The organism is Bacillus cihuensis (assembly GCF_000504145.1).
GTDB classification, from domain to species: domain Bacteria; phylum Bacillota; class Bacilli; order Bacillales; family DSM-1321; genus Peribacillus; species Peribacillus huizhouensis.
Window position 1 is genome coordinate 1 of sequence record NZ_AYSD01000026.1, and the last position, 56,327, is coordinate 56,327.

The following is a 56,327-nucleotide window of genomic DNA, read 5'->3' on the forward strand; positions in this document are numbered from 1 at the left end:
GTTCAGTTTTCAAAGAGCAATTTGCCATTTTTTTTACAAACGACTTTTATATCTTATCAGATCTTTCAATTGCCGTCAATAATATTTCTGAAAAAAAATTAAAGTAAAATTTTCTAAAGAATGTGTGTTTAACGACTTTTATAATATAGCAATGATACGAAAAATAGTCAATACATTTTTATAGAATGATTTTTAAATATTAATTAAATTGAGTCCTTCTTCTCTAAATTACGCTTCTTGCTTCTCACATATTTCATGCATTCCGATGACGGTGCGACTCTTTTAAATAGGTTAAACAGGATTTTATATCTTTCTTCCATCGCCCTTTTAACAAAAGCATCGATTCTGGCATCCTGAAAATCAAACAGAATTTCATCAAGTTCACGTTTTAAAACATATTCCAATTCTTTTTGCTCCATTTCATTAACCATTAACCCTATCATACATACCAACTCCTCTTTCCTCCTATTATTTCCAATCTCCTGATTTCTAATTCATCTTGGAGTTCTTATTAGTCATAATGTGGGTTTATTTGAATAGATATGAGACAAGAGTATTGGACGAGGTGATGTGGATGAATTTTTTCTGGGTTTTAAGAGCTCAGTCAATTAAACGATATGCTGTAATTATACTAGCTGCCTTATTTGCTGCTTGGTTTTTATTTCTTCAAAACGTTCTTCATGCTCCTGTTTTTTCTACACCTGATGGGCCAAAGGCAGTATATAAGGGTGAAAAAAACATTGCTCTCACCTTCAACATCGGTTGGGGGGATAAACAAGCTTCTCCTATACTTAAAACACTAAAAAACGAAAAGATCACATCAGCTACTTTTTTCCTTTCGGGGTCATGGGCCGAACGCCATCCAGAAATTGTAGCAACCATAGTAAAAGAAGGTTATGAAATTGGTATTTTGGGGTATTCATATGTAGATTATTCTGATTTAGAAGATGAAGAAATCATTAAAGATATTTCCAAGGCACAGGAAGCATTTAAGAAGTTGAATGTTACGGACATTAAACTTCTTCGCGCTCCAACGGGACACTTCGATAAACGTCTGCTAAAGATTGGAGAACGATTTGGCTATACAATTGTTCATTGGAGCGTTGATTCAAAAGACTGGACGAATCCGGGTGTAAATGCCATTGTCCAAAATGTTGATAAAGCAAATAAGGGCGATATAGTTCTTATGCATGCGTCTGATTCAGCAAAACAAACAAATAAGGCATTACCAGAACTCATTCAAGAACTCCGCTCTAAAGATCTTAATTTCGTTACAGTTTCAGAGATGATTTCAAATTCCAGTACAAAACATGAGGAAATTCAGTAAAGTGAAACTTCCATCAGTGGGTCTTTTCCTTCAGTCCCACTGATGGTAGGTTCCGTTTACAGGTAGCTTTCTCCCCCTACCATCATTGTACCTCATAAGTTATAAGTGTCTTACCGCCCGCTAATGCAGGATAAACATAGACAAAGAGCGACACAAAGACATGACTTTGCGCCGCTCTTTTAACGATTAAACCTCTTTGATATTGATTTGATCTTTTTTCTTTTGGGTCATCATCTTATTTGTAATAGTTGCTTGTTTTGCCCTCTTCGTAGCCAATTCTTTTTGAGAAGCATCGATCAACCGATTGAGAATCAACAATTGGTACACATTACATGCTAACAATGGATATAGCATAAAGTACAACCAGCTATCATCATCTGTACGCAAAACAGGAACCCACTCTAACACAGTAATAACTGTCATAAAAAAAAGAGCGGGAATGAACGCTTGCTTATTCGTTTGCTTAACTTTGATATAAGCGATAATCGCCCCAAAGATGAGTAAAAACACCGCTGGATAGACAAATGGCAAGACCCCTTCACCCTTATCCGCGAAATTTATATATCGAAAATACACAAGGTCCCCTAGAACAAATGCAATCAAAACAATTTGAATTCCATTCCACAATGAGGTACTTTTAAAGATCCCAAGCCCAAATCGGTGTATGGTTAAATAGGCAAAGAAACCAGCTTGACTAATCACACTGAAAATTAACCCTACCCCTACAAGCCACACAAAGACGGATAAAAGCTCTACTAAATCAAATGAAGTAAATTCCTCCCACCGTACAACGAAACCGACAATACCTCCTGTTATACCTCCTACAAGTAGCGTTGATATAAATAAGCGAACAATATTACGGCTATTCATTATTTTCCCCCAAAAGTAAGCATTTTCTTTCTCTAATTTTACCAACCCATTTGTAAAAAATCCACCTTTCTCTCAAGACGCATAAAATCATTATTCTAATCCATATTAAATATATGATGAATTGAAAGGAAAGGGGGGTTCTTAACACATGAGATATAGTGTTATTTTATTATTGTTCTCTATGTTTTGCCTCGTAGGTTCCGGCTGTACCCAAAGCGGAACAAGCGTAGCGAAAATGGATTATGAAGAAACAAAAAAAATGGTTGTTGATATTTTAAAAACAGACGATGGCAAAAAGGCTATCCAAGATGTACTGTCTGACGAATCGATTAAAAGTAAGCTAATTTTAGATCAAGATGTTGTTACCAAAGCTGTAGAAACAACGATTACATCAGATAAAGGCCAGAAGTTCTGGGAAAATTCCTTCAAAGATCCCAAATTTGCCGCTAACTACGCAAAAAGCTTAAAAAAGGAACATGAGCAACTTTTAAAGGACCTAGCCAAAGATCCTAACTATCGTGAAATGATTACGGACATTATGAAAGAACCTGGATTCCAAACCGAAATAAATAAGTTATTAAAATCCAATGAAATCCGCTCTATTTATAAAGAAACGCTTCTTGAAACGATGGACAGCCCTTTAGTGAAGGCAAAAATGCAAGACATTCTCATAAAAGCTGCAACCAAAATGCAAACGGACGAAAAGTCTAATGATAAGAAGAAAGGTTCAGGGGGAGATACCGGAAGCGGTGGCGGAGGAAGTTAAATTGTAGGGACTAGCAAGATGTACTAGTCCCTACAACCACTTTATTAACATTTACATCGTATTGAAAATAGATCAAAGACGTACAAATTTGCTTAGTTATCGATTTTATGAATGATCTTATTGGCTATCTCTGTATAAATTTTACCTAAACGATGGTCTTCTGCATAAATGGATGGAGCAAAGTCATCTTCATTCCAGTCCGGCTGTTGAAGAGGCAGACGTCCTAGCACTTCTGTGCGAAGCTCTTCTGCCAATTTATCTCCTCCGCCTTTACCGAAAACATATTCTTTTTCACCTGTTATTTCACTTTCAAAAAATGCCATATTCTCAACAACTCCAATGACTTCATGTTCAGTTTTAATTGCCATCGCCCCCGCTCTTGCCGCTACAAATGCTGCAGTTGGGTGAGGTGTTGTCACAATGATTTCCTTACATGAAGGAAGCATAGTATGTACATCTAACGCAATATCCCCTGTTCCAGGAGGTAAATCGAGAAGTAAATAGTCAAGCTCGCCCCACTCTACTTCATTAAAGAAACTATTCAGCATCTTCCCTAGAATTGGTCCGCGCCAAATAACCGGTGCATTATCTTCTACAAAAAAGCCCATTGAAATGACTTTCACGCCAAATCGCTCAACGGGAATAATTTTCTCACCACGAACTATAGGTCGTTTTGATATACCCATCATGTCAGGAACACTGAATCCATAAATATCAGCATCCACAAGGCCTACTTTTTTTCCAAGCCGAGCTAATGCAGTTGCCAAATTCACCGATACGGTCGATTTCCCTACACCACCTTTACCACTAGCGATTGCAATAAATGTCGTCTTACTCGCAGGTGATAATAAGCCCATTTCAGCTTCTTCGTGCAAACTGTCACGATGCTTAGCCAATTCAGCTTCCGGCAATTCAGAAAAGCGAATACCTACCGAAGATGCACCACCCTCCTTTAATGCATCTACAATTTTCGTTTGTAATTGCAATTGTTCAGACGTTCCTGTTTTTGCAATTGCTATTTTTACACTTACATGACTTTTTTCAGGTTTAATTTTGACTTCAAGAATTCCATTTGTTTCAACCAAGCTTTTATGAAGGAAAGGATCATTAAAATCCTTTAATATTTCCACGATACTCTCTTCAGTTAACATGATATAGGCACCTACCTTAAATGAATTCGTTTCCAATAGTAGTATACCATATCCACTAATATTTACTTATTGGCTAGCTCCTGAACTTGTTTTCTAATTTTTATATGTCGATTTATTCTTTATATTCGTGAATCTCATCTGAATCCTCTGTAAAGAATCGTAATACTCCATTGTAAACAGCCGCTGCAATTTTTTCCTGATATGATTCTTGGATTAGGTTTCCTCTTTCTTCATCATTAGAAAGAAAGCCAATCTCCACTAATGCACCTGGTTTTTTTGCGTTGGACATTACATACACTTGATCAATGGTTTTTGCTTCCCGAGACGTATTTTCTAAATTTCGAATAATTTCAGTTTGAATAAATCTTGCCACCTTTTCATTCTCTTCAAACCTACGTGTATAAAACGTTTGAGCTCCTTTCCATCTCTTTGAAGGAATGGAATTAAGATGAATACTAAGAAATAAGTCGGCATTCGATTCGTTAATAAAGGCAACTCGATTATGTAAGTCTTCCTGTTTTCGCTTTCGAACCCCTTTCGTACTTTCGTCTGCAAGGTCCTTGTCACTTTCCCTTGTCATTAGAACCAGTGCCCCTTGCTCTTGTAGTAAGTCCCTTATTTTCATAGTTACTGCTAGCGAAATTTCCTTTTCTAAAACTTTTTCAGCAGAGGCTCCCCCATCCAATCCGCCATGTCCAGCATCTAAAACAATTATTTTCCCGGACAACGGAAGGTTCCATGCATTCCAAGAATCATCTTCCATAAATTTAAACGTCACAATTAAGAAAAGTGCAATCAGAGCAAGAGCCACTCCCGTATATTTCAATTTTCTAACCATTTAGTTCACCTCTCGCTTGTCCTAGTCCTATATAATATAAAGTATGTGTACTTGATAAAAAGTAGAACAAGCTGTTTAGAGACTCTTCAAATGGCTCACATTAGTGCAGTCTTAATTTATACGATCTTTCCCCTGTTCGAAATCCTTCCTTCCACCACATTTCAACGTACACACTACATCTATAGTAAAGACTATCATTGTATAGCTCTTGTTCACCAATCTTCCCCCAATAAAGAATAAAATTAAATAGAGTATCAATAAGGTGCGTCTCTTCTTGTTGGCATCGAGCCCTCACCATATCTTCAGATTCACCATAATAACCAAATCTGCTAAAATGCCCTCCAAGCAAATAGCTCTCGATAGCCACATCAAAACAGCCTTCCTCAAGCACTTCAGAAACACGGATCCCGTTAAATGAACTAGGGCCAAAAAACTCCCGGATTCTGCTCCGCATATTTTCTACAGATAAATCCCGAAGCAACCTACGCTCATACTTAATCTGCTGCTCCCTCCGACGCTTCTCGAAACCCTCTATAATCACTAACAGCACCTCCAAGGGGTCAGACCCCATTTCCCGAGTTATTTCCCGGCTTACCTATAGTGTCTGCGAGCTCGAGATAGCAATTCTAGTTATTAGATGGAAATTTGTATTATGAGGCCAAATCTTTTTTATAGTTAATATCAACATTTAACAAAGCATTTCCGCTGAACAGACAATATCCAGTCAGTTTAGACCTAAATTTTGGTATAGACACCAATCTTTCTCCTTCGACAAAATACGACATTTGATATAAACTCTAATTAACACGATAGATTTCGGTTGGTAAGCCATGATTTTGTCGTGATTAGGATCTCTTCATAAGGACCCATTCCCACACTACACAATTTAATCGTTGTATAGTTGGGGACGGACCCTTTGGGAGATCCTCTTTTTTTTATTATCAATCCCCAATTCAAAGCTTTCAATTTCATTAACTCCCCTTTCCATAAATGCCGTCCACATCATCTAACAATTCACAAAATGAAACTTTCAGATTTAAACGCTTAACCCGATGGAATCAAATCGTTTAATTAATGTAAAAAAGGCCTTTTTTTCAAATAAAGGCAACTTCTACAAAATGAATCTTATCTTGCATCAATAGGAATTAATGAAAAATAAAGTAATTTCCGTCTATGTCTAACAGCGACAAGTGTCTAAGTAGTACATAAGAAGTTAATAAGACCCTGATATTCAAATGACAACGAATAACTACTCATGCCACAGAATACTATTAAAGTGCAAACTGCACAAAAATTTCAAAGGTACAATGAGCTATGAGATGCGGCCATAAATATTTCCGTGGTCAAAAGCCTTTTCCAAGCATAAAAAAGACCCCCAAACCAAAAGGTTCGAGAGCCTTGAAACGTAGATATATTAACGTTTTGAGAACTGAGGTGCACGACGCGCGCCTTTAAGACCGTATTTTTTACGTTCTTTCATACGAGGGTCACGTGTTAGTAATCCAGCAGATTTTAGAGCTGGACGGAATTCTGGATCTACTTGAAGCAATGCACGTGCGATACCGTGACGGATTGCGCCAGCTTGACCAGTGTATCCACCACCGTTAACATTTACAAGAATGTCATAAGTTCCAGTAGTTTCAGTAGCAACTAGTGGTTGGTTAACAACTTCACGTAGCGCTGCAAATGGGATGTATTCATTAATTTCACGACCGTTAATAACGACGCGACCTTCGCCTGGTACTAAACGTACACGAGCTACTGAGCTCTTACGGCGACCAGTACCATAATATTGAACTTGTGCCAAGATAGTAACCTCCTTAATAATTATCCGCGTAATTCGTATACTTCAGGTTGTTGAGCTTGGTGTTGGTGCTCAGGTCCTGCATATACGTGTAATTTTTTGAAAATTTGACGACCTAGAGAATTCTTTGGAAGCATTCCTTTGATAGCAAGCTCAAGCATTCTCACAGGATAGTTTGTACGCATCTCAAGAGCAGTTCTTGTTTTAAGTCCGCCTGTATGCATAGTGTGACGGTAGTAGATTTTGTCATTTAACTTGTTACCAGTTAAATGAATTTTCTCTGCATTGATTAAAATTACATGATCGCCAGTATCAACGTTCGGTGTAAATGTTGGTTTGTTTTTGCCACGTAAAATGGATGCTACTTCAGTAGAAAGACGACCTAAAGTTTTACCTTCAGCATCGATTACATACCATTTACGTTCAACTTCATTAGCTTTTGCCATAAATGTCGTACGCATGATTACCCTCCTAAAAATTGTTTCACATTATATTTATTTTCAATCACAATAAACTTTCCGGGGCTTATCGCGGGATTAAAATACATACCATATTATATTATATGCTCCCACTTATATTGTCAAGTAAATGTTACACCAGGTTTAGTTGTCTTAAGATAAACTTTAATTTCCAGCACCATAATAGACTTCCCATAAATATAATCCTTGTGCAGGTGCAGTTTTTCCTGCCATTCCACGATCTTTTTTTTCAAGAATCATTGGAATGTCACTAGCCTCCCTTTTCCCATTCCCGACTTCAAGAAGAGTTCCGACTAGAATTCGGACCATATTATACAGAAAGCCTGTGCCTCTAAAGCGGAAAACAAACAAGTCCCCTTCCTCATAAAAGTCAATTTCATGAAGGGTTCGTACTTTATCTTTCACGTCTGTATTAGAAGCACAAAAACTAGAAAAGTCATGTGTGCCAATCAAATAAGAAATCGCCTGACGAATGAAGGTTTCATTTAAAGCATACGGAAAGTGGTGCACATAATTACGACGAAATGGATCCTTATGATGACTACGACTGATATAATATCGATACTCCTTGCCTTCTGCATCAAAACGGGCATGGAAATCATTAGCAGATATTGACGAATTTAGTACAACGATATCATCAGGGAGTAATGCATTTAGCCCACGCTCCCACTTCTCTGCTGGAAAAGTATACGGAGAATCAAAGTGTATGACCTGTCCTTTCGCATGGACACCAGCATCCGTCCTCCCAGAAGCAGTCACCTTTACATTTTCGCCTTTATGCATTTTAGCAAGCGCCTTTTCAAGCTCACTTTGGACTGTTCGTTTATCTGGCTGCACTTGATAGCCAGCAAAAAGGCTGCCATCATAAGTGATTGTACATTTATATCTTTGCATGATCTACCCTCTTCATGAACGTAATAAAACTAAGAAAATTGTCAAAACTACTAAAGAAAGCATCAATAAAGTATCAGCTGTTTGCCATTTTAATTGGCGGTATTTTGTCCGACCCTCGCCACCGCGATAGCCGCGAGCTTCCATTGCAATCGCAAGCTCCTCTGCCCTCTTAAATGCGCTCACAAACAATGGGACTAATAATGGGATAATGGCTTTAATCCGCTCTTTTAATGGCCCTGAAGTGAAGTCGACGCCTCTTGCCATTTGTGCCTTCATAATTTTGTCAGTCTCTTCCATTAAAGTTGGAATAAAGCGTAATGCAATCGACATCATAAGCGACAACTCATGTACAGGTAGCTTCCACTTTTTAAAAGGATGCAGAAGGGTCTCCATCCCATCTGTTATAGATATTGGATTCGTTGTTAAAGTTAGTAATGAAGTGACAAGTATTAAAAATGTAAATCGTAGTGAAATGAAAAGACCTTGTCTCAAGCCCCCATCATAAATCTCTAACCAACCTAGCTTATACAGCAATTCCCCTTCTTTTGTAAACAGAATATGAAGAATAAATGTAAAAACAATGAGAAATAAAATTGGCTTTAGCCCATTATATAAAAAACGAATGGGTATTTTCGAAAGCATCAGCAATAAAAGGGTAAACAATCCAACCAATCCATAAGTAACTAAGTTGTTCGCAAAAAAAATAATACATACAAATAGAAAAACAAGAAGCAGCTTTGAACGCGGATCCAATTTATGAACAGTAGAATCAACAGGAACATATCTACCGAGGATCATTTTATCTAGCATTATTGGTTCCCCCGTTCCATTACTGTTTTAACTTCAGAAACCAGATCGTCAATCGATAAACAAATCCGCTCAAAACGAATTCCTAATTCTTTTTGCAGCTTTAATTGAAAACGGACAGTATCTGGAACGTCAAGACCTAATTCTAACAGTTGTTCTGGCTGTGAAAAAATATCAAGGGGTGTCCCCTTTTTAAATACAGTGCCTCGATGCATAATGATGATTTCATCTGCATAACGTGCTGCATCCTCCATACTATGGGTGACGAGGATTGTTGAAATACCTCTTTCTTTATGGAGCTGGTAAAACATGTCCATAATCTCCATCCTACCTCGGGGATCTAAGCCTGCAGTCGGTTCATCTAAAACAAGAACATCTGGCTCCATCGCGAGAACACCTGCTATCGCCACTCTGCGCATTTGTCCGCCAGATAAGTCGAAAGGAGATTTCTCAAGGATCTCTTCAGCCATACCTACCTGTTTTAACGCTTTTCTTGCACGATCCTTTGCATCTTTGTCTGAAGCCCCAAAATTCATAGGGCCAAAACAAATATCCTTTTCAACCGTCTCCTCGAATAACTGATGCTCAGGAAACTGAAATACAATCCCAACATTACTCCGAATTGCCCGAAGTTCTTTTTCCTTACGACCAGACTCAATTCTACGATCACCAATCGTGACGGATCCCTTTGTCGGCTTTAACAATGCGTTAAAATGTTGAAGCAATGTCGATTTTCCTGAACCTGTATGCCCAATAATTGCTGTATATGATCCAGGTTCAATGTCTATATTCACGTCATGCAATGCTAAATGTTCAAACGGCGTGTTTATTTGGTATCGATATTCTACATCTTGGAGTGTAATTCGCATAGCTCTCTCACCAACTCTTCCTCTGTCAAATGGCTTTTTACTAATCCAATACCATGTTCTTTAAATTCTTTACTTAATTTGACGGAAAAAGGGATATCAAGACCTAGCTCTATTAACTCACCTTCCATTTGAAAAATATCAGTTGGTATTCCCTGGCGATAAAGTTTCCCTTCATTCATCACAATCATTCTGTCAGCTTTTGCAGCTTCTTCAAGATCATGGGTAATAGAAATTACTGTCAAAAGATTTGCTTCTTTCAGTTCTCTAACCGTTTCAAGTACTTCTTCCCTACCTCTTGGATCGAGCATAGAAGTCGCTTCGTCTAAAATTATCAAATTCGGCTGTAAAGCTATAACACCAGCAATTGCTACTCTCTGCTTTTGACCACCAGATAGATGGTGCGGCTCTTGATTGAGAAAACTCCCCATTTTCACTTTGTCCAAGGCATTCTGCACCCTTTTGACCATTTCTGGTAACGGAATACCCGCATTTTCCAAACCAAAAGCCACATCATCCTGAACAGTAGCACCAACAAATTGATTATCTGGATTTTGAAAAACCATACCAATTTTGCTCCTAGCTTCCCAAACTGTTTCTTCTGTCAACTCAGTTCCATTGACTAGAATGGACCCTTCTTGAGGAAATTGAAGACCATTAAGAAGCTTTGCCAATGTTGATTTACCAGAACCGTTATGACCTACAAGCGCAAGCCACTCACCTTCGTATATGTCAAAAGAAACATGATCGACTGCGTTTCTTGTTTGACCTTCATATTTGAAAACAATATTTTCTAATGAAACAAGTTTCTTCGCCATTATGCTCTCTCCTATCCTCAGCTATCCTATTCTTATCATATCTCAGCTCAGGTCGAAATGAAACCATACTTGTTTTTGAATATAAAAAAACGCTGCACCCCTTCCACCGAAACATTTCGGTAAATTAAGAGCAGCTTTTCCTAATACTCATTTCGATAAATGGGTATATTCTTATTACGCTTACATAAGCGGGAAGGGGTACTTGAGCTAGACGTGAAGACACAATCAGACTGCATGCCAGCCATCATAACACTCAAATAGCGATTTCTTGTATGATTATTCTAGTTGTATATAAAAGAAAAGGACGAAGAACAAGTTTTTGTTCAACTGTCCTAAGCCCTCTTCAAAGCTGTAATTAAACTAACTCGATTACTACGATTGGTGCAGCGTCTCCGCGACGTGGACCCATTTTCAAAATACGAGTATAACCGCCTTGACGTTCTTCGTAACGAGGAGCGATGTCACTGAATAATTTTTGTAGAGCATCTTGCCCATTCTCAGCGTTAGCCACTTCTTTACGGATGAAGCTAGCCGCTTGACGACGAGCGTGTAAGTCACCACGTTTACCAAGAGTAATCATTTTTTCAACCACAGAACGGATTTCTTTAGCACGTGCTTCTGTAGTTTCAATGCGCTCATGGATGATTAAATCAGTAGCTAAATCACGAAGTAATGCTTTACGTTGAGCGCTAGTGCGTCCTAACTTTCTGTAACCCATTTAGAGATTCCCTCCTTCTATAGAAGTTAAATATTCATCGTTCGAGGCTTACAATAAAATGCCTAGTTCAGCTTAGCCGACTAGTCATCAGTCATCTTTACGAAGACCTAAGCCTAGTTCTTCAAGTTTCGCTTTCACTTCTTCAAGTGATTTGCGACCTAGATTTCGTACTTTCATCATGTCTTCTTCCGTTTTATGAGCAAGCTCTTGAACGGTATTGATTCCAGCACGTTTTAGGCAGTTATAAGAACGGACTGAAAGATCTAGTTCTTCGATAGTCATCTCAAGAACTTTTTCTTTTTGGTCTTCTTCTTTTTCTACCATAATTTCAGCATTTTGAGCTTCATCAGTTAATCCAACGAAAATATTCAAATGCTCAGTTAAAATCTTAGCCCCAAGAGCAACTGCTTCTTGTGGTCCATTGCTTCCATCTGTCCAAACATCAAACGTTAATTTGTCAAAGTTGGTCATTTGGCCTACACGAGTATTTTCAACTTGGTAGGAAACACGAGCTACAGGAGTATAGATCGAATCGATTGGAATCACACCAATTGGCTGATCTTCTCTTTTGTTTTGATCAGCAGGAGTATAACCGCGGCCACGACGAGCCATTAAACGCATACGCATATGACCGTTTTTCCCAATAGTAGCAATATGCAAATCCGGATTAAGGATTTCCACGTCACTGTCATGAGTGATATCAGCAGCTGTAACAACTCCCTCACCCTGCACATCAATTTCAAGCGTCTTTTCTTCATCGGAATAAATCTTTAGAGCAAGCTTTTTCACATTAAGAATGATAGAAGTTACATCTTCTACGACGCCTTCAATTGTTGAGAACTCATGCAGCACTCCATCAATTTGAATAGATGTGACAGCAGCACCTGGGAGTGAGGATAAAAGAATACGACGTAAGGAGTTACCCAAAGTTGTTCCATATCCACGCTCAAGTGGCTCTACGACGAACTTGCCATACTTGGCGTCATCGCTGATTTCAACCGTTTCGATTTTTGGTTTTTCTATTTCGATCATTTAACAAACCCTCCTTCAAAACGTCGAAACCTCGGTCATTAAGTATTTTACCTTATAACCGAAATTCCCCATGTATACGTTCCCGCTTGTGAGCAACAACTGAATTAATCATTCTGTTAGAACGCAAACTTAGTATTATGTCCCATTATAGACATGAATACAAAATTTATACAGAAAAATTAAACACGGCGACGTTTTGGTGGACGGCATCCGTTATGAGGAACTGGAGTTACGTCTTTAATTGCAGTTACTTCTAGTCCAGCAGCTTGAAGTGCACGAATTGCAGCCTCACGTCCAGCACCTGGTCCTTTAACAGTAACTTCAAGAGTTTTCATACCATGTTCGATTGATGTTTTTGCAGCAGTTTCAGCAGCCATTTGAGCAGCGAATGGAGTTGATTTACGTGATCCACGGAAACCTAGTGCTCCAGCACTTGACCATGAAATTGCGTTACCATGTGAATCTGTAATAGTAACAATCGTATTATTGAAAGTTGAACGAATATGTGCGATACCTGTTTCTATATTCTTTTTCACACGACGTTTACGTGTATTAGTTTTACGTGCCATGAAAAGTAACCTCCTTTACTGATTATTTTTTCTTGTTAGCTACTGTACGACGAGGTCCTTTACGCGTACGAGCGTTGTTTTTAGTGTTTTGTCCACGAACAGGAAGACCACGACGGTGGCGTAAACCACGGTAGCTACCAATTTCCATTAGACGTTTGATATTAAGAGAAATTTCACGACGAAGGTCACCTTCTACTTTTAAAGCATCGATGATTTCACGGATTTTGTTTAATTCATCTTCCGTTAAGTCGCGAGTACGAGTTTCTTCAGAAATACCAGCTTCTGCAAGAATTTTAATCGCAGTTTGTTTTCCAATACCGAAAATGTATGTTAAAGAAATGACAATACGTTTGTCACGGGGAATATCTACACCAGCAATACGTGCCATAGATGTGTGCACCTCCTTCTATATTAGCCTTGTTTTTGTTTATGTTTAGGGTTTTCGCAAATAACCATAACTTTACCTTTTCTGCGGATAACTTTACACTTTTCGCAGATTGGCTTAACAGATGGTCTGACTTTCATTGCTATCTAACCTCCTTATACAGATCGGAGCGTAACCAGATTATTTAAATCGGTATGTGATTCTGCCGCGAGTTAGATCATACGGGGAAAGCTCAACCGTAACTTTATCTCCAGGCAAAATGCGAATAAAGTGCATACGAATTTTACCGGATACATGAGCTAAAACAGTATGACCATTTTCTAATTCTACCTTAAACATTGCGTTTGGCAAAGTCTCTTGTACTGTGCCTTCTACTTCAATTACATCGTCTTTCGCCATTAAGTGATTCTCCCTTCTCTATGCATGGACCCATTTAGCACATGAACAATATCACCTTTACAGCACATTGTCAATGATGACAACAGCTCAAGATATATAGCTCTCTAAAAGGGTTCACATCTTTCCGTCAAACTTTACTTTCGTCCATCATCCTCTAAAGTCTTCACATCTCTGCTTTTCAGATTTCGCCTATTAATAAGGGCGTAACCATACCAGGCTTCTACCGGTAACCAAGTGTTAGGCAGACCGGTTTGAGGAATATTTGGCCCTCATGTAAGTCTTGACCGATTATGTGGCCTCCATACTCTCTACTGTAAGAGAAGCTTCCAGCCTTGACATAGGTTTGAATAGCATGGGAGATGTTTGAAAGACGCACATCTTACTCGCTTCTTTCAACTCTCTATATAATGACTCTAGCTTCTTTAAAGAGTCGTTTTGTTAATTTAAAACCTTATCGCAAGGTTGACAGCAGCTTATTGATATCTTCAAAAACAAGATTAATATCCTGTTGACCGTTAATGTTGCGTACATACCCTTTCGCTTCATAGAAGTCGAGAAGTGGTTGTGTTTGCTTGAGATTTACGTCGAGACGATTCTGAACTGTTTCTTCATTATCATCTGCACGTTGATAAAGCTCTCCACCGCAACGGTCACAAACATCATTAACAGCTGGAGGATTGAAAACAAGGTGATAAGTAGCACCACAAGATTTGCAAATGCGTCTCCCAGTCAATCTATCCATTAAGATGTTTTTATCAACATCAATATTAATTACATATTGTAATTGACGATCTAAGTCTGTAAGAATCTTTTCAAGAGCCTCTGCTTGGGCCACGGTTCTAGGAAAACCATCAAGCAAGAAACCTTGGCTGCAATCATCTTGACTTAATCTCTCACGAACAATACCGATTGTTACTTCATCAGGAACAAGCTCGCCTTTATCCATGAATGATTTAGCTTGTAAACCAAGTTCCGTGCTTTCTTTAATAGCTGCTCGGAACATATCTCCAGTTGAGATATGAGGGATGTTATACTTTTCGACGATTCTTTCGGCTTGAGTACCTTTTCCGGCACCCGGAAGACCCATTAACACTAAATTCACGTTTCGTTCCCCCTCAAACTCCATAATGGATTTTAGGGAACAACGCTGTCCCTAAAACTCCATTACTTTATAAACCCTTTATAATGACGCTTTACTAACTGTGATTCAAGCTGCTTCATCGTATCAAGCGCAACACCGACAACGATCAAGATACTTGTTCCACCAATTTGTGCCGAAGCCGGCAAGTTAGCAAGTTGTATGAATATCACCGGTAAAATCGCAATAACTGCTAAAAATAGCGAGCCCACGAAAGTTAAGCGATATAACACACTTGTCACATAATCTTGCGTCGCTTTTCCTGGTCGAATGCCTGGTACATATCCACCTTGTTTCTTCAAATTATCTGCCATTTGTTCAGGATTAACTTGAATAAATGCGTAGAAATAAGAAAATGCAATGATAAGAGCCACATAAATGACCATACCAATTGGGTGTTGATAAGTAAGATTATTAGCTATCCAGTCAGTAACTTTATTCGAACCAAAGAATGAAGCAATTGTTGTCGGCGTAACAAGAAATGCCATGGCAAAAATGACAGGAATAACTCCTGCAGCATTTACTTTTAACGGCAAGTGAGTAGATTGCCCTCCCGCTGGTGTACGACCTGCTGCCGCACGCTTAGCGTATTGGATCGGAATTTTACGTAGCGCTTGTTGAATAAAAATAACAGCCACTACAACTGCTAACACAGCAATCAAAAGTAAAACAACTGTAAGAATTCTTAAGAAGAGTTGATCCCCAGCATCTTCAAATTGCTGAGCAAAAATCTGGTTTGCAGTATTCGGCATTCCTGCTACGATACCAGCAAAGATGATAATGGAAATTCCGTTACCAACTCCTTTGGACGTAATCAGTTCTCCTAACCACAAGAGAAAAGCCGTACCAGCTGTTAATACTAAAGCAATTAGCAGATAAGTACTAACACCAGCGTTTTTGATAAGCATTCCATTGGACATGTTGTTAAAGCCATATGACATACCTAATGCTTGGATAAACCCAAGTATTATAGTGAAGTAACGAGTAAACTGAGCTAACTTACGACGTCCAGCTTCTCCTTGTTTGGACCACTCAGTGAACTTTGGAACAACATCCATCTGTAAAAGTTGGATTATGATCGAAGCCGTAATATACGGCATAATTCCCATAGCCAAGATAGAGAAGTTTTGGAGTGCTCCACCACCAAAAGTGTTAAGAACACCAAATACGCTTAGCTGATCTTGTGCCTTTAACACATCGGCATTCACATTCGGTACGGGTATAAATGTACCGATGCGATAGACGATGAGCATTAAAAGGGTAAACATAATTTTGTTTCTTATATCAGCCACGCGCATAAAGTTGGAAATCGTTTGAAACATTAGATCACCTCAGTTGTACCGCCAGCTGCTTCAATAGCTTCTTTTGCAGTAGAGGAGAATTTATGAGCTTTAACAGTAAGCTTTTTCTCAACATTGCCTTTTGCAAGAATTTTAATTCCTGCTTTTTCTTTACTTACGATACCCGTCTCAATTAATAGAGCAGGTGTTACTTCAGTACCATCCTCGAAGCGGTTTAACACTTCAAGATTTACGATAGCATAGTCTTTACGGTTAATGTTCGTAAACCCGCGTTTAGGCAAACGTCTGAATAATGGTGTTTGACCACCTTCAAATCCTGGACGCACTCCGCCACCAGAACGAGCATTTTGACCTTTATGGCCTTTACCTGCTGTTTTTCCGTTGCCAGAACCAATACCGCGACCTTTACGTTTGCGCTCTTTACGAGCACCTTCTGCAGCTTTTAATTCATGAAGTTTCATTGTTGTTGGCACCTCCTTGTTAAGTGGTAATTATTTTATTGTTCGTTTACAGTAACAAGATGAGCAACTTTGTTAATCATACCGCGAATCGCAGGGTTATCATCATGAACAACTGTTTGATGCATTTTGCGTAAACCCAGAGTATTAACTGTAACGCGTTGGTCATCCGGACGACCAATCAAGCTGCGAGTGAGGGTAATTTCTAATTTTTTTGCCATTGATATTCCCTCCTTATCCTAACAGTTCTTCTACTGATTTACCACGTAGTTTTGCTACGTCCTCAGCACGTTTTAATTGCTTTAATCCTTCAACTGTAGCACGAACCATGTTAATAGGTGTGTTTGTTCCAAGTGATTTCGAAAGAATGTCACTTACTCCACCTAATTCTAGGACCGCACGAACCGGACCACCAGCAATAACTCCTGTACCTTCAGAAGCAGGTTTTAAAAGGACATGACCTGCACCAAAGCGACCGTTCACTAGATGTGGAATTGTCGTACCAACGACAGGAACCGCAACTAGATTTTTCTTAGCATCCTCAATAGCTTTACGGATTGCATCAGGTACTTCTTGTGCTTTACCTGTACCAAAGCCAACGTGACCATTCTTGTCACCTACAACTACAAGTGCAGTGAAGCGGAAACGACGTCCACCTTTTACAACTTTAGCTACGCGGTTGACAGTTACTACACGCTCTTCAAGTTCTAATTTATTAGGATCAATACCTCGCATCAGTTTTGTCCCTCCTTTATCTATTAAAATTCTAAGCCGTTTTCACGAGCAGCGTCAGCTAATGCTTTAACACGTCCGTGGAAAAGGTATCCACCACGGTCAAATACAATAGCGCTGTATCCTTTTTCAACTGCGCGTTTAGCAATTAGTGCGCCAACTTGTTTAGCAGCTTCTGCATTACCAGCAGCTTCAATGCTAAGCTCTTTATCAAGAGTAGAAGCACTTGCAAGTGTTACGCCATTTGCATCGTCAATTAATTGAGCGTAAATGTGTTTGTTTGAACGGAACACATTTAAACGAGGACGAGCTTCAGTTCCAGAAAGTTTAGCACGTACACGTGCATGTCTTTTCTGACGAGTAGCGTTTTTATCAAGCTTCGTAATCATTTACGTCACTCCTTTCATTTACTCAGGCGACATTACTTACCTGTTTTACCTTCTTTACGACGAACAAATTCGCCTTCGTAACGGATTCCTTTACCTTTATAAGGCTCTGGTGGACGAACTTGACGAACATCAGCAGCTAAAGCGCCAACGCGTTCTTTGTTAATCCCTTTGATAATGACTTTTGTATTTGAAGGAACTTCAACTTCTAGTCCTTGTTCAACTTCGAATTCAACCGGGTGAGAGTATCCTACGTTTAGGACAAGTTTGTTACCTTGCTTTTGAGCACGGTAACCTACCCCGATAAGTTCTAATGTTTTTTCAAACCCTTTAGAAACACCCTCAACCATGTTTGAGATAACCGCACGAGTTGTACCATGAAGGGCACGGTGTTCTTTTGCGTCAGATGGACGTGTTACAGTTAACACGTTTTCTTCCACAGAGATTGTAAGATCTGAATTGAAAGTTCTAGATAATTCACCTTTTGGTCCTTTAACAGCTACTTCACTACCGTTAAGAGTAACTGTTACACCAGCAGGAATTTCAATAGGTTTTTTACCTATACGTGACATTTAGTGCACCTCCATTCTTGTGAAAATGTATTACCAAACGTATGCTAGTACTTCTCCGCCAACTTGTTTAGCGCGAGCTTCTTTATCTGTTAAAACTCCCTGAGAAGTAGAAACAATTGCGATACCTAAACCATTAAGAACGCGTGGAACCTCACCAGTTTTTGCATAAACACGTAGACCAGGCTTGCTGATACGTTTTAGTCCTGTGATAACACGTTCGTTATTTGCACCGTATTTTAAGAAGATACGGATGATACCTTGTTTGTTGTCTTCGATTAACTCAACGTCACGTACGAAGCCTTCGCGTTTTAAGATCTCAGCAACTTCCTTTTTGATCTTAGAAGCGGGCACTTCCAATTTCTCGTGACGAACCATATTCGCATTACGAATGCGAGTTAACATATCTGCAACAGGATCTGTCATGACCATTATTTTTTACCTCCTTCCCATAATTGGGTTTTACCAGCTAGCTTTTTTCACGCCAGGAATTTGTCCTTTATATGCAAGTTCACGGAAACAAATACGGCATAGTTTAAATTTACGGTATACAGAGTGTGGACGTCCGCAACGTTCGCAACGTGTGTACTCTTGAACACCAAATTTAGCTCCGCGTTTTTGCTTCACGATCATTGATTTTTTAGCCACGTTTTCGCCTCCCTTTACTTAGAGATTACTTTTGGAACGGCATTCCTAATTGAGTAAGTAGTTCACGAGACTCTTCGTCAGTATTAGCAGTCGTTACAATAACGATGTCCATACCACGAACTTTGCTCACTTTATCGTAGTCAATCTCAGGGAAGATAAGTTGTTCTTTAACACCCAAAGTGTAGTTCCCGCGACCATCAAAAGATTTTTTTGAAACTCCGCGGAAGTCACGTACACGAGGTAAAGAAACAGAGACTAGCTTATCAAGGAAATCATACATACGCTCACCGCGCAATGTAATTTTCGCACCGATAGGCATACCTTCACGTAGACGGAAGCCTGCGATAGATTTTTTTGCTTTTGTTACAACTGGTTTTTGTCCAGATAGAAGTGCTAATTCTTCAACAGCAACATCCAATGCTTTTGAGTTTGAAACAGCATCACCGACACCCATGTTAATAACGATTTTATCCACTTTAGGGACTTGCATTACTGATTTGTAATTAAATTTGCTCATAAGAGCAGGAGTAATTTCTTTTTGGAATTTTTCCTTTAGGCGGTTCATTACTTAGTGTACCTCCCTTCATTAATGACTTATTTATCTAAAGATTCACCTGAAATTTTAGCTACGCGTACTTTTTTGCCGTCTTCAATCTTATAACCAACGCGAGTTGGCTTCCCTGTTTTTGGATCAAGTGGCATAACATTTGATGCGTGAATAGCAGCTTCTCTACTGATGATTCCACCTTGTGGATTCAATTGAGATGGCTTAGAGTGCTTTTTCACGATATTAATTCCTTCTACAAGCACACGATTTTTCTTAGGGTATGCTGCAAGAATTGTACCTTGTTTGCCTTTATCCTTACCAGAGATGACTACGACTTTGTCACCTTTTTTAACATGCATTAGCTTCGCACCTCCTTGAAAGGCCTTTTACGATATTTATCATTACAATACTTCTGGAGCAAGTGAAACGATTTTCATAAAGTTGCTATCACGTAATTCACGTGCAACAGGTCCGAAAATACGTGTTCCACGCGGGCTCTTATCGTCTTTAATAATTACACATGCGTTTTCGTCGAAACGAATGTAAGATCCATCAGGACGACGCATACCGCGTTTTGTACGTACAACAACTGCTTTAACTACTTCACCTTTTTTAACAACGCCACCTGGTGTTGCTTGTTTGACTGTTACAACGATAACATCACCGATGTTAGCAGTTTTACGGCCTGAACCACCAAGAACTTTAATTGTTAGTACTTCACGAGCACCAGAGTTATCAGCTACTTTTAAACGTGATTCTTGTTGAATCATGTACGAAACCTCCCTTCGGATTTAACTTAATCCGAACATAGATTAGATAATTACAGCTTTTTCTACTACTTCTATTAAACGGAAACGTTTTGTAGCGGATAATGGACGAGTTTCCATCACTTTAACTACATCGCCAATTTTAGCTTCGTTAAGCTCATCATGAGCCTTGAATTTTTTAGAATACTTTACGCGCTTACCGTATAGTGAGTGCTTTTTGTAAGTTTCTACAAGAACAGTTACCGTTTTATCCATTTTGTCGGATACAACGCGTCCAGTGTATACTTTACGTTGGTTGCGTTCGCTCATTCTGCAAACCTCCCCTCAATTATCGATTGTTGACACCGATCTCTCTTTCACGAACAACTGTCTTCATACGAGCGATCGATTTACGAACTTCACGAATACGTGCTGTATTTTCAAGTTGTCCAGTAGCTAACTGGAAACGAAGATTAAATAATTCTTCTTTAAGAGATTTTACTTTTTGTTCAATTTCGGCAGTGGTTAACTCTTTAATTTCATTAGCCTTCATTTGATTCACCACCAATTTCTTGTCGTTTAACAAACTTACATTTAATTGGAAGTTTGTGTGCTGCAAGACGTAAAGCTTCTCGTGCCACCTCTTCAGATACACCAGAGATTTCAAACATTACTTTACCCGGTTTTACAACTGCAACCCATCCTTCAGGTGCCCCTTTACCGGAACCCATACGTACTTCTAGTGGTTTAGCAGTGTAAGGCTTGCTTGGGAAAATCTTAATCCAAACTTTACCACCACGTTTCATATAACGAGTCATAGCGATACGAGCAGCTTCGATTTGACGGTTCGTAATCCATGATGCTTCGATTGCTTGAAGGCCATATTCACCGAAGTGTACTTCAGTTCCACCTTTAGCATTACCTCTCATCTTACCGCGGTGTTCACGACGATATTTAACGCGTTTAGGTAATAACATATTATTTTCCTCCTTCCTCAGATTTCTTCTTAGTAGGAAGAACTTCTCCACGATAGATCCATACTTTCACGCCAAGCTTACCATAAGTAGTGTCCGCTTCAGCATGTGCATAGTCAATGTCAGCGCGAAGTGTGTGTAGAGGTACAGTTCCTTCACTGTAGTGTTCAGCACGAGCAATATCAGCTCCGCCAAGTCGACCAGATACTTGTGTTTTGATTCCTTTAGCGCCTGCACGCATTGTACGTTGGATTGCTTGTTTCTGAGCACGACGGAAAGAAACACGGTTTTCTAATTGACGAGCTACGTTTTCAGCAACTAATTTAGCATCAAGATCTGCTCTTTTAATTTCAATGATGTTAATGTGAACTCTTTTACCAGTTAACTGGTTCAAAGCTTTACGAAGTGCTTCAACTTCAGTACCACCTTTACCGATAACCATACCTGGTTTAGCAGTGTGTACTGAAACATTAACGCGGTTAGCAGCACGTTCAATTTCAACTTTTGATACAGAAGCATCGCTTAAGCGTTTCGTGATGTATTCACGAACTTTAAGGTCTTCATGCAAAAGAGTTGCGTAATCTTTATCAGCGTACCATTTAGATTCCCAATCACGAATAATTCCGATACGCATACCGATTGGATTTACCTTTTGACCCACAGTTTACCCCTCCTTCTTTTCTGATACAACGATAGTAATATGACTAGTACGTTTATTAATCGCACTCGCACGTCCCATTGCGCGTGGACGGAAACGTTTCAATGTTGGTCCTTCATTTACGTATGCCTCTGAAACAACTAGGTTATTGATATCCATTTCGTAGTTGTGTTCTGCGTTTGCAACTGCAGACTTCAAAACTTTCTCTACGATTGGAGAAGCAGCTTTTGGAGTTAAGCGAAGAATCGCTACAGCTTCACCTACTTGTTTTCCTCGAATTAAATCTGCAACTAAACGGACTTTACGAGGAGCAATACGAACTGTTCTAGCAACAGCTTTTGCTTGCATGAGATGCCCTCCTCTCGTTAACGTCTTGTTTTCTTGTCGTCACTTGCGTGACCTTTATAAGTACGTGTAGGTGCGAATTCGCCAAGTTTATGACCTACCATGTCTTCCGTTACATAAACCGGTACGTGTTTACGACCATCATAGACAGCGATTGTGTGACCGATAAATTGTGGGAAGATTGTTGAACGACGAGACCAAGTCTTAATAACTTGCTTCTTATCAGTTTCATTTAACTTTTCAACCTTAACGATCAAATGCTCATCAACAAATGGACCTTTTTTTAAGCTGCGACCCATGAGTGTACCTCCCTTCGTGATTGTGCTACGGCTCTATATGTGAACCGTAGTTCAATCCCGTTATTTTTTACGACGACGTACGATAAATTTATCGGATTTGTTTTTCTTCTTACGGGTTTTAGCACCAAGAGTTGGTTTACCCCAAGGAGACATTGGAGATTTACGTCCGATAGGTGAACGACCTTCCCCACCACCATGCGGGTGATCATTCGGGTTCATTACAGATCCACGAACAGTTGGGCGTTTTCCTAACCAGCGTGAACGTCCGGCTTTACCGATGTTGATTAATTCGTGTTGTTCGTTACCCACTTGACCGATAGAAGCACGGCAAGTTGCAAGAATCATACGAACCTCTCCAGAATTTAAACGTACAAGTACATAACGACCTTCTTTACCAAGAACTTGTGCAGATGTACCTGCAGAACGGACCAATTGTCCACCTTTTCCTGGTTTTAATTCGATGTTATGGATTACTGTACCAACTGGAATGTTTGATAATGGAAGAGCGTTACCTACTTTAATATCAGCGTCAACACCTGACATAATCTCCATGCCTACTTCTAGGTTTTTAGGAGCTAGGATATAACGTTTTTCTCCATCTAAATAGTTAATTAATGCAATGTTTGCAGAACGATTTGGATCGTACTCAATAGTAGCAACGCGTCCTGGTATACCATCTTTAACTCGTTTGAAGTCAATGATACGGTATTGACGCTTATGGCCGCCACCTTGATGACGAACTGTTAACTTACCTTGGTTATTACGGCCGCCTTTACGTGTTAAAGGAGCAAGTAATGATTTTTCTGGTTTGCTTGCAGTAATCTCAGCAAAGTCAGAAGTAGTCATATTACGTCGACCGTTAGAGGTAGGTTTATACTTTTTAATCGCCATGTGTATTTCCCTCCTTCTCTAATGAATTAAGCTTCGAATAATTCGATTTCTTTGCTGTCAGCAGTTAGTTTAACAATCGCTTTACGGCGTTTGTTTGTATAACCTGCATGTTTACCCATGCGTTTAAATTTACCTTTGTAGTTCATGATGTTAACTTTCTCAACTTTTACGCCAAAGATTTCTTGTACAGCATCTTTAACTTGGGTTTTGTTAGCTTTTACATCAACTTCAAACGTATACTTCTTCTCAGCCATTGCGTCTGAAGAAGCTTCTGTAATTACTGGTCGCTTAATGATATCACGAACATCCATTATGCTAGAACCTCCTCTACTTTTTGAACAGCAGATTTAGTCAAGATCAATTTGTTGTGTGAAACAACATCAAGAACATTAAGACCATTCGCCTCTACAACAGTAACACCTGGGATGTTACGAGCAGATAACGCAACTTTCTCATCTAAACCGTCAGTTACGATCAACGTTTTAGTTTCAATAGAAAGTCCTTTAAGAACAGCTGCAAATTCTTTTGTTTTTGGAGCTTCGAAAACTAGGTTTTCAAGTACTAATACATTATCTTCAAGGACTTTAGCCGATAGTGCAGATTTAATCGCTAAACGGCGAACCTTTTTAGGTAATTTGTAAGAATAGCTTCTTGGTGTTGGACCGAATACAGTACCACCGCCACGCCATTGTGGTGAACGAATTGAACCTTGACGCGCACGCCCAGTTCCTTTTTGTCTCCATGGTTTACGACCGCCGCCTGCAACTTCTGAGCGGTTTTTCACTTTATGAGTTCCTTGTCTTAAAGAAGCTCTTTGCATGATAATTGCATCAAATAATACAGAATTATTAGGTTCAATCCCGAAAATAGACTCATTAAGTTCGATATCGCCAACTTTTGAGCCAGTTTGAGTGAACAATGTAACTTTTGGCATTCTAATGCTCCTCCTTTCTCAGATATTACTTAGCTTTAATAGCAGATTTAACTTTAATTAAAGCTTTTTTCGCGCCCGGAACATTACCTTTTACTAAAAGTAAGTTACGTTCTACGTCAACTTTAACAATTGTTAAGTTTTGAACAGTTACTTGTTCTCCACCCATACGTCCTGGTAATAACTTACCTTTGAATACGCGGTTTGGAGCAACAGGACCCATTGAACCTGGGCGACGGTGGTAACGAGAACCGTGTGACATAGGTCCGCGTGATTGTCCGTGGCGTTTAATCGAGCCTTGGAAACCTTTACCCTTAGAGATTCCTGTTACATCAACTGTATCGCCTTCTGCGAAAATACTAACTTTGACTTCTTGACCTAATTCGTAATCAGCTGGATTAGCTGAACGGAATTCGCGAACGAAGCGCTTAGGTGCAGTGTTTGCTTTTTGAACATGGCCTTTTTCAGGTTTATTCGAAAGCTTTTCGCGTTTATCTTCAAAACCGATTTGAATTGCTTCATAACCGTCAGTTTCAATTGTTTTCTTTTGAAGAACTACGTTGTTAGCAGCCTCGATTACTGTTACTGGAATAAGTTCACCATTTTCAGCAAATACTTGCGTCATACCGATTTTTCTTCCTAAGATTCCTTTGGTCATTAGTCACACCTCCTGATTTTTCTGTTTTCTATAATTAAAGTTTGATTTCAATGTCAACACCAGATGGTAAGTCTAAACGCATCAATGAATCAACTGTTTGTGGAGTTGGGTTCACGATATCGATAAGACGTTTGTGTGTACGCATCTCGAATTGCTCACGAGAATCTTTATATTTGTGAACTGCACGAAGAATCGTGTAAACAGAACGCTCAGTTGGTAATGGAATCGGACCCGATACAGCAGCACCAGAACGTTTTGCAGTTTCAACAATTTTCTCAGCAGATTGATCAAGGATTCTGTGATCATATGCTTTTAAACGAATACGAATTTTTTGTTTTGCCATTATTTTCCCTCCTTTTCGCCTATTTTCTAAATAGACTTTCTCATTGGAAATTTCCCACACACTCGCCATGGCAAAGCGGCCGGGTGTGTCAGCAACCTTCCAAATCATCGCAGTCAAAGACCAACATTGTCTATTATAACTAATGCACATTAGAAAATCAAGTAAAACTTAAATGTTTCTCTGTGCAACACTTTTACTATTATACATAGTAGGCCACTCTTTATCAAGCTTAATTTATTCTTGTATCTTCACACACTATTAATAAGGAATTTTCAACTTAATTACGTTATATTCAATTTGATAAATAAAATTATTTTATACAGACCCTACTCGTACTTAGTCCCATCCGTATTCATTAAAATCGAAGAGTTTCTTACAAAAAATAACTTAACTTCATACCTATCAATAAGTTTATAAATCAACTAGCGTACCACCTAATTAAACTAACTTCTTAACAATCTTTCAAACAAGGTGCCATAGAATCACAATCATATACCTTATCTTATAGATGAGAACAACCAAAATAATATATGTAAACTGTTTTCTCTTCTCGTGACCTTGAGTTGCTCGTAGGAAAAATAGATAAGAATATTTATGCTAACGCAGCACACCAGATAGATTAAGCATCTGCACTAAACCTTTACAATACCATCTGCTTATAAATAAGTGAAACTTCAATTAGTTGGAGGTTTGCAACATCCCCATAATTGTGAGCCCTGTACTACTTTCGCTAGGATCCATCTCTCCAACTAGATTTATACTGGCAGTTACGCCCCTCCATCGCTTCTCCGATTCCTCTAAGCCTTGATGTTGAAGAATTACTACTGTTTATGCGGAATAATAACCTGATATTACCTTACTTTCTATAATCAATATCTACTATTATACATTTTCTATTTTTGCTCTTAATAGGTGTAAAGCTAGTCTATAAATTTGCTAATAATATTACAAGTTGCTATATATAAAAAAAGAGCTGCCGGCGTCCCAGCAGCTCCACTTGAAAGGCGTCCCTTTCAACTATTTAATTACTCAGTGATAGTAGCAACTACACCAGCGCCTACAGTACGTCCACCCTCACGGATAGAGAATTTAGTACCTTCTTCGATAGCGATTGGTGCGATTAGTTCTACTGACATTTCGATGTTATCTCCAGGCATAACCATTTCTACGCCTTCAGGAAGATTACAAATACCAGTTACATCCGTTGTACGGAAGTAGAATTGTGGACGGTAGTTTGTGAAGAATGGAGTATGACGTCCACCTTCTTCTTTTGAAAGAACATAAACTTCCGCTTTGAATTTAGTGTGTGGAGTAATTGAACCTGGTTTAGCAAGTACTTGTCCACGTTGAATATCTTCACGAGAAACCCCACGAAGAAGTGCTCCGATGTTGTCACCAGCTTCAGCATAGTCAAGTAATTTACGGAACATTTCAACACCTGTTACAGTTGTTGGTTTTGGTTCTTCAGTCATACCGATGATGTCTACAACATCGCCGACTTTAACTTGTCCACGTTCAACACGTCCTGTAGCAACTGTTCCACGACCAGTGATTGAGAATACATCCTCAACTGGAAGCATGAAAGGTTTGTCAGTGTCACGTGTTGGGTTTGGAATATATTCATCAACAGCGTTCATTAATTCATGAATTTTTTCTTCCCAAGCCGCTTCACCTTCAAGAGCTTTAAGAGCAGAACCTTTAATTACTGGAATATCATCACCAGGGAATTCATATTCAGAAAGAAGGTCACGAATTTCCATTTCTACTAATTCAAGTAGCTCTTCGTCGTCAACCATGTCACATTTGTTCATGAATACAACTAGGTAAGGAACACCTACTTGACGAGAAAGAAGGATGTGCTCACGAGTTTGTGGCATTGGACCATCAGCAGCAGATACTACTAGGATTCCGCCGTCCATTTGTGCAGCACCAGTGATCATGTTTTTAACATAGTCAGCGTGACCTGGGCAGTCAACGTGTGCATAGTGACGAGCTTCTGTTTCATACTCAACGTGTGATGTAGAAATTGTGATACCACGTTCTCTTTCTTCTGGCGCACCGTCGATTTGGTCATATCCGCGTGCTTCTGCTCCACCTGCTTTAGCAAGTACAGTTGTGATAGCAGCTGTTAGAGTTGTTTTACCGTGGTCAACGTGACCAATTGTTCCAACGTTAACGTGTGGTTTTGAACGATCAAATTTAGCTTTACCCATTAGGATATTCCTCCTTGAAATAAGAAATTTATATTTTTGAATTATGATGCTGCAAAACTAGGCGATACCTGGAATTGCAGCTTACATAAGTAGTTATACTTTAATAAATGATGAAAATCAATTATTCACCTTTATTTTTTTTAACAATTTCCTCAGAGATGCTCTTCGGTACTTCTTCATAGTGGTCGAAGTGCATAGAGAATGTTCCGCGTCCTTGAGTGTTAGAACGTAGAGATGTTGCATAACCAAACATTTCAGATAGTGGAACCATCGCTTTAACCATTTGTGTGTTTCCGCGTGCTTCCATACCTTCTACACGTCCACGGCGTGATGTAACATCACCCATGATATCACCCATGTATTCTTCTGGAATAACAACTTCTACTTTCATGATTGGCTCAAGAATTACTGGATTACATTTAGATGCAGCATTTTTCAATGCCATAGACGCAGCAATTTTAAATGCCATCTCGTTAGAGTCAACATCATGATAAGATCCGTCAAATAATTTTGCTTTAATATCTACAAGTGGATATCCTGCAAGAACACCGCGATCAAGTGAATCAACTAGACCAGCTTGAACAGCAGGGATGTATTCACGAGGAACAACACCACCGACGATAGCATTTTCAAATTCGAATCCTTTTCCTTCTTCGTTTGGAGAGAACTCAATCCAAACGTGACCGAATTGTCCACGACCACCAGATTGGCGAACGAATTTACCTTCAACTTGCGCAGATCCACGGAATGTTTCACGGTACGCTACTTGAGGAGCACCTACGTTTGCTTCAACTTTAAACTCGCGACGCATACGATCTACAAGGATATCTAAGTGAAGCTCACCCATACCTGCAATAATTGTTTGACCTGTTTCCTGGTCAGTATGTGCACGGAATGTTGGATCTTCATCTTGAAGTTTTTGTAGTGCTTGACCCATTTTGTCTTGGTCAGCTTTTGATTTTGGTTCAACTGAAAGGGAGATAACTGGCTCTGGGAAGACCATTGACTCAAGAATAACTTGGTCTTTGTCATCACATAGCGTGTCACCAGTTGTTGTATCTTTTAAGCCTACAGCAGCTGCGATGTCTCCAGCATGTACTACTGAGATTTCTTCACGGCTGTTTGCGTGCATTTGTAGGATACGACCAACACGTTCACGTTTACCTTTAGTTGAGTTGATTACGTAAGAACCAGATTGCAATGTACCAGAGTATACACGGAAGAATGTAAGTTTCCCTACATAAGGATCCGTCATAACTTTGAATGCAAGTGCAGAGAATGGTTCTGTATCATCAGCATGACGCTCAACTTCTTCCTCAGAATCAGGAAGTGTACCTTTAATTGCAGGTACATCAAGTGGAGATGGTAAGTAATCAACTACTGCATTAAGCATTAATTGAACACCTTTGTGTTTGAATGCAGTACCACAAATTACAGGGTAGAATTCAACACTAAGTGTCGCTTTACGGATTGCAGCTTTAAGTTCAGCTACTGAGATTTCTTCTCCACCTAGGTATTTTTCCATTAGGTCTTCATCAACTTCAGATACCGCTTCGATAAGCTTTTCACGGTGTTCTTGAGCTAATTCAAGATGTTCTTCAGGGATTTCACCTTCAGAAATCTCAGTACCTTGGTCATTACCGTAGAATGTAGCTTTCATTTCTACTAAGTCAATGATAGCTTTGAATTGATCTTCAGCGCCAATAGGTAATTGGATTGGGTGTGCGTTCGCTTGAAGGCGATCATGTAACGTTCCTACAGAATATAGGAAGTCTGCACCCGTTTTGTCCATTTTGTTTACAAACACGATACGTGGTACGCCGTATGTCGTAGCTTGGCGCCAAACAGTTTCTGTTTGCGGCTCAACACCTGATTGTGCATCAAGTACAGCTACAGCACCATCAAGTACACGCAGGGAACGCTCAACTTCTACAGTGAAGTCTACGTGTCCTGGTGTATCAATGATATTTACACGGTTACCATTCCATTGTGCTGTTGTAGCAGCAGATGTAATAGTGATACCACGCTCTTGCTCTTGTTCCATCCAGTCCATTTGTGATGCACCTTCGTGCGTTTCACCAATTTTATGAATTTTACCAGTGTAAAAAAGAATACGTTCAGTTGTCGTAGTTTTACCGGCATCGATGTGAGCCATGATACCGATATTACGAGTATTTGCTAAGGAGAACTCTCTTGCCATCTTGGTCTTTCTCCTTCCTTTTTATGAGAATAATTTTATATAAATCAATCTTACCAACGGTAGTGAGCAAACGCTTTGTTAGCTTCTGCCATTTTATGTGTATCTTCACGTTTCTTAACAGCTGCACCAGTGTTGTTAGCAGCATCCATGATTTCGTAAGCTAAACGCTCTTCCATCGTTTTTTCACCACGAAGGCGAGAATAGTTTACTAACCAACGAAGACCAAGAGTTGAACGTCGATCTGGACGCACCTCAACTGGTACTTGGTAGTTAGCTCCACCCACACGGCGAGCTCTTACTTCTAGTACTGGCATGATGTTTTTAAGTGCTTGTTCAAACACTTCCATCGGGTTGTTGCCAGTACGTTCTTGGATTGTATCAAATGCAGAATAAAGAATTTTTTGTGATTTACCTCTTTGTCCATCAACCATCATTTTGTTGATTAAACGAGTCACAAGTTTTGAATTATAAATCGGATCTGGTAATACGTCTCTTTTAGAAACAGGTCCTTTACGAGGCATTATGTTTCCTCCTTTCGATGTAGTTCATATTTTTAGTTCTATTATTTTTTTGGTGCTTTTGGACGTTTTGTTCCGTATTTAGAACGACTTTGCATACGGTTGTTTACTCCAGCAGTATCAAGCGCACCACGTACAATGTGATAACGTACCCCTGGTAAGTCTTTTACACGACCTCCACGGATTAGTACCACGCTGTGTTCTTGTAGGTTATGTCCGATACCAGGAATGTAAGCTGTTACCTCGATACCATTTGTCAAACGTACACGCGCATATTTACGTAACGCTGAGTTTGGTTTTTTCGGTGTCATAGTTCCCACACGAGTACATACACCACGTTTTTGTGGAGAAGTTACGTTAGTTTGTGATTTTTTAAAGCTGTTATAACCTTTGTTAAGTGCTGGAGATTTTGAGTTATATTCTTTTGACTCGCGACCTTTACGCACTAATTGATTAATAGTAGGCATTAATTTGTCCTCCCTTCACTTTTCAGTTCTAGTACCACACATCCAGGTGGTTCATAAATGAGCAAAAACAAAGTTTTTGCAAAATCTTTTTTGCAAAAACAGTTTTACTTTTTAATGGCAACAGTAGCTGCTCCGACATCAATACCACATGCTTTTCCAAGCATTTGCATCGAATCAACGTACGTGATTGGAACTTCTAATTCTCGAGCAGTCTCTGCAACATGGGCTGTCAATAATTGATCAGCATCCTGTGCAATGATAACCTCTCGAATTAAATATTGTTTGAGAGCTCTCATGGTTTGTTTCGTTCCTATTATCACTGACTTTGCCTGTAGTACTTTTTCATAAGACATCTATCATATCCTCCAAAGTAACAGGTTATCATAGGAGCACCTTTGCAATAATATCACTTAAAATGTCTTTTTGTCAACTTATCTTTTAAAAAAAATAAATTAATACTGACTCGTGATATCATGTGGACCTTTTACATGATTAAACTAAAATCTAATAAAAGAACATGCACATCACGAGTCAGTGTTTATATCATTACTCTACTGGAACACTATCTTCGTTTGTATCTTCTACAATAACAGGGCTTGCCTTGCGATAACGAAGCATGCCTGTTCCCGCAGGTACCAGTTTACCAATAATAACATTTTCTTTTAATCCAAGTAATTCATCACGTTTTCCTTTTATCGCTGCATCTGTTAACACTCTAGTAGTTTCTTGGAATGAAGCAGCCGACAAGAAGGAATCTGTTTCTAGTGATGCTTTTGTTATACCGAGCAGGACAGGTCGTCCAGTAGCTGGTATTTTACCAGTAAGAAGTGCGTCTGTATTCGCTTGAGTGAATTGGTGTACATCAAGTAAAGTACCTGGAAGAACATCCGTTTCACCTGCATCAAGGACGCGGACTTTACGAAGCATTTGTCTCACCATTACTTCGATATGTTTGTCCCCAATTTCTACCCCTTGCATACGATATACATTTTGAACTTCGCGTAACAAATACTCTTGAACTGCAAGAACATCTGTAACTTTCAGTAACTCTTTCGGATCAATAGATCCTTCGGTTAATTCTTCTCCACGCTGTACGTATGAATCTACAGATACTTTTAAGCGCGCAGAGTATGGTGCGGTATACGTGCGAGATTCAACTGCACCTTGAATCACAATTTCCTGTTGCTTATCTCGTATTTCATTAATTGAAACAACAGTACCTTCGATTTCAGTAATTAGCGCTTGCCCCTTAGGGTTCCTTGCTTCAAATATTTCTTGGATACGTGGTAAACCTTGAGTGATATCATCTCCGGCTACACCACCTGTATGGAATGTACGCATCGTTAACTGTGTACCAGGTTCTCCGATCGATTGGGCAGCAATAATTCCAACTGCTTCCCCAACTTCAACTTCTTGACCCGTCGCAAGATTTCGACCATAACATTTTTTACATACACCATGGCTTGTATTACATGTAAATGCCGAGCGAATCCACGCTTCTTCAATTCCACTATCTTCAATATACTTAGCAAGATCTTCAGTAATAAGTCCATTTTCATGAACAATCACTTCATTCGTTTCAGGATGTTTAATTGCCTTTCTAGCGTGACGACCAATTAAACGTTCTTCTAACGTCTCTATTACCTCTGTACCGTTTTTCAAAGCTGAAATTTTCAGGCCTCGGTCAGTTCCACAATCATCATCGCGAACAATAACATCTTGTGCTACGTCTACGAGACGGCGAGTAAGGTAGCCTGAATCGGCTGTTTTAAGTGCGGTATCGGCAAGACCTTTACGTGCACCATGGGTAGAGATGAAGTATTCTAATACCGTTAGTCCTTCGCGGAAACTTGATTTAATTGGCAACTCGATAATACGTCCAGCCGGGTTGGCCATCAATCCCCGCATACCTGCTAATTGAGTAAAGTTAGATGCGTTACCACGCGCTCCAGAATCACTCATCATGAAGATCGGGTTGCTACGATCTAATGAATCCATTAGTTTAGCTTGAATCGTATCTTTAGCAGCACTCCAAATTGAAATAACTCGATCATAACGCTCGTCTTCCGTTATTAAACCTCGTCTAAATTGTTTTAAGACGTTATCTACTTTTTGTTGTGCTTCTTCGATGATTTGTTGTTTTTCACCCAAAACTACGATATCAGAAACACCAACAGTGATTCCAGCCTTCGTAGAATGTTTGAATCCGAGGTTTTTCATTCTATCAAGCATTTTCGACGTTTCGGTAATTTTGAAACGTTTAAATACTTCCGCAATTATGTTCCCAAGAATTTTCTTCTTGAATGGATCAATTAACGGTTGTGCCTGAATAAGTTCTTTTATGTTTGCCCCGTTTTCAACAAAATACTTCTCAGGAGTTTTCACTTCTAAATTGTATCCTGTAGGTTCATTAATGTAAGGGAACGATTTAGGTAAAATTTCATTAAATATCAGTTTACCAACAGTTGTTAATAAGAGCTGATTATTTTGCTCTTCAGTAAAAGTTTCATTATTTAGAGATCCTGCATGAACAGCTACACGTGAGTGCAAGTGAACATAGCCATTTTGATAAGCAAGCAATGCCTCACTTGTATCTTTAAAGACCATTCCTTCCCCGATAATTCCAGCTCTTTCTAAAGTTAAGTAATAGTTTCCTAATACCATATCTTGTGAAGGAGTAACAACTGGTTTTCCATCTTTCGGATTTAGAATGTTTTGCGCAGCTAACATTAGTAACCTTGCTTCAGCTTGTGCTTCAGATGATAACGGAACGTGTACTGCCATTTGGTCACCGTCAAAATCCGCGTTATATGCCGTACATACAAGTGGGTGAAGACGGATTGCGCGACCCTCAACAAGTGTCGGTTCAAATGCTTGAATACCGAGTCTATGAAGAGTAGGGGCACGGTTAAGTAATACCGGATGCTCCTTAATGACTGCTTCAAGAACGTCCCAAATCTCTGGAGATAACCGTTCTATCTTACGTTTAGCAGATTTAATATTGTGTGCTAATCCTTTTTGAACAAGTTCTTTCATAACAAATGGTTTGAAGAGTTCAATTGCCATTTCTTTTGGAAGTCCGCATTGATACATTTTCAAGTTCGGCCCAACAACGATAACGGATCGACCAGAATAGTCAACACGTTTACCAAGTAAGTTTTGACGGAAGCGTCCTTGCTTTCCTTTTAGCATATGCGAAAGTGATTTCAACGGGCGGTTACCAGGTCCTGTTACCGGACGACCACGACGTCCATTATCAATCAAAGCATCTACAGCTTCTTGAAGCATACGTTTTTCGTTTTGAACGATAATGCTCGGTGCACCAAGATCCAATAAACGTTTTAAACGATTATTGCGGTTAATTACTCGTCGGTACAAGTCATTTAAGTCAGAAGTCGCAAAACGACCACCGTCTAATTGCACCATAGGACGAAGTTCTGGAGGAATAACAGGTAGTACATCAAGAATCATCCAAGAAGGTTCGTTTCCAGAATTACGGAAAGCCTCTAACACTTCAAGACGCTTAATTGCTCGAGTTCTACGTTGTCCTTGAGCTGTTTTTAATTCCTCTTTTAATGCTTCTGTTTCTTTTTCGGTATCAATGTCTTGTAATAATTTCTTTATTGCTTCTGCACCCATACCAGCTTGGAATTTTTTTCCGTACTTTTCGCGGTATGCACGATACTCTTTTTCAGAAAGAAGTTGCTTCTTTTCTAACGTTGTATCACCCGTTTCAGTGACTACGTAAGATGCAAAATATATTACTTCTTCCAAAGCACGTGGAGACATGTCTAACACAAGTCCCATACGACTTGGAATTCCTTTGAAATACCAAATATGTGATACAGGAGCAGCGAGCTCAATATGACCCATACGCTCACGACGGACCTTCGCACGTGTAACTTCTACACCACATCGATCGCAAACTACACCTTTATAACGAACTCGTTTGTATTTACCACAATGACATTCCCAGTCTTTTTGCGGTCCAAAAATTCTTTCACAGAACAAACCATCTTTCTCAGGCTTTAATGTACGATAGTTAATTGTTTCTGGTTTTTTTACTTCGCCATGTGACCAAGAACGAATCTTATCTGGTGAAGCAAGACCAATTTTCATATACTCAAAATTATTTACATCTATCAAGGGGCCTACCTCCCTTTTGATCTCCAGGTTATACCTAAATTGCTTATCATGAACTGTCATGTATTAGGCGCCATTTTCCCTTAAAATAGCCGACCTAATTAATTGAACTCCAACAGGCAGCATGGTTCGATCCGTTAAAAGAGCCAATACTGCCTAGTCAGAGTGGTAAAATAAACTATTTATTCAAAGCGTTAATCCGTTGTGATGGCATTTGTCTTTAAGCCAGCATCTGAGGCAACCATTTCTTTACCTTCTGTATCAATGTTTAAGGAGTCAGAATGATTTACATCATCTTCATCTTCTAAATCACGCATTTCCACTTCGCGGTCTTCAGCATTCATGATTTTAACATCCAACCCTAAGCTTTGAAGCTCTTTAATCAATACTTTAAATGATTCAGGAACACCTGGCTCTGGAACATTTTCACCCTTCACAATCGCCTCATATGTTTTCACACGACCGACGACATCATCGGACTTAACTGTAAGGATTTCTTGCAAGGTGTATGCAGCACCATATGCCTCAAGTGCCCAAACTTCCATTTCACCGAAACGCTGCCCACCAAATTGTGCTTTACCTCCAAGCGGCTGCTGTGTAACGAGTGAATAAGGTCCTGTTGATCGAGCGTGAAGCTTATCATCAACCATGTGAGCAAGTTTGATCATATACATGACACCGACTGATACACGGTTATCGAATGGTTCACCTGAACGCCCGTCATATAAGACTGTTTTCGCATCGCTTGCCATACCAGCTTCAGCAATTGTTGCCCAAACATCTTCCTCTGTTGCTCCATCGAATACTGGAGATGCAACATGGATATTAAGAGCTCTAGCAGCCATTCCTAAATGTAATTCCAATACTTGCCCGATGTTCATACGGGATGGTACACCTAACGGGTTTAACATGATGTCAACAGGTGTGCCATCTGGTAAATACGGCATATCTTCTTCAGGAAGAATACGAGAGATAACCCCTTTATTACCATGACGACCTGCCATTTTGTCGCCTTCATGAATTTTACGTTTTTGTACAATATATACACGTGCAAGTTGGTTTACACCTGGTGGAAGCTCATCTCCATCTTCACGGTTAAACACTTTAACATCATGTACAATTCCACCGCCGCCATGAGGTACACGTAGGGACGTATCACGTACTTCACGTGCTTTTTCACCAAATATAGCGTGTAAAAGACGTTCTTCAGCTGTAAGTTCAGTTACACCTTTTGGCGTTACTTTACCTACCAGTAAGTCTCCATCTTTAACTTCTGCACCGATGCGGATTATGCCACGTTCGTCAAGATTACGAAGTGCATCTTCCCCAACGTTTGGTATATCTCGGGTAATTTCTTCAGGCCCAAGTTTTGTATCTCGTGATTCTGACTCATATTCTTCAATGTGAATAGATGTATATACATCATCTTTCACAAGACGTTCACTCATAATAATGGCATCTTCATAGTTATAGCCATCCCATGTCATGAATGCTACAAGAACGTTACGACCTAAAGCAAGTTCACCTGATTCCATTGACGGACCATCAGCTAATATTTCACCTTTGACCACTTTGTCCCCTACACTTACGATTGGGCGTTGGTTATAACACGTACCTTGGTTAGAACGGATAAATTTCAATAGACGGTATTTATCAAGATTTCCTTTTACCTCTTGTCCATCTACAATACTTACTCGTCGTACCCAGACTTCACGTGATTCTACATGCTCTACGATTCCTTCGTGCTTACAAATAACAGCTGCTCCAGAATCTTTAGCAGATACGTATTCCATACCTGTTCCAACACGTGGTGCTTCTGGTTGTAGTAACGGAACTGCTTGACGTTGCATGTTCGCTCCCATAAGAGCACGGTTAGAGTCATCGTTCTCTAAGAAAGGAATACATGCTGTCGCCGCGGATACAACCTGCTTCGGTGAAACATCCATGTAGTCAACGCGGTCGCGTGGTACTACTGTGTTTTCGCCACGGAAACGGGCTACAATTTTATCATCAACAAATGAACCATCATCAGCTAAACGAGTATTCGCTTGAGCAGTTACATAGTTATCTTCTTCATCTGCTGTCAAATAGTCAATTCGATCTGTAACTTTTCCAGTTTCCGGATCAACACGACGGAATGGTGTTTCAATAAATCCATATGGATTCACCTTCGCGTAGCTGGATAATGAGTTGATAAGTCCAATGTTTGGACCCTCCGGTGTTTCAATTGGACACATCCGCCCATAGTGAGAATAGTGAACATCCCGTACTTCAAAGCCAGCACGTTCACGTGTTAAACCGCCTGGTCCTAATGCAGAAAGACGACGTTTATGCGTCAATTCTCCCAATGGATTTGTTTGGTCCATGAACTGCGAAAGTTGAGAACTTCCGAAGAATTCTTTAATAGAAGCAATTACCGGTCGAATATTAATCAATTGTTGCGGTGTAATGGTATTCGTGTCTTGAATGGACATTCTTTCACGTACCACACGTTCCATCCTTGATAACCCAATCCGGAATTGATTTTGTAATAATTCACCAACTGAACGAAGTCTACGATTACCAAGGTGATCAATATCATCTGTAATCCCTACTCCGTGAAGTAAATTAAAGAAGTAACTAATAGAAGATAAAATGTCGGCTGGAGTGATATTCTTCACCCGGTCCGTTACATTCGCATTTCCAGTTACGTTGATAATTTTCTCGCCTTCTGTATCATTTGGTGCATAAATTTTAATTGGTTGTAGCAAAATCTCATCTTCAACCACACCGCCTACTGGCTGGTATGTGCGGTTACCAATTCCTTCATCAAGATGTGGAAGAATGCGATCTAAAGTGCGTCGATCTAAAAGAGTGCCTTTTTCAACAATAATTTCACCAGTTTCCGGATCCACTAATGTTTCTGCAATACGCTGACCGAATAAACGATTTTTAATATGGAGCTTTTTATTAATTTTATAACGGCCTACATTCGCCAAATCATAACGTTTCGGATCAAAGAAACGTGATACCAAAAGGCTTTTCGCGTTTTCTACAGTCGGTGGTTCACCTGGACGAAGACGTTCGTAAATCTCAAGCAATGCTTTTTCTACACTTTCGGTATTATCCTTTTCAAGCGTATTACGGATATACTCATTGTCTCCAATAAGGTCAAGAATTTCTTGATCTGACCCAAACCCAAGAGCTCTCATTAATACTGTAATTGGCAATTTACGTGTGCGATCAATTCTGACATAAACTACGTCTTTTGCATCTGTTTCATATTCCAACCACGCACCTCGGTTTGGGATAACAGTAGCTGTAAAGCCGTACTTTCCGTTTTTGTCCATTTTTCCGTTGTAGTACACACTTGGCGAACGAACAAGTTGCGAAACAATAACGCGTTCTGCACCATTAATGACGAATGTACCTGTTTCAGTCATAAGAGGGAAATCACCCATGAATACATCTTGGTCTTTGACTTCCCCAGTTTCTTTATTTACAAGTCTGACTTTTACTCGAAGTGGTGCTGAGTACGTTACATCACGTTCTTTCGATTCTTCTACCGAATACTTGGGATCTCCCAAACTGTAATCGATAAATTCAAGCGATAAATTGCCCGTAAAGTCCTCAATCGGAGAAATATCCTGGAACATCTCTCTTAACCCTTCATCAAGAAACCATTGATAAGAAGCGGTTTGAATTTCAATTAGGTTTGGTAATTCCAATACCTCACTGATTCTTGCATAACTTCTACGTTGGCGGTGTCGTCCATACTGAACTAGTTGACCTGTCAACCGATTCACCCCTTAAATCAAGCGTTATAAGGTTCCATTTGTCTTGTGGAAACATGTATTTCCATAGACAAAAAGAAAATGGTTTTTGTTTAAAAACCACAATTTCTCATAAAACGAACTATTATTTATATATTTTTTCCAATTAATCCACTTTCTATACACCTTTTGTATAAAAATTGCATAGTTAAGGAATTATAATATATGCATTTTATAATACTAACATAGCAAAAAAATTGAGTCAAACTTTTTTAGATACAAGTATATAATAACCTTTTTTCTTTACAACCGTTCTGACATTCCCAAAAACCTGTTCCATCTTCTCCATTGCTGATGGAGCACCTTGTTTTTTCTGAATGACGACCCATAACTCGCCGCCATTTTTTAATTTCGCATGACTTTTTTCTAAAATGCCATGAACAACATTTTTTCCCGCACGAATAGGCGGGTTAGTCAATATTGCTGCGAATTGAGTAATTTCCACTCTGTCCAATTGATCACTTTCATGAATATTTACATTTGTAATTCCATTCGTTTTCGCATTATCCTTCGCAAGAGCAACAGCACGGCTATTAATATCTACCAACTCCACTGTTCTTTCAGGAAAGGCTGCAGCAATAGAAAGTCCAATCGGGCCGTATCCACAACCAACATCTAGAATACTCCCTTTTGTCTCCTCATCAAATGTAAAAGTTTCAATTAATAAACGCGAGCCAAAATCGATGTCGTTTTTAGAGAACACTCCATTATCGCTTTTAAAACGAAATGAGCGTCCTCTCAGAGTGTAGTCCCAAAATTTCGGATTGCTTTCAACATCCGGTTTTTGTGAGTAGTAATGATCTGCCAGAGTCATCTCCTCCTATCAGAAAAGATTAATTGAAGAATTTTGAGAGAAGATTTGTGAAGATTAGAAGCTTACTGTTTACAACAATATATCTGTGTATCACTTACACTTTCAAAAGTAAGAGAAAAAAAGCCCGCCATAATAGCGAGCTTTTTAACAAGCAAAATTACTTAACTTCAACGCCAGCTCCAACTTCTTCAAGTTTAGCTTTGAATTCTTCAGCTTCTTCTTTAGATACGCCTTCTTTGATTGCTTTAGGAGTGTTATCAACAAGTTCTTTCGCTTCTTTAAGACCAAGTCCTGTGATTTCACGAACAACTTTGATAACTTTGATTTTTTGGTCGCCTGCAGATGCAAGAACAACGTCAAACTCAGTTTTTTCTTCAGCAGCAGCGCCACCAGCAGCAGCTACAGCTACTGGAGCAGCAGCAGTTACGCCAAATTCTTCTTCGATTGCTTTAACTAGGTCATTTAGTTCTAAAACAGTCATCGTTTTAACTGCTTCAATGATTTGATCTTTAGTCATTGTATATTTCCTCCTAGGGTTTGTTTTAGTTTTTGATTACCAAGGGCAAAGCGCTAGCTTACGCTCCTTGTTCTTCTTTTTGTTCTGCCACAGCTTTTGTAGCAAGAGCAAGATTGCGAATAGGTGCTTGTAGCACGCTGAGTAGCATAGAAAGTAGACCTTCGCGTGATGGAAGTTCTGCAAGAGCTTTAATTTCTTCAGCTGATGCAACATTTCCTTCGATAACTCCAGCTTTAATTTCTAATGCTTCATGTTTTTTCGCGAAATCGTTAAGGATTTTCGCAGGAGCAATAACATCTTCAGTAGAGAATGCAATTGCGTTCGGGCCAGTCAATGATTCATTTAAAGCAACTAATTCAGCAGCTTCAGCAGCACGACGAGTCATAGAGTTTTTGTAAACCTTGAACTCAACGCCCGCTTCACGAAGTTGTTTACGAAGTTCTGTTAATTCTGATACAGATAATCCGCGGTAGTCAACAACAACAGTTGATTGGCTAGCTTTGAATTTCTCTGCGATCTCATTAACAATTTGAACCTTTTGTTCGATAATGGCGCTCATCCTTACACCTCCTATAGATTTGCTTGAAAACATTTATACCGGTCAAAGATAAAGCCTCCACATCTTGCAGACGAGGAGGCAGTAATTTGAAAGTCATAGTCATGGACTATTTTATCGAATTACCTCGGCAGGAAATTAAGCTCAAGACGTGAGCACCTACTGTCTACGGTACAAATGATATTCTTTTATATTAACAAAACAGATTATAGCAATAATCGTTTCATATTGTCAAATGTTAATTTTTTACATTGAATGAAGAAGGATCAACCTTAACACCAGGGCCCATTGTAGTCGTTACAGAAACATTTTTCATGTAAGTTCCTTTAGCTGCCGCAGGTTTAACTTTCATTAATGTGTCATAGATAGTTGTAAAGTTCTCAACCAATTTGCTGTCTTCGAAAGAAGCTTTACCAATTGGAGCATGAATGATACCTGTTTTGTCAACGCGGTATTCAACTTTACCAGCTTTAATTTCGTTAACTGCTTTCGTTACATCAAATGTAACTGTACCAGTTTTAGGGTTCGGCATAAGACCTTTTGGTCCTAATACTCGTCCTAATTTACCAACTTCACCCATCATATCTGGAGTAGCTACGATTACATCAAATTCGAACCAACCTTGTTGGATTTTGTTGATGTATTCTGCGTCTCCAACATAATCAGCACCTGCCGCTTCAGCTTCTTTAACTTTTTCGCCTTTAGCAAATACTAATACACGTTGAGTTTTACCAGTTCCGTTCGGAAGCACGACTGCTCCACGGATTTGTTGGTCAGCTTTCTTAGGGTCAACGCCTAAACGGAAAGCAACTTCAACTGTTGCATCAAATTTTACAAAGCTAGTTTTTTTAGCAAGTTCTACAGCTTCTGCTACTGAATATGCTTTAGTACGGTCAATTAATTGTACCGCTTCAAGATACTTTTTACCTTTATTAGCCATGATATAAAATCCTCCTATATTGTGGTTTTAACGGAATAACCTCCCACGAATAAAGGTTGCGAGTATGAATCGCAACCCCGTAGAAACGAATAACTGTTTAGATGGGATTAATCTTCGATGACAATACCCATGCTGCGTGCTGTACCTTCAACCATACGCATTGCAGACTCAACGTTTGCTGCGTTTAGATCAGGCATTTTTGTTTCTGCAATCTCGCGTACTTTATCACGTTTGACTGTAGCAACTTTATTACGGTTAGGTTCACCAGAACCAGACTCAATTCCAGCTGCAACTTTAAGCAATACTGCAGCAGGTGGAGTTTTTGTTACGAATGTAAATGAACGGTCTTCAAATACCGTAATTTCAACAGGAATAATTAGACCAGCTTGATCTGCTGTACGAGCGTTGAACTCCTTACAGAATCCCATGATGTTAACACCAGCTTGACCTAGTGCAGGACCAACCGGCGGTGCCGGATTCGCTTTCCCAGCAGGAATTTGCAATTTAACCATTTTAATTACTTTTTTAGCCACGAGACACACCTCCTTATAAGTCTAAGTCCGTGATGTGGTAATAGGGGTATACCCTCCCACTCATCTTAAATTCTTTATTTAAATAAAGAATGTTTGTATCATTTAGGTCTCGTAATAGAAACATACTGACCTATGAAATTTTACCACTTTCCAACAATGATTTCAAGTTTTTTCAGATTATATTTTTTCCACCTGATTAAAATCTAGTTCAACCGGGGTATCTCTGCCAAACATATTGACCAGCACCCGTACTTTACTTTTGTCCTTATCCAATTCTTCAATAACTCCTGAGAAATTGGAAAATGGTCCTTCTTTAACCGTAACTGTGTCACCTAACTCGAAATCTACTTCAATTCGTTGTTCATCAACACCCATGCGTTTTAGAACTACTTCAATTTCTTCAGGTAGTAAAGCCGTTGGTTTTGAACCAGCTCCAGAAGAACCAACAAACCCTGTTACCCCAGGAGTATTTCGAACTACATACCAAGAATCATCCGTCATAATGATTTCCACAAGTACATAACCCGGAAATACTTTCTTTTTCAGAACCTTCTTCTTACCATCTTTAATTTCTGTTTCTTCTTCTTCAGGAACAACGACGCGGAAGATCTTATCTTGCATCGCCATTGTTTCTACACGTTTCTCAAGATTCGCTTTTACTTTATTCTCATATCCTGAGTATGTGTGTACAACATACCAATTTTTTTCCATGTTAATAGGACTAAATCGCCCTTCCCTCCCTATACATTTCTTTTTTTCATATTGTTTTCATTTTTACATGAAAAGTCCAAGAAGGCATTGCTGACTTCCAGATGAATTACTTTTAAGAAAAGCGAAAAGCACTTTGTTCATTACAAAGGCTTGTATATGACAAACAAGATAGAGAACAATGTTTTTCTCCCTATTCAATTATTTGTCTATTAACTGATAAGGTAACTTTCGCTCAGCATCAAAATCCGTTTGAAAACTTACGCTTTCTTACTCTTAAAAAAGACAAATTAAAAAACCCGTTTCCGGGCTTTTTACTGTTGTTTATTATTTTAGCACTATTATAGCTTATTTTGGAATCTCTTATTCAATAACAAGACGAATTAGTTTAGATATGCCTAAATCTACTACAGCAAAGAAAACTGCCATAATGACAACGGTTGAAAGTACTACTACCGTATATCTTGTAAGCTCTTTTCTTTTAGGCCAGCTTACTTTCCTCATCTCTCGAGCAACACCGCGAAAAAATTCGGTTATGCGATTCATGAATGTAACCTCCAACCAACTTAGATAGCTTCTGTCAATCTATTTAAACAGTTACTTCGTTTCTTTATGCATGGTATGGGCATTGCAAGTACTACAAAATTTCTTAATTTCCAAACGCTCCACACTTGCTGCTTTATTGCTTTCAGAAGAGTAGTTTCTAGAACCGCAATCTGTACAAGCGAGGATTAACTTTTTTCTCATCATTTCCACACCTATCTATCTCTACATCGTTAAAACTTTATCACGGCTGTCACTTATTGTCAACAAACAATAAGCTTAAATACCGCATGAATACAGGGAATTACAGGGTTACCTCTCTCACTTCCAAATATCGTTCTAGCTTCCTCTTCACTCGTTGTAGGGCATTGTCTATAGACTTCACGTGTCGGTTTAATTCTTCTGAAATTTCCTGGTAAGATTGTCCGTCTAGATAAAGAGCAAGAACCTTTCTCTCTAAATCACTCAATAGTTCCGCCATTTTTAATTCGATGTCATCAAATTCTTCCTGATTTATGAAAAGTTCTTCAGGATCTAAAACTTTTGCTCCAGAAATAACATCCATAAGTGTGCGATCTGACTCTTCATCATAAATAGGCTTGTCCAAAGATACATATGAGTTTAAGGGAATATGTTTTTGTCTTGTTGCTGTTTTAATCGCTGTAATAATCTGCCTTGTAATGCAAAGCTCTGCAAAGGCTTTAAATGTTGACAGTTTATCCCCTTTGAAATCACGAATAGCCTTATATAAACCTATCATACCTTCTTGTACGATGTCTTCTTTATCAGCACCAATTAAAAAATAGGTTCTAGCTTTAGCTCTTACAAAGTTTCGGTATTTTTGGATTAAATAATCCAAAGCCTCACTGTCTCCTTTATGCACATAATCCACAAGCACGTCATCATCAAACTGGCCATAATCCTCATTCACTTTCATTCCGAAGTTGGACCCCACATTTTATCCCCCTGACCGTACGCATAGTTAGCAATATTATACAGTAGGTGAAATTTACTCGTCAACAGCTCAAAACTTCCCCCGGCGCCAATTTTCAAAAATTTCTGCCACTTCGTCCGTTAAATCAATCTTGGAATTTTGTTTGAATTTTGTCGCTTTATCAAGCTTTTTGTCAATTTCAACTTCTATATGTTCCATTTCAATTAATAGTTCTCGTGCAGATTTTCGTAAAGCTCCTTGCCCAAAAACCACCCATTGTTCCGTAAAATCAGAAGTTGCCACGTAAACTTGCGTTTTAATATTATTTAACTGGATAGCCATTTTTTCGATCCGCTCATCTGCGGACTCGTTTTCTCTTGTAAAAATAATTTCTACCTTAAAATTTTTATATTTACGCTCAATCCCCTGGACAAAATGGGCATCAAACACAACTATGACTCTGTAACCTGAAAAAGCTTGATATTCTGCCATCTTCTCTATCAGACGATCACGCGCTTCTGATAAATTGTGTTCCTTTAATTCTCTTAGTTCCGGCCAAGCTCCAATAATGTTATAACCGTCTACCAACAGAATATTCATTACCTATTCTCCTATAGGATTTCTTTTTCGATAAACCTCATACATCAACAAACCCGCTGCAACAGATGCATTCAAAGAAGTTACCTTTCCGATCATTGGCATACGAATAAGAAAATCACATTTATCTTTAATAAGGCGGCCCATTCCCTTTCCTTCGCTGCCGATTACGAGGCCAATTGGCATCTTACCATCCATGTTTCGGTAATCATCAGTGCCCAACGCATCGGTACCAACAATCCAGACCCCACGTTCTTTTAATTCATCAATCGTTCTAGACATGTTAGTAACTCTGGCAACAGGAATGTATTCGATGGCTCCTGTTGATGATTTTGCTACAGTTGCAGTTAAGCCCACAGCTCTACGTTTCGGGATAATAATACCATGAGCTCCTACCGCATCTGCTGTACGCATGATCGATCCAAGATTATGAGGATCTTCAATTTCATCTAATAAAATAAAAAAGGGAGCTTCTTCACGAGACTCTGCCACAGCAAATAGATCATCCACTTCTGCATATGAATACGCAGCTACCTGTGCAACAACCCCTTGATGAATGCCTTCTGTCATTTGATCAATCTTTTTTTTCGGGACAAAATTAACGAATATATTCCTCTCTTTTGCCAATGTAATAATTTGCTGCATTGTACCTTTTTGCGAACCTTCAGCAATCCATATTTTATTCATATCACGCTCAGAACGTAATGCTTCTAATACAGGATTCTTTCCAATGATATATTCCTCGTTCATAAGCTCATCTCCTTTTTTCGTCTTCAATAAATTGGATCGATTGATTAATCAGAACCTCTAATCTCTCATTGTTTCCTGATAAATATACATAACCCATTAATGCCTCAAACGCAGTACCATATCGATAAGTTTGAACATCCGTATTCTTAGGCACGCTACCTGATTTGGCATTCCGTCCGCGCCTAACGACAGCTCGTTCTTCCTCTGTTAATTGATTGCTTTCAATAAAAAAATGAATGATTTTACTTTGTGCTTTCGCCGATACGAATGAAGTCGCTTCTTTATGAAGTAAATGCGGCTTCACTGCACCCTTTTTCAATAGATGATGCCTGATATACGTCTCATATACGGCATCACCCATATAAGCAAGAGCAAGGCTATTCACCATTTTTTCATCGACTTTCTTCTCGTGTTGCATACTGTTTATCCTCTTTTCCATCTAGTACCCTGAGGTGTATCTTCGAGAATAATATTTAAATGTTTTAGTCGGTCTCGAATGTCATCTGAAAGTTTAAAGTTTCTGTCTTTACGCGCTTGGATACGCTGCTGAATCAACGCTTCTATTTCTTCATCCAGTAAAGTTTCTTCCTCAAGAGTCAAACCAAGGATGGACGTTAATAACTTGAACTCTTCGATGAATTTCTCAATCACATGCTGATCTGTATTCTTTTCCATCATGTAGTAATTAGCTTGCTTGGAAAGCTCAAACAAGACAGAAATGGCATTAGCTGTATTAAAGTCATCGTCCATTTCACGGGTGAATTCATCATGTAATTCTGAAATTTTCTTCAACCACAAATCATTGCTATCCGCTAATCCGGCACTAGAATCTAATCGATGCTTTAAGTTTTGAAAAGATGTTTTCAAACGGTCAAATGCTGCTTTGGTTTTCTCAAGTACTTCTTCACTATAATTAATAGGATGGCGATAATGAACAGATAACATGAAGAATCTCAATACTTGTGGATCGTGATGCTGAATAATGTCGTGTACAAGGACAAAATTCCCTAATGATTTCGACATTTTTTCATTATCTATATTTATATAGCCATTATGCATCCAGTACTTTGCAAATGTTTTCCCAGTCAAAGCCTCTGATTGGGCAATTTCATTTTCATGATGCGGGAATGCTAAATCTTGGCCACCTGCATGAATATCAATCGTGTCACCTAGGTATTTTTGCGCCATAGCTGAGCATTCAATATGCCAACCTGGGCGGCCATTTCCCCACGGAGATTCCCAAGAAATTTCGCCCTCCTTTGCTGTTTTCCATAGTGCAAAGTCTAACGCATCTTGTTTCCTTTCCCCTACTTCAATTCTTGAGCCAATGCGTAGCTCATCAATGGATTGATGTGAAAGCTTGCCATACGTATCGAATTTACGAGTTCGGAAGTAGACATCGCCTTCCGATTCATAAGCATATCCTTTTTCAATCAATGCAGAAACAAAATCAATAATCGTATCCATATTTTCCATAACAGTCGGATGTTTATCTGCCTTTTTGCAACCTAACGCAGTGACATCTTCAAAATAAGCATTAATAAATCGTTCTGCAATCGTTGGAACATCTTCACCTAATTCCTTTGCAGCCTTAATTAACTTATCATCTACATCAGTAAAATTTGAAACAAATTTTACATCATAACCGCTAAATTTAAGATAATTGCGGACCGTGTCAAACACAATAGCAGGACGGGCGTTGCCAATATGGATATAGTTGTACACGGTAGGTCCGCAAACGTACATCTTCACCTTACCTTCTTCTATTGGAATGAACTCTTCCTTCTGCCGTGATACAGTATTATAAATTTTAATAGTCATATTCTTTGCTCCTTTCTTCCTTTAACACATTCAATTCCGCTTTCATTTCCAACAGTTCTTTTTCCAGTTCTATGATGCGGTCTGCAATTGGGTCAGGAAGATCTGTATGGTTCAAATCTTTATTTATCCTTACTCCATCCTGAATAACGACTTTTCCTGGAATACCAACAACAGTCGAATTCGGGGGAACTTCTTTCAGTACCACAGAACCTGCGCCAATTTTGGAATTTTCCCCAACTTCAATAGAGCCTAATACCTTAGCACCTGTAGCAATTAATACATTGTCTTTAATGGTGGGATGCCGTTTACCTTTTTCTTTTCCTGTTCCTCCAAGTGTAACACCTTGAAACACAGATACATTATTCCCAATTTCACAAGTTTCACCAATCACAATCCCCATTCCATGATCAATAAAAAAACGATTCCCAATTTGTGCACCTGGATGAATTTCAACACCAGTGAAGAAGCGGCTAATTTGCGAAATAGCTCTTGCAATGAAAAAGAATTTTCGTTTATAAAGGGCATGGGCCAGTCGATGACTCCAAATGGCATGCAATCCGGCATATGTCAAAATAACTTCTAGATAACTACGTGCTGCAGGATCCTGGTCAAATATGACCTCTAAGTCTTCCTTGAACATTTTAAACACCGCTGTGACCTCCTATATATCCCTTCTCTTTTTCTCTATTTGCTTGACGTTTGGACAAAAATGACCGTATCTAGCGACCTATATATTCATTTTGTTCAATAAAAAAACGCCTCTGTCCAATAGACAGAGACGCTTTTTTAGCGCGGTTCCACTCTGTTTGAAATGTACAACAAATCGTTCCATTTCCAACTTGTTTCCTGATAACGGAGGAAGTTCCGCCTTTACCTACTATTGGTTAGTTCAGCAAAGGACTCCAGGGTGCATTTCATAAAATGAGGGGCTTAAACCACTTTCAGCAGGTTATGGTTCTCTCTTTCAAGCATCATTTTCTTACTTCTCCCTATCTACGCGTTTTAACTAATAATTATCTAATACTATATTACATTTCCAACAAATTGTTAACTTAAAATGTTCTCTACACGCTGTTTTATTTTTTCCTTACCTAAAAGCGCAATAGCTTTCGGAAGATCAGGTCCGTGTGTTTGTCCTGTAACTGCTGCACGAATCGGCATAAACAGTTTTTTCCCTTTTTGTCCTGTGCTTTTTTGAACGGCTTTAATCGCCTTCTTAATTTCCTCAGCAGTAAATGCTTCAAGGGAATCAAGTTCTTGAAGAAATGCTTGCATAACTTCTGGAACTTGCTCTTCTGCAAGAACCTCTTTCGCTTCCTCTTCGAAATCCAACTCTTCCCTAAAGAATAGTTGTGAAAGTCCAACGATTTCCGCACCAAAACTCATTTGCTCTTGATACAAATCAACTAATTGATAAACCCATTTAGCTTCTTCTTCGTTCATTTCAGCAGATATTTTCCCTGCTTTTACAAGATGAGGCAATGATATTTCTACAGCACGGCTGATATCAAGTTGTTTCACATACTGATTGTTCATCCATGTTAACTTCTGAGTGTCAAATAAAGCCGGTGATTTTGACAGGCGGTCTGCATCAAACATTTTGATAAATTCATCTTTTGAAAAGATTTCTTCTTCTCCGCTTGGTGACCAACCCAATAATGCAATGAAATTGAATAAAGCTTCTGGCAAATAGCCTAATTCTTCATATTGCTCAATAAATTGAATGATTGATTCATCACGCTTACTTAATTTCTTACGACTCTCATTAACGATAAGAGTCATATGTCCAAATACAGGCGGCTCCCAACCAAATGCTTCATAAATCATCAATTGTTTTGGCGTATTTGAAATATGATCGTCGCCACGAAGTACATGCGAGATTTTCATCAAATGATCATCTACTGCCACTGCAAAGTTATAAGTTGGAATCCCGTCCTTTTTCACAATAACAAAGTCGCCAATCCCGTCCGATTCAAAGGATACTTCATCTTTAACCATATCTTTAAACGTGAAGACCTTGTCAGATGGAACAGCAAAGCGGATGCTAGGCTTTCTCCCCTCTGCTTCAAACTTACTTCGCTCTTCTTCTGTCAAATGACGGCATTTCCCTGAATATTTAGGCGTTTCATTACGAGCAAGCTGCTCCTCGCGCTCCGCCTCAATTTCCTCTTCAGTACAATAGCATTTATATGCCAAGCCTTTTTCGAGCAGACCGTCATATAATTCTTTGTAAATATCATTTCGCTCAGATTGGCGGTAAGGTCCATATTCCCCACCAACATCGATGCTTTCGTCCCACTCAATCCCAAGCCATTTTAAATATTTGAGCTGGCTCTCTTCGCCACCCTCAATATTCCGCTTTTGGTCTGTATCTTCAATACGGATAATAAACTTCCCATCTAGATTTCGTGCAAACAAATAATTAAACAAAGCCGTACGTGCGTTACCTATATGTAAATGCCCTGTTGGACTAGGTGCATATCGGACTCGAATGTCACTGCTCATATCTGACTCCTCCTAATGAATACATTCCATACGTCACTTCATAATCCCAAAATGGCCTAACCACATGGGAAGTCTCATTTTATTTTACCACCAATAAGTCTTTGAAGAAAGTATCTCTTGGCGGTCACTCCGCTTTCACTAAGAGTACAGCAACTTGTGCGGCTATTCCTTCTCCACGGCCAGTAAAACCAAGCTTTTCAGTTGTCGTTGCCTTTACATTGATTTGATCCACGGAAGCTTCCAGCAGCTCAGCTATTCTTGCTTTAATTTTTTCGTTATAAGGGGACATTTTAGGCTTTTGCGCTATGATTGTACAATCTGCATTTCCAAGTACATAACCTTTCTTTTTCACTATTGCCCATACATGTTGAAGAAGCTTCGCTGAATCGGCATCCTTAAACTCTGGATCTGTATCCGGGAAATGCTTTCCAATATCACCTGCACCGATTGCCCCAAGACATGCATCGGCAACTGTATGAAGTAATACGTCTGCATCTGAATGGCCAAGTAAACCTTTTTCATAAGGAATTGTTACTCCACCAATAATTAACGGTCTTCCTTCTACCAACTGATGAACATCAAATCCTTGTCCAATTCGAAACATCATTTCATCTCTCCCTTTACATCTTATTTTTATGAAAGTGCTACATCATTTATCCTTCATGATAAATGGTGGCCTTTTAATCCCATACAGGTTTTTTATGTAAAATTGCTTCTGCAAAATATAAATCTTCTTGAGTCGTAATCTTAATGTTATCATAATTACCTTCAATAATTACAACAGGTTGCCCCACTCGTTCCAGAAGACTAGCATCATCAGTACCTAAATAACCGGCTTTTTCTGCTTCCTCATGAGCCCTTTTCAAAATGGACACACGAAAAGCCTGTGGTGTTTGGACAGCCCACAAGCTAGATCGCTCCACGGTATCTATAACCATACTTTCTTTCACTTTTTTTATTGTATCTTTAACCGGAACCGCAACAATTGCCCCTCCATGTGAGGATGCTGCCTCTGTTAAACGGTTAATAAGCAATTGGTCAATAAACGGCCTTGCTCCATCGTGAACTAATACAAGGCCGTCTTCCTTGATTTCTTTCACCCCGTTAAACACACTTTGTTGACGCTCTTTACCACCTGGAACAAGCCTAATCTCTTTCTTTATTCCATACTGCTTAATTAGACTTTCAAAAATGGTTGCTTCATCTGGATTAATCGTCAGGATAATCCGCTTACAGGCAGGGTCACGATCAAATACTTGTAGTGTATACACAATAATTGGAGTTTCTAAAAGTTCGATAAATAATTTATTCTTTCCAGCCTTCATTCTTTTTCCTTGTCCCGCTGCTGGAATGACTACTTCATAAAACATACCGGCCTCTCCTTGCCACTATAGGACCCGTTTACTTCCTATAATGCTTTTTCTAATAGTTTAGGCTTTGCAAAAATCATACGACCTGCAGATGTTTGAAGGACACTGGTTACTAATACATCGATCCGCTTGCCGATATAATCTCTTCCACCCTCAACAACAATCATCGTTCCATCGTCAAGATAAGCAACGCCCTGATTCTGCTCTTTCCCATCTTTAATGACTTGTACACTCATTTCTTCCCCTGGCAGTACAACTGGCTTCACAGCATTGGCTAAATCATTAATATTCAGCACAGGTACCCCTTGAAATTCACACACTTTATTGAGGTTGAAGTCATTTGTAACAACAACACCATTGGATACTTTCGCAAGCTTAACTAATTTGCTATCCACCTCTTGAATATCTTCAAAATCACCTTCATACATTTCTACTTTTATCGATAATTCCTTTTGAATGCGATTGAGGATATCCAATCCTCGGCGACCACGATTTCTTTTTAATGCATCTGATGAGTCGGCAATATGTTGAAGCTCCGCTAAAACAAATTGCGGGATGATAATTACACCTTCTAAAAATCCTGTTTGGCAAATATCCGCAATTCTTCCATCAATAATGACGCTTGTATCGAGGATTTTCATTTTTCGATTTTGCTCTTCTAATTCCTGTTCACTTCCTTGAATTTTTCTTTTTCCAGCTTTGGAGAATAAATTCAAGAATTCATCCCGCTTCTTAAAGCCTACTTGAAAACCGAGATATCCAAATAATAGAGTCAAAAGAATCGGTGCTACCGTATTTAGAATAGGTACTTGGATGGCATTGAGTGCTGAACCGATAATATAGGCAGCCAAGAGACCTACAAGCAAACCAATACTTCCGAAAACAATATCCGTAATCGGCGCCTTGACGAGTTGTTCCTCTAGCCACTTCATAAAATTAACGACATACTCTACAACCCAAAAAGTAATAAGATAAAATATGATGGCTCCTAAAATAGCAGTAACATAAGAGTTATTTAATAATGCAATATCATCTACATGTATCATTGTTAATAGCCAAGGAATTAACACAATTCCAAGTGTACCCCCGACAATTAAGAAACATGCTTGTATAATGCGTTTTAACATCCCTTCACCTCCCTTTACTCATTATTAACAAATATTAAAATTCGAAACCTTCTTACTTAATTTTTTGATAAAATTTTACGATAAAATTATAGATAACTTCCATACCTCAGCCTAGCATTCGTCAATAGGAGTGTCAAAAATTATTCATTCCATTCACATTCTTCGCTCTGCAACAAGTTGTGATTTCAGCAGTCTCAGACCTTCTTGAATTTTATTCGCCCGGACTTCACCGATACCTTCAACATCGTCCAACTCTTCTACAGAAGCCTGATAGACGGTAATAAAATTGCCAAATTGATTGATAAGATTCTCAACAATCAAAAATGGCAATCTGGGGATTTTATGTAAAATCCGATACCCTCTCGGACTTACAATTTCATCCAGATGAATATAACCGTTATATCCAAGTACCTTTAACAAAGTGCCTTCCTCAAACTTCTCCTGCTGGGCTAACTCGTGCAGCTTTTCGATTATTTCTTTTGGCTGGTCTTCCTTCTGATTGAGATAATCTTTTATAATTAATTTCCCTTCACTTTCCAACTCAAAAAGTAACTCGTTCATCTGAAGACGGATTAATCTCCCCTCTGTTCCAAGCTCATTCAAATAATTAACTAACTCGAGTTTTATTCTTAAAACCATAATGTAACGATGGAGGACCTGCAATAAATCCGTATAGGTCACCATATCTTCAAATTCAAGCAATCCCAGTTCATTAATACTTTGCTGCAAAACAATTTTATATTTTTCCAACGTTTGTATCGCAAGATTTGCTTTAGCTAAAATAACAGCAATATCTTTAAGAGCATATTGGAAATTTCCCTGATAAAGTGTAATAACATTTCTCCGCTGTGAAATTGCAATAACAAGTGATTTTGTTTCCCTTGCCACTCGTTCTGCTGTTCTATGACGCATCCCGGTTTCCTTGGATGGTACGGATGTGTCTGGTGCCAACTGTGCATTAGCAAGGATGATTTTATCCGCTTTTTCATTTAATAGGATCGCACCATCCATCTTTGCCAGTTCATACAATGTACTTGGTGTACAAGGAGAGTTAATTTGAAATCCACCGTCTACTATTGACCTGACTTTCTCATTATCACCAACAACGATGAGTCCTCCTGTATTAGCACGCAAGACATTATCGATCCCTTCTCTTAATGGTGTACCTGGGGCAACCATGTGAAGGATTTCTAATTTAATCTTTTCAAATGCTTTTTTGTCTGTCATTTTTAGCCTCCTAGCGCATACTGAAGAGCTTCCGCAACGGTTGACACTCCGATAATTTCAATTCCTTTAGGTGCACTCCACCCACTTACATTATTAGCTGGAAGTATTACTCGGTCAAAACCAAGTTTCACCGCTTCCTGAACCCTCTGTTCAATTCTTGATACTCTTCTCACTTCACCAGTCAGGCCTACTTCCCCAATTATACAATCCGTAGGTTTCGTTGTTTTGTCTCGAAAACTTGAAGCAATACTTACAGCAACTGCAAGGTCTATCGCGGGTTCATCCAGCTTTACTCCACCAGCTACCTTTAGATAAGCATCTTGGTTCTGTAAGAGTAATCCGACCCTTTTTTCTAAAACAGCCATCAAAAGTGATACCCGATTATGGTCAATACCAGTTGCCATCCTTCGTGGGTTCCCGAAGCTTGTCGGAGATACGAGTGCTTGAATTTCCACAAGCACTGGGCGTGTTCCTTCCATCGAAGCGACAACTGTTGAACCAGCCGCACCTTGGGACCGTTCTTCGAGGAATATTTCAGATGGATTTGCGACCTCTTCTAAACCGCTCTCCTTCATTTCAAAAATACCCATTTCATTTGTAGAACCAAAGCGATTCTTAACGGCTCGGATAATTCGATATGTATGGTGCCGTTCTCCTTCAAAATACAATACTGTATCTACCATATGCTCCAATAATCTTGGACCCGCAATAGCCCCTTCCTTCGTTACATGACCAACAATAAAAATGGCGATGCCATTTGATTTCGCGATACGCATTAATGTAGCCGTACATTCCCTGACCTGCGATACACTACCAGGGGCAGAAGTGACTTCCGACTGGTAGACTGTCTGAATAGAATCAATAATAACAAGATCGGGATTCACTTCAGCAATTGCTTGCTGGATATAATCCATATCTGTTTCTGAATATACATATAAATGGTCAGATGTAACTCCAAGTCGATCTGCACGCAGTTTCGTTTGTTTTACCGACTCTTCTCCAGAAATATAAAGGACTTTCTTCTCCTTTTGTGCGAGTTGAGAAGATACCTGTAGCAAAAGTGTCGATTTACCAATCCCTGGATCACCACCGATTAAAACAAGTGACCCCTGAACAATCCCTCCACCTAATGCTCGATTCAACTCTGCTAAATCTGTAGCAATTCTTGGCTCTTGTAACGTTTCAATTGTTGTAATAGGTGTTGCCTTTTGCCGCTCGGCCGTTCCTGCGATTCCATCTGAATGTGTAAAGGCCCCTCCGCGTCTCGTGGGCTTTACAATTTCAACTTCCTCAACCATTTTGTTCCATTCTCCACAGCCAGGGCATTTCCCCATCCATTTTGCTGACTCATATCCACATGATTGACACATGAACTTCGTCTTTTTTTTCGTTGCCATGATAACTTCCCTTTCTTTTAGTAAAATAAATAAGCCTCTATCGCCAATACGTTTATGTAAAAAAATCCCTATACTAGATATTATGTATTGACCTGTCATAATCCTGCTTATTTCATAATCATTCCAGTTTTTTTAATTTTTTAGAAAAAAAAAGAGAGTGTCCCATAAGAGTCTGACCTCGCACTCTAAACAGTATGTAGTGATTCATACACTAAACATATACTGTCTTTAGTTATCGCGGGGTCTGACCCTTCTTTTGGGACACCCTCTTGTCACCACTTATTTAATACTATTTACTGGTTCTACATATTTTAGTACAAATTCACCATCTTTTACATCAATCGTAACCGGATGATTTTTTTGAACATTTCCTTTCAGCAGCTCTTCAGATAAGTAGTCTTCTACATGCTTTTGTAGCGCCCTACGAATCGGACGAGCCCCATATTCAGGATCATATCCTTCTTCAGCAATTTTTTCTTTCGCAGTATCTGTCAATTCAATTAAAATTTCCTGCTCTTTCAAGCGGTTTGTAAGTTGAGTTGTCATAAGTGTAACAATTTCATTCAAGTGCTTTCTCTCAAGAGCATGGAATACAATTGTTTCATCAATTCGGTTTAGGAACTCTGGACGGAACGCGCGCTTTAGCTCTTCCATCACTTTTCCTTTCATATCCTTATAATCCTGACCTTGATCTTGGATGTTAAATCCTACATATTTATTTGATTTTAAAGCGGCTGCTCCTACATTGGAAGTCATAATTAGAATCGTATTTCTAAAGTCTACTGTACGCCCCTTAGAATCCGTTAATCTGCCGTCCTCCAAAACTTGAAGAAGAATGTTGAATACATCTGGGTGTGCTTTTTCAATCTCATCTAATAGGACGACGGAGTACGGCTTTCTACGTACTTTTTCGGTTAATTGCCCACCTTCTTCATATCCTACATATCCAGGAGGTGAACCAACAAGACGTGAAGTCGAATGCTTTTCCATGTATTCTGACATGTCAATGCGAATCATTGCCTCTTCATCACCGAAAATGGATTCAGCCAACGCTCTTGCTAGTTCTGTTTTACCCACTCCTGTAGGTCCAAGGAAAATAAATGAGCCTATTGGTCGTTTGGGGTCTTTCAAGCCTGCTCGAGCTCGACGTACGGCTTTAGCAACCGCAATTACCGCTTCCTCTTGACCAATTACACGATCATGAAGAATACTTTCCATCTTCAACAATTTATCTGATTCCGTTTGTGCAAGTCTTGTAACAGGGACACCCGTCCAACTAGATACGACA

Annotated in this window: 70 protein-coding genes and 2 other annotated features (1 of these 72 running past the window's edge); of the genes, 2 read left to right on the forward strand and 68 right to left on the reverse strand. The window is 39.2% G+C overall.

Annotation, left to right across the window (positions count from 1 at the left end):
* Positions 1-203: 203 nt before the first annotated feature.
* Positions 204-443 carry a hypothetical protein gene (locus V179_RS0104265; protein WP_028390424.1) on the reverse strand — a complete coding sequence of 80 codons (240 nt, stop codon included), beginning with the start codon at positions 441-443 and terminating at the stop codon, positions 204-206.
* 131 nt (positions 444-574) lie between these two features.
* Here V179_RS0104265 and pdaB point away from each other — a divergent pair, with 131 nt between their 5' ends.
* Entirely contained in the window at positions 575-1,327 is a 753-nt protein-coding gene (gene pdaB, locus V179_RS0104270; protein ID WP_028390425.1) for a polysaccharide deacetylase family sporulation protein PdaB, read from the forward strand.
* A 186-nt stretch (positions 1,328-1,513) separates the two neighbouring features.
* On the opposite strand, the gene V179_RS27035 is transcribed toward pdaB, so the two are convergent.
* Complete coding sequence (locus V179_RS27035; protein ID WP_084552201.1) at positions 1,514-2,197, reverse strand: KinB-signaling pathway activation protein; 684 nt, start codon at positions 2,195-2,197, stop codon at positions 1,514-1,516.
* Between the two features lie 148 nt (positions 2,198-2,345).
* On the opposite strand from V179_RS27035, the gene gerD reads away from it, so the two are divergent.
* Positions 2,346-2,963, forward strand: coding sequence for a spore germination lipoprotein GerD (gene gerD, locus V179_RS0104280; RefSeq protein WP_028390426.1), 618 nt, complete (start codon positions 2,346-2,348; stop codon positions 2,961-2,963).
* Between the two features lie 92 nt (positions 2,964-3,055).
* Here the strand turns inward: gerD and V179_RS0104285 are convergent, their stop codons facing one another.
* The 66 genes from V179_RS0104285 to clpC form a co-directional block, all read right to left on the reverse strand.
* On the reverse strand, positions 3,056-4,114 hold the full coding sequence (locus V179_RS0104285; RefSeq protein WP_028390427.1) for a P-loop NTPase: 1,059 nt from the start codon (positions 4,112-4,114) through the stop codon (positions 3,056-3,058).
* 112 nt (positions 4,115-4,226) lie between these two features.
* Positions 4,227-4,952, reverse strand: coding sequence for an N-acetylmuramoyl-L-alanine amidase CwlD (cwlD, locus tag V179_RS0104290; protein ID WP_028390428.1), 726 nt, complete (start codon positions 4,950-4,952; stop codon positions 4,227-4,229).
* A 100-nt stretch (positions 4,953-5,052) separates the two neighbouring features.
* Entirely contained in the window at positions 5,053-5,493 is a 441-nt protein-coding gene (locus V179_RS0104295; RefSeq protein WP_312859725.1) for a DUF2521 family protein, read from the reverse strand.
* A gap of 873 nt (positions 5,494-6,366) precedes the next feature.
* The gene (rpsI, locus tag V179_RS0104300) at positions 6,367-6,759 is read right to left on the reverse strand and encodes a 30S ribosomal protein S9 (protein ID WP_028390430.1); all 393 of its coding nucleotides are present in this window, start codon (positions 6,757-6,759) and stop codon (positions 6,367-6,369) included.
* Positions 6,760-6,779: 20 nt separating this feature from the next.
* Entirely contained in the window at positions 6,780-7,217 is a 438-nt protein-coding gene (gene rplM, locus V179_RS0104305) for a 50S ribosomal protein L13 (protein WP_028390431.1), read from the reverse strand.
* A gap of 162 nt (positions 7,218-7,379) precedes the next feature.
* A complete protein-coding gene (gene truA / locus V179_RS0104310) occupies positions 7,380-8,129 on the reverse strand; it encodes a tRNA pseudouridine(38-40) synthase TruA (protein ID WP_028390432.1) in 750 nt (249 codons plus the stop codon).
* 12 nt (positions 8,130-8,141) lie between these two features.
* The gene (locus V179_RS0104315; protein ID WP_028390433.1) at positions 8,142-8,939 is read right to left on the reverse strand and encodes an energy-coupling factor transporter transmembrane component T family protein; all 798 of its coding nucleotides are present in this window, start codon (positions 8,937-8,939) and stop codon (positions 8,142-8,144) included.
* Positions 8,939-9,805, reverse strand: a complete 867-nt coding sequence (locus V179_RS0104320) for an energy-coupling factor ABC transporter ATP-binding protein (protein WP_028390434.1) — start codon at positions 9,803-9,805, stop codon at positions 8,939-8,941. Before V179_RS0104320 ends, V179_RS0104315 begins: the two co-directional genes overlap by 1 nt.
* Positions 9,781-10,620, reverse strand: coding sequence for an energy-coupling factor ABC transporter ATP-binding protein (locus V179_RS0104325; protein ID WP_028390435.1), 840 nt, complete (start codon positions 10,618-10,620; stop codon positions 9,781-9,783). The genes V179_RS0104320 and V179_RS0104325 overlap by 25 nt, the downstream gene beginning before the upstream one ends.
* A 355-nt stretch (positions 10,621-10,975) precedes the next feature.
* Positions 10,976-11,338 carry a 50S ribosomal protein L17 gene (gene rplQ, locus V179_RS0104330; protein WP_028390436.1) on the reverse strand — a complete coding sequence of 121 codons (363 nt, stop codon included), beginning with the start codon at positions 11,336-11,338 and terminating at the stop codon, positions 10,976-10,978.
* Positions 11,339-11,425: 87 nt separating this feature from the next.
* Positions 11,426-12,370, reverse strand: coding sequence for a DNA-directed RNA polymerase subunit alpha (locus V179_RS0104335; RefSeq protein WP_028390437.1), 945 nt, complete (start codon positions 12,368-12,370; stop codon positions 11,426-11,428).
* Between the two features lie 179 nt (positions 12,371-12,549).
* Positions 12,550-12,939, reverse strand: coding sequence for a 30S ribosomal protein S11 (gene rpsK, locus V179_RS0104340; RefSeq protein WP_028390438.1), 390 nt, complete (start codon positions 12,937-12,939; stop codon positions 12,550-12,552).
* Positions 12,940-12,961: 22 nt separating this feature from the next.
* Positions 12,962-13,327, reverse strand: a complete 366-nt coding sequence (rpsM, locus tag V179_RS0104345) for a 30S ribosomal protein S13 (RefSeq protein WP_028390439.1) — start codon at positions 13,325-13,327, stop codon at positions 12,962-12,964.
* A 23-nt stretch (positions 13,328-13,350) separates the two neighbouring features.
* Complete coding sequence (gene rpmJ / locus V179_RS0104350) at positions 13,351-13,464, reverse strand: 50S ribosomal protein L36 (RefSeq protein WP_003156543.1); 114 nt, start codon at positions 13,462-13,464, stop codon at positions 13,351-13,353.
* Positions 13,465-13,504: 40 nt separating this feature from the next.
* Positions 13,505-13,723: a translation initiation factor IF-1 gene (gene infA / locus V179_RS0104355; protein ID WP_028390440.1), complete on the reverse strand. Its 219-nt coding sequence runs from the start codon at positions 13,721-13,723 to the stop codon at positions 13,505-13,507.
* Between the two features lie 451 nt (positions 13,724-14,174).
* Positions 14,175-14,825 carry an adenylate kinase gene (locus tag V179_RS0104360; RefSeq protein ID WP_028390441.1) on the reverse strand — a complete coding sequence of 217 codons (651 nt, stop codon included), beginning with the start codon at positions 14,823-14,825 and terminating at the stop codon, positions 14,175-14,177.
* 62 nt (positions 14,826-14,887) lie between these two features.
* Positions 14,888-16,183 carry a preprotein translocase subunit SecY gene (gene secY / locus V179_RS0104365; RefSeq protein WP_028390442.1) on the reverse strand — a complete coding sequence of 432 codons (1,296 nt, stop codon included), beginning with the start codon at positions 16,181-16,183 and terminating at the stop codon, positions 14,888-14,890.
* Complete coding sequence (rplO, locus tag V179_RS0104370; protein WP_028390443.1) at positions 16,183-16,623, reverse strand: 50S ribosomal protein L15; 441 nt, start codon at positions 16,621-16,623, stop codon at positions 16,183-16,185. Before rplO ends, secY begins: the two co-directional genes overlap by 1 nt.
* A 35-nt stretch (positions 16,624-16,658) precedes the next feature.
* The gene (rpmD, locus tag V179_RS0104375; protein WP_028390444.1) at positions 16,659-16,841 is read right to left on the reverse strand and encodes a 50S ribosomal protein L30; all 183 of its coding nucleotides are present in this window, start codon (positions 16,839-16,841) and stop codon (positions 16,659-16,661) included.
* Positions 16,842-16,854: 13 nt separating this feature from the next.
* Positions 16,855-17,355 carry a 30S ribosomal protein S5 gene (gene rpsE / locus V179_RS0104380; protein WP_028390445.1) on the reverse strand — a complete coding sequence of 167 codons (501 nt, stop codon included), beginning with the start codon at positions 17,353-17,355 and terminating at the stop codon, positions 16,855-16,857.
* A gap of 23 nt (positions 17,356-17,378) precedes the next feature.
* Positions 17,379-17,741, reverse strand: coding sequence for a 50S ribosomal protein L18 (gene rplR, locus V179_RS0104385; RefSeq protein ID WP_028390446.1), 363 nt, complete (start codon positions 17,739-17,741; stop codon positions 17,379-17,381).
* A 32-nt stretch (positions 17,742-17,773) separates the two neighbouring features.
* Positions 17,774-18,310: a 50S ribosomal protein L6 gene (gene rplF, locus V179_RS0104390; RefSeq protein ID WP_028390447.1), complete on the reverse strand. Its 537-nt coding sequence runs from the start codon at positions 18,308-18,310 to the stop codon at positions 17,774-17,776.
* Between the two features lie 30 nt (positions 18,311-18,340).
* Positions 18,341-18,739, reverse strand: coding sequence for a 30S ribosomal protein S8 (gene rpsH, locus V179_RS0104395; RefSeq protein ID WP_028390448.1), 399 nt, complete (start codon positions 18,737-18,739; stop codon positions 18,341-18,343).
* 30 nt (positions 18,740-18,769) lie between these two features.
* On the reverse strand, positions 18,770-18,955 hold the full coding sequence (locus tag V179_RS0104400) for a type Z 30S ribosomal protein S14 (RefSeq protein WP_028390449.1): 186 nt from the start codon (positions 18,953-18,955) through the stop codon (positions 18,770-18,772).
* A 25-nt stretch (positions 18,956-18,980) separates the two neighbouring features.
* Entirely contained in the window at positions 18,981-19,520 is a 540-nt protein-coding gene (rplE, locus tag V179_RS0104405; protein ID WP_028390450.1) for a 50S ribosomal protein L5, read from the reverse strand.
* Positions 19,521-19,549: 29 nt separating this feature from the next.
* The gene (gene rplX, locus V179_RS0104410) at positions 19,550-19,861 is read right to left on the reverse strand and encodes a 50S ribosomal protein L24 (RefSeq protein ID WP_028390451.1); all 312 of its coding nucleotides are present in this window, start codon (positions 19,859-19,861) and stop codon (positions 19,550-19,552) included.
* A 42-nt stretch (positions 19,862-19,903) separates the two neighbouring features.
* Entirely contained in the window at positions 19,904-20,272 is a 369-nt protein-coding gene (gene rplN / locus V179_RS0104415; protein ID WP_028390452.1) for a 50S ribosomal protein L14, read from the reverse strand.
* 42 nt (positions 20,273-20,314) lie between these two features.
* Positions 20,315-20,578 carry a 30S ribosomal protein S17 gene (gene rpsQ, locus V179_RS0104420; protein ID WP_028390453.1) on the reverse strand — a complete coding sequence of 88 codons (264 nt, stop codon included), beginning with the start codon at positions 20,576-20,578 and terminating at the stop codon, positions 20,315-20,317.
* 19 nt (positions 20,579-20,597) lie between these two features.
* Positions 20,598-20,801 (reverse strand): 50S ribosomal protein L29, encoded by a 204-nt coding sequence (rpmC, locus tag V179_RS0104425; protein ID WP_028390454.1) that lies wholly within the window; start codon positions 20,799-20,801, stop codon positions 20,598-20,600.
* Complete coding sequence (gene rplP, locus V179_RS0104430) at positions 20,791-21,225, reverse strand: 50S ribosomal protein L16 (protein ID WP_028390455.1); 435 nt, start codon at positions 21,223-21,225, stop codon at positions 20,791-20,793. Before rplP ends, rpmC begins: the two co-directional genes overlap by 11 nt.
* A gap of 1 nt (position 21,226) precedes the next feature.
* Positions 21,227-21,883, reverse strand: a complete 657-nt coding sequence (rpsC, locus tag V179_RS0104435) for a 30S ribosomal protein S3 (protein ID WP_028390456.1) — start codon at positions 21,881-21,883, stop codon at positions 21,227-21,229.
* Positions 21,884-21,886: 3 nt separating this feature from the next.
* Entirely contained in the window at positions 21,887-22,228 is a 342-nt protein-coding gene (rplV, locus tag V179_RS0104440; protein ID WP_028390457.1) for a 50S ribosomal protein L22, read from the reverse strand.
* 17 nt (positions 22,229-22,245) lie between these two features.
* Complete coding sequence (gene rpsS, locus V179_RS0104445) at positions 22,246-22,524, reverse strand: 30S ribosomal protein S19 (protein WP_028390458.1); 279 nt, start codon at positions 22,522-22,524, stop codon at positions 22,246-22,248.
* Between the two features lie 60 nt (positions 22,525-22,584).
* Positions 22,585-23,415 (reverse strand): 50S ribosomal protein L2, encoded by an 831-nt coding sequence (rplB, locus tag V179_RS0104450; RefSeq protein ID WP_028390459.1) that lies wholly within the window; start codon positions 23,413-23,415, stop codon positions 22,585-22,587.
* Positions 23,416-23,441: 26 nt separating this feature from the next.
* A complete protein-coding gene (gene rplW / locus V179_RS0104455; RefSeq protein WP_028390460.1) occupies positions 23,442-23,729 on the reverse strand; it encodes a 50S ribosomal protein L23 in 288 nt (95 codons plus the stop codon).
* Positions 23,726-24,349, reverse strand: a complete 624-nt coding sequence (gene rplD / locus V179_RS0104460) for a 50S ribosomal protein L4 (RefSeq protein ID WP_028390461.1) — start codon at positions 24,347-24,349, stop codon at positions 23,726-23,728. The genes rplW and rplD overlap by 4 nt, the downstream gene beginning before the upstream one ends.
* 25 nt (positions 24,350-24,374) lie before the next feature.
* Positions 24,375-25,004, reverse strand: a complete 630-nt coding sequence (rplC, locus tag V179_RS0104465) for a 50S ribosomal protein L3 (protein WP_028390462.1) — start codon at positions 25,002-25,004, stop codon at positions 24,375-24,377.
* Between the two features lie 34 nt (positions 25,005-25,038).
* Positions 25,039-25,347: a 30S ribosomal protein S10 gene (gene rpsJ / locus V179_RS0104470; RefSeq protein ID WP_019244375.1), complete on the reverse strand. Its 309-nt coding sequence runs from the start codon at positions 25,345-25,347 to the stop codon at positions 25,039-25,041.
* 1,025 nt (positions 25,348-26,372) lie between these two features.
* Positions 26,373-27,560 carry an elongation factor Tu gene (gene tuf, locus V179_RS0104475; protein WP_028390463.1) on the reverse strand — a complete coding sequence of 396 codons (1,188 nt, stop codon included), beginning with the start codon at positions 27,558-27,560 and terminating at the stop codon, positions 26,373-26,375.
* A gap of 121 nt (positions 27,561-27,681) precedes the next feature.
* Positions 27,682-29,760: an elongation factor G gene (gene fusA / locus V179_RS0104480; protein ID WP_028390464.1), complete on the reverse strand. Its 2,079-nt coding sequence runs from the start codon at positions 29,758-29,760 to the stop codon at positions 27,682-27,684.
* A gap of 50 nt (positions 29,761-29,810) precedes the next feature.
* Positions 29,811-30,281 (reverse strand): 30S ribosomal protein S7, encoded by a 471-nt coding sequence (gene rpsG, locus V179_RS0104485; protein WP_028390465.1) that lies wholly within the window; start codon positions 30,279-30,281, stop codon positions 29,811-29,813.
* A gap of 41 nt (positions 30,282-30,322) precedes the next feature.
* On the reverse strand, positions 30,323-30,745 hold the full coding sequence (gene rpsL / locus V179_RS0104490; protein ID WP_028390466.1) for a 30S ribosomal protein S12: 423 nt from the start codon (positions 30,743-30,745) through the stop codon (positions 30,323-30,325).
* Positions 30,746-30,849: 104 nt separating this feature from the next.
* The gene (locus V179_RS0104495) at positions 30,850-31,098 is read right to left on the reverse strand and encodes a 50S ribosomal protein L7ae-like protein (protein ID WP_028390467.1); all 249 of its coding nucleotides are present in this window, start codon (positions 31,096-31,098) and stop codon (positions 30,850-30,852) included.
* 193 nt (positions 31,099-31,291) lie between these two features.
* Positions 31,292-34,891, reverse strand: coding sequence for a DNA-directed RNA polymerase subunit beta' (gene rpoC, locus V179_RS0104500; RefSeq protein ID WP_028390468.1), 3,600 nt, complete (start codon positions 34,889-34,891; stop codon positions 31,292-31,294).
* A 191-nt stretch (positions 34,892-35,082) separates the two neighbouring features.
* The gene (gene rpoB / locus V179_RS0104505) at positions 35,083-38,664 is read right to left on the reverse strand and encodes a DNA-directed RNA polymerase subunit beta (RefSeq protein WP_028390469.1); all 3,582 of its coding nucleotides are present in this window, start codon (positions 38,662-38,664) and stop codon (positions 35,083-35,085) included.
* A gap of 238 nt (positions 38,665-38,902) precedes the next feature.
* Positions 38,903-39,508, reverse strand: a complete 606-nt coding sequence (locus V179_RS0104510; RefSeq protein WP_028390470.1) for a class I SAM-dependent methyltransferase — start codon at positions 39,506-39,508, stop codon at positions 38,903-38,905.
* A gap of 163 nt (positions 39,509-39,671) precedes the next feature.
* Positions 39,672-40,031 (reverse strand): 50S ribosomal protein L7/L12, encoded by a 360-nt coding sequence (rplL, locus tag V179_RS0104515; protein ID WP_028390471.1) that lies wholly within the window; start codon positions 40,029-40,031, stop codon positions 39,672-39,674.
* Between the two features lie 58 nt (positions 40,032-40,089).
* Positions 40,090-40,590: a 50S ribosomal protein L10 gene (rplJ, locus tag V179_RS0104520; protein WP_028390472.1), complete on the reverse strand. Its 501-nt coding sequence runs from the start codon at positions 40,588-40,590 to the stop codon at positions 40,090-40,092.
* A gap of 38 nt (positions 40,591-40,628) precedes the next feature.
* Positions 40,629-40,777 (reverse strand) — a sequence feature (ribosomal protein L10 leader region).
* A gap of 48 nt (positions 40,778-40,825) precedes the next feature.
* Positions 40,826-41,527, reverse strand: a complete 702-nt coding sequence (gene rplA / locus V179_RS0104525) for a 50S ribosomal protein L1 (RefSeq protein WP_028390473.1) — start codon at positions 41,525-41,527, stop codon at positions 40,826-40,828.
* Positions 41,528-41,634: 107 nt separating this feature from the next.
* On the reverse strand, positions 41,635-42,060 hold the full coding sequence (gene rplK / locus V179_RS0104530) for a 50S ribosomal protein L11 (protein ID WP_028390474.1): 426 nt from the start codon (positions 42,058-42,060) through the stop codon (positions 41,635-41,637).
* A gap of 177 nt (positions 42,061-42,237) precedes the next feature.
* Positions 42,238-42,771 carry a transcription termination/antitermination protein NusG gene (gene nusG, locus V179_RS0104535; RefSeq protein ID WP_028390475.1) on the reverse strand — a complete coding sequence of 178 codons (534 nt, stop codon included), beginning with the start codon at positions 42,769-42,771 and terminating at the stop codon, positions 42,238-42,240.
* 360 nt (positions 42,772-43,131) lie between these two features.
* Positions 43,132-43,314 (reverse strand): preprotein translocase subunit SecE, encoded by a 183-nt coding sequence (secE, locus tag V179_RS0104540; protein ID WP_028390476.1) that lies wholly within the window; start codon positions 43,312-43,314, stop codon positions 43,132-43,134.
* Positions 43,315-43,365: 51 nt separating this feature from the next.
* Positions 43,366-43,515 (reverse strand): 50S ribosomal protein L33, encoded by a 150-nt coding sequence (gene rpmG, locus V179_RS29610; RefSeq protein WP_084552203.1) that lies wholly within the window; start codon positions 43,513-43,515, stop codon positions 43,366-43,368.
* A 100-nt stretch (positions 43,516-43,615) separates the two neighbouring features.
* Complete coding sequence (sigH, locus tag V179_RS0104545) at positions 43,616-44,248, reverse strand: RNA polymerase sporulation sigma factor SigH (protein ID WP_034300600.1); 633 nt, start codon at positions 44,246-44,248, stop codon at positions 43,616-43,618.
* 87 nt (positions 44,249-44,335) lie between these two features.
* Entirely contained in the window at positions 44,336-44,845 is a 510-nt protein-coding gene (locus V179_RS0104550) for an NYN domain-containing protein (protein WP_028390478.1), read from the reverse strand.
* A 3-nt stretch (positions 44,846-44,848) separates the two neighbouring features.
* The gene (gene rlmB, locus V179_RS0104555) at positions 44,849-45,592 is read right to left on the reverse strand and encodes a 23S rRNA (guanosine(2251)-2'-O)-methyltransferase RlmB (protein WP_028390479.1); all 744 of its coding nucleotides are present in this window, start codon (positions 45,590-45,592) and stop codon (positions 44,849-44,851) included.
* A 4-nt stretch (positions 45,593-45,596) separates the two neighbouring features.
* The gene (locus tag V179_RS0104560) at positions 45,597-46,010 is read right to left on the reverse strand and encodes a Mini-ribonuclease 3 (RefSeq protein ID WP_034300586.1); all 414 of its coding nucleotides are present in this window, start codon (positions 46,008-46,010) and stop codon (positions 45,597-45,599) included.
* A 5-nt stretch (positions 46,011-46,015) separates the two neighbouring features.
* The gene (gene cysS, locus V179_RS0104565) at positions 46,016-47,413 is read right to left on the reverse strand and encodes a cysteine--tRNA ligase (protein ID WP_028390481.1); all 1,398 of its coding nucleotides are present in this window, start codon (positions 47,411-47,413) and stop codon (positions 46,016-46,018) included.
* Positions 47,403-48,053, reverse strand: a complete 651-nt coding sequence (cysE, locus tag V179_RS0104570; protein ID WP_200868657.1) for a serine O-acetyltransferase — start codon at positions 48,051-48,053, stop codon at positions 47,403-47,405. Before cysE ends, cysS begins: the two co-directional genes overlap by 11 nt.
* Positions 48,054-48,184: 131 nt before the next feature.
* Positions 48,185-48,418 (reverse strand) — a binding site (T-box leader).
* 42 nt (positions 48,419-48,460) lie between these two features.
* Complete coding sequence (gene gltX / locus V179_RS0104575) at positions 48,461-49,918, reverse strand: glutamate--tRNA ligase (protein ID WP_028390483.1); 1,458 nt, start codon at positions 49,916-49,918, stop codon at positions 48,461-48,463.
* Between the two features lie 124 nt (positions 49,919-50,042).
* Complete coding sequence (ispF, locus tag V179_RS0104580) at positions 50,043-50,522, reverse strand: 2-C-methyl-D-erythritol 2,4-cyclodiphosphate synthase (protein WP_028390484.1); 480 nt, start codon at positions 50,520-50,522, stop codon at positions 50,043-50,045.
* Positions 50,523-50,598: 76 nt separating this feature from the next.
* A complete protein-coding gene (gene ispD / locus V179_RS0104585) occupies positions 50,599-51,288 on the reverse strand; it encodes a 2-C-methyl-D-erythritol 4-phosphate cytidylyltransferase (protein WP_028390485.1) in 690 nt (229 codons plus the stop codon).
* Between the two features lie 38 nt (positions 51,289-51,326).
* On the reverse strand, positions 51,327-52,415 hold the full coding sequence (locus V179_RS0104590; protein ID WP_028390486.1) for a PIN/TRAM domain-containing protein: 1,089 nt from the start codon (positions 52,413-52,415) through the stop codon (positions 51,327-51,329).
* Positions 52,416-52,568: 153 nt separating this feature from the next.
* Entirely contained in the window at positions 52,569-53,642 is a 1,074-nt protein-coding gene (gene disA, locus V179_RS0104595; protein WP_028390487.1) for a DNA integrity scanning diadenylate cyclase DisA, read from the reverse strand.
* 2 nt (positions 53,643-53,644) lie between these two features.
* The gene (radA, locus tag V179_RS0104600; protein WP_034300591.1) at positions 53,645-55,039 is read right to left on the reverse strand and encodes a DNA repair protein RadA; all 1,395 of its coding nucleotides are present in this window, start codon (positions 55,037-55,039) and stop codon (positions 53,645-53,647) included.
* 279 nt (positions 55,040-55,318) lie between these two features.
* Positions 55,319-56,327: the 3' portion of an ATP-dependent protease ATP-binding subunit ClpC gene (clpC, locus tag V179_RS0104605; protein ID WP_028390489.1), read on the reverse strand. 1,433 nt of this gene lie beyond the right edge of the window; only the last 1,009 of its 2,442 coding nucleotides appear in the window; the start codon falls outside the window, past its right edge; the stop codon is at positions 55,319-55,321.

What these genes read in the sequence shown, in the direction of transcription:
- rpsQ (WP_028390453.1), bottom strand. Translation starts at nt 20,578, where the DNA reads ATGAGCGAACGCAACCAACGTAAAGTATACACTGGACGCGTTGTATCC.
- V179_RS0104495 (WP_028390467.1), bottom strand. Translation starts at nt 31,098, where the DNA reads ATGTCTTATGAAAAAGTACTACAGGCAAAGTCAGTGATAATAGGAACG.
- V179_RS0104560 (WP_034300586.1), bottom strand. Translation starts at nt 46,010, where the DNA reads ATGCAACACGAGAAGAAAGTCGATGAAAAAATGGTGAATAGCCTTGCT.
- rpmG (WP_084552203.1), bottom strand. Translation starts at nt 43,515, where the DNA reads ATGAGAAAAAAGTTAATCCTCGCTTGTACAGATTGCGGTTCTAGAAAC.
- cwlD (WP_028390428.1), bottom strand. Translation starts at nt 4,952, where the DNA reads ATGGTTAGAAAATTGAAATATACGGGAGTGGCTCTTGCTCTGATTGCA.
- V179_RS0104325 (WP_028390435.1), bottom strand. Translation starts at nt 10,620, where the DNA reads ATGGCGAAGAAACTTGTTTCATTAGAAAATATTGTTTTCAAATATGAA.
- rpmD (WP_028390444.1), bottom strand. Translation starts at nt 16,841, where the DNA reads ATGGCAAAAAAATTAGAAATTACCCTCACTCGCAGCTTGATTGGTCGT.
- cysE (WP_200868657.1), bottom strand. Translation starts at nt 48,053, where the DNA reads ATGTTCAAGGAAGACTTAGAGGTCATATTTGACCAGGATCCTGCAGCA.
- V179_RS0104590 (WP_028390486.1), bottom strand. Translation starts at nt 52,415, where the DNA reads ATGTTAAAACGCATTATACAAGCATGTTTCTTAATTGTCGGGGGTACA.
- rplP (WP_028390455.1), bottom strand. Translation starts at nt 21,225, where the DNA reads ATGTTATTACCTAAACGCGTTAAATATCGTCGTGAACACCGCGGTAAG.
- gerD (WP_028390426.1), top strand. Translation starts at nt 2,346, where the DNA reads ATGAGATATAGTGTTATTTTATTATTGTTCTCTATGTTTTGCCTCGTA.
- rplV (WP_028390457.1), bottom strand. Translation starts at nt 22,228, where the DNA reads ATGCAAGCAAAAGCTGTTGCTAGAACAGTTCGTATTGCTCCTCGTAAA.
- secE (WP_028390476.1), bottom strand. Translation starts at nt 43,314, where the DNA reads ATGAATCGCATAACCGAATTTTTTCGCGGTGTTGCTCGAGAGATGAGG.
- disA (WP_028390487.1), bottom strand. Translation starts at nt 53,642, where the DNA reads ATGACAGACAAAAAAGCATTTGAAAAGATTAAATTAGAAATCCTTCAC.
- rpsM (WP_028390439.1), bottom strand. Translation starts at nt 13,327, where the DNA reads ATGGCACGTATTGCTGGTGTAGATATTCCCCGTGACAAACGTATTGTC.
- rplE (WP_028390450.1), bottom strand. Translation starts at nt 19,520, where the DNA reads ATGAACCGCCTAAAGGAAAAATTCCAAAAAGAAATTACTCCTGCTCTT.
- fusA (WP_028390464.1), bottom strand. Translation starts at nt 29,760, where the DNA reads ATGGCAAGAGAGTTCTCCTTAGCAAATACTCGTAATATCGGTATCATG.
- V179_RS0104550 (WP_028390478.1), bottom strand. Translation starts at nt 44,845, where the DNA reads ATGAATATTCTGTTGGTAGACGGTTATAACATTATTGGAGCTTGGCCG.
- V179_RS0104285 (WP_028390427.1), bottom strand. Translation starts at nt 4,114, where the DNA reads ATGTTAACTGAAGAGAGTATCGTGGAAATATTAAAGGATTTTAATGAT.
- secY (WP_028390442.1), bottom strand. Translation starts at nt 16,183, where the DNA reads ATGTTTCAAACGATTTCCAACTTTATGCGCGTGGCTGATATAAGAAAC.
- rpsJ (WP_019244375.1), bottom strand. Translation starts at nt 25,347, where the DNA reads ATGGCAAAACAAAAAATTCGTATTCGTTTAAAAGCATATGATCACAGA.
- rpmC (WP_028390454.1), bottom strand. Translation starts at nt 20,801, where the DNA reads ATGAAGGCTAATGAAATTAAAGAGTTAACCACTGCCGAAATTGAACAA.
- tuf (WP_028390463.1), bottom strand. Translation starts at nt 27,560, where the DNA reads ATGGGTAAAGCTAAATTTGATCGTTCAAAACCACACGTTAACGTTGGA.
- rpsH (WP_028390448.1), bottom strand. Translation starts at nt 18,739, where the DNA reads ATGGTCATGACAGATCCTGTTGCAGATATGTTAACTCGCATTCGTAAT.
- rplC (WP_028390462.1), bottom strand. Translation starts at nt 25,004, where the DNA reads ATGACCAAAGGAATCTTAGGAAGAAAAATCGGTATGACGCAAGTATTT.
- rplR (WP_028390446.1), bottom strand. Translation starts at nt 17,741, where the DNA reads ATGATTACGAAGCTTGATAAAAACGCTACTCGTCAGAAAAGACATGCA.
- rplX (WP_028390451.1), bottom strand. Translation starts at nt 19,861, where the DNA reads ATGCATGTTAAAAAAGGTGACAAAGTCGTAGTCATCTCTGGTAAGGAT.
- V179_RS0104320 (WP_028390434.1), bottom strand. Translation starts at nt 9,805, where the DNA reads ATGCGAATTACACTCCAAGATGTAGAATATCGATACCAAATAAACACG.
- ispD (WP_028390485.1), bottom strand. Translation starts at nt 51,288, where the DNA reads ATGTTTTATGAAGTAGTCATTCCAGCAGCGGGACAAGGAAAAAGAATG.
- nusG (WP_028390475.1), bottom strand. Translation starts at nt 42,771, where the DNA reads ATGGAAAAAAATTGGTATGTTGTACACACATACTCAGGATATGAGAAT.
- pdaB (WP_028390425.1), top strand. Translation starts at nt 575, where the DNA reads ATGAATTTTTTCTGGGTTTTAAGAGCTCAGTCAATTAAACGATATGCT.
- cysS (WP_028390481.1), bottom strand. Translation starts at nt 47,413, where the DNA reads ATGACTATTAAAATTTATAATACTGTATCACGGCAGAAGGAAGAGTTC.
- rplF (WP_028390447.1), bottom strand. Translation starts at nt 18,310, where the DNA reads ATGTCACGTATAGGTAAAAAACCTATTGAAATTCCTGCTGGTGTAACA.
- sigH (WP_034300600.1), bottom strand. Translation starts at nt 44,248, where the DNA reads ATGAAAGTGAATGAGGATTATGGCCAGTTTGATGATGACGTGCTTGTG.
- V179_RS0104315 (WP_028390433.1), bottom strand. Translation starts at nt 8,939, where the DNA reads ATGCTAGATAAAATGATCCTCGGTAGATATGTTCCTGTTGATTCTACT.
- rpsG (WP_028390465.1), bottom strand. Translation starts at nt 30,281, where the DNA reads ATGCCTCGTAAAGGACCTGTTTCTAAAAGAGACGTATTACCAGATCCG.
- rplO (WP_028390443.1), bottom strand. Translation starts at nt 16,623, where the DNA reads ATGAAACTTCATGAATTAAAAGCTGCAGAAGGTGCTCGTAAAGAGCGC.
- rplJ (WP_028390472.1), bottom strand. Translation starts at nt 40,590, where the DNA reads ATGAGCGCCATTATCGAACAAAAGGTTCAAATTGTTAATGAGATCGCA.
- rplL (WP_028390471.1), bottom strand. Translation starts at nt 40,031, where the DNA reads ATGACTAAAGATCAAATCATTGAAGCAGTTAAAACGATGACTGTTTTA.
- rplM (WP_028390431.1), bottom strand. Translation starts at nt 7,217, where the DNA reads ATGCGTACGACATTTATGGCAAAAGCTAATGAAGTTGAACGTAAATGG.
- V179_RS0104265 (WP_028390424.1), bottom strand. Translation starts at nt 443, where the DNA reads ATGATAGGGTTAATGGTTAATGAAATGGAGCAAAAAGAATTGGAATAT.
- rpsS (WP_028390458.1), bottom strand. Translation starts at nt 22,524, where the DNA reads ATGGGTCGCAGCTTAAAAAAAGGTCCATTTGTTGATGAGCATTTGATC.
- rlmB (WP_028390479.1), bottom strand. Translation starts at nt 45,592, where the DNA reads ATGAACGAGGAATATATCATTGGAAAGAATCCTGTATTAGAAGCATTA.
- infA (WP_028390440.1), bottom strand. Translation starts at nt 13,723, where the DNA reads ATGGCGAAAGACGATGTAATTGAAGTAGAAGGCACAGTACAAGAGACT.
- rpsE (WP_028390445.1), bottom strand. Translation starts at nt 17,355, where the DNA reads ATGCGAGGTATTGATCCTAATAAATTAGAACTTGAAGAGCGTGTAGTA.
- gltX (WP_028390483.1), bottom strand. Translation starts at nt 49,918, where the DNA reads ATGAGCAGTGACATTCGAGTCCGATATGCACCTAGTCCAACAGGGCAT.
- rpmJ (WP_003156543.1), bottom strand. Translation starts at nt 13,464, where the DNA reads ATGAAAGTCAGACCATCTGTTAAGCCAATCTGCGAAAAGTGTAAAGTT.
- rpsK (WP_028390438.1), bottom strand. Translation starts at nt 12,939, where the DNA reads ATGGCACGTAAAACTAATACACGTAAACGTCGTGTGAAAAAGAATATA.
- truA (WP_028390432.1), bottom strand. Translation starts at nt 8,129, where the DNA reads ATGCAAAGATATAAATGTACAATCACTTATGATGGCAGCCTTTTTGCT.
- rpsL (WP_028390466.1), bottom strand. Translation starts at nt 30,745, where the DNA reads ATGCCTACTATTAATCAATTAGTGCGTAAAGGTCGCGAGTCAAAAGAA.
- rplB (WP_028390459.1), bottom strand. Translation starts at nt 23,415, where the DNA reads ATGGCGATTAAAAAGTATAAACCTACCTCTAACGGTCGACGTAATATG.
- radA (WP_034300591.1), bottom strand. Translation starts at nt 55,039, where the DNA reads ATGGCAACGAAAAAAAAGACGAAGTTCATGTGTCAATCATGTGGATAT.
- rplQ (WP_028390436.1), bottom strand. Translation starts at nt 11,338, where the DNA reads ATGGGTTACAGAAAGTTAGGACGCACTAGCGCTCAACGTAAAGCATTA.
- rplA (WP_028390473.1), bottom strand. Translation starts at nt 41,527, where the DNA reads ATGGCTAATAAAGGTAAAAAGTATCTTGAAGCGGTACAATTAATTGAC.
- rplD (WP_028390461.1), bottom strand. Translation starts at nt 24,349, where the DNA reads ATGCCAAAAGTTACATTGTTCACTCAAACTGGCTCAAAAGTTGGCGAT.
- ispF (WP_028390484.1), bottom strand. Translation starts at nt 50,522, where the DNA reads ATGTTTCGAATTGGACAAGGATTTGATGTTCATCAGTTGGTAGAAGGA.
- V179_RS0104335 (WP_028390437.1), bottom strand. Translation starts at nt 12,370, where the DNA reads ATGATCGAAATAGAAAAACCAAAAATCGAAACGGTTGAAATCAGCGAT.
- V179_RS27035 (WP_084552201.1), bottom strand. Translation starts at nt 2,197, where the DNA reads ATGAATAGCCGTAATATTGTTCGCTTATTTATATCAACGCTACTTGTA.
- rplN (WP_028390452.1), bottom strand. Translation starts at nt 20,272, where the DNA reads ATGATTCAACAAGAATCACGTTTAAAAGTAGCTGATAACTCTGGTGCT.